At 32.8% G+C, this 57,671-nt stretch carries 51 protein-coding genes, 3 tRNA genes and 1 riboswitch (2 of these 55 running past the window's edge); of the genes, 20 read left to right on the forward strand and 34 right to left on the reverse strand.

All coding sequences use genetic code 11. The features are described from left to right. The 4 genes from porM to K6T82_RS19855 all read left to right on the forward strand — a co-directional run. A protein-coding gene (gene porM / locus K6T82_RS19840; RefSeq protein ID WP_223709852.1) for a type IX secretion system motor protein PorM/GldM crosses the window boundary here: on the forward strand, positions 1 to 82 show its final stretch. Its footprint begins 1,454 nt before the window's first position; 82 of the gene's 1,536 nt are visible here — the last part of the coding sequence; its start codon lies beyond the left edge, outside the window; the stop codon is at positions 80 to 82. Positions 83 to 126: 44 nt separating this feature from the next. After that, a complete protein-coding gene (porN, locus tag K6T82_RS19845; protein WP_223709854.1) occupies positions 127 to 1,116 on the forward strand; it encodes a type IX secretion system ring subunit PorN/GldN in 990 nt (329 codons plus the stop codon). A gap of 191 nt (positions 1,117 to 1,307) precedes the next feature. Further along, on the forward strand, positions 1,308 to 2,297 hold the full coding sequence (porN, locus tag K6T82_RS19850) for a type IX secretion system ring subunit PorN/GldN (RefSeq protein ID WP_223710161.1): 990 nt from the start codon (positions 1,308 to 1,310) through the stop codon (positions 2,295 to 2,297). Between the two features lie 76 nt (positions 2,298 to 2,373). Next, positions 2,374 to 3,447, forward strand: a complete 1,074-nt coding sequence (locus K6T82_RS19855) for an NAD(P)/FAD-dependent oxidoreductase (RefSeq protein ID WP_223709857.1) — start codon at positions 2,374 to 2,376, stop codon at positions 3,445 to 3,447. On the opposite strand, the gene K6T82_RS19860 is transcribed toward K6T82_RS19855, so the two are convergent. Then, on the reverse strand, positions 3,428 to 3,811 hold the full coding sequence (locus K6T82_RS19860) for a DUF983 domain-containing protein (protein ID WP_223709859.1): 384 nt from the start codon (positions 3,809 to 3,811) through the stop codon (positions 3,428 to 3,430). The genes K6T82_RS19855 and K6T82_RS19860 overlap by 20 nt on opposite strands. 107 nt (positions 3,812 to 3,918) lie before the next feature. Here K6T82_RS19860 and K6T82_RS19865 point away from each other — a divergent pair, with 107 nt between their 5' ends. Next, the gene (locus K6T82_RS19865) at positions 3,919 to 5,832 is read left to right on the forward strand and encodes an ABC-F family ATP-binding cassette domain-containing protein (RefSeq protein ID WP_223709861.1); all 1,914 of its coding nucleotides are present in this window, start codon (positions 3,919 to 3,921) and stop codon (positions 5,830 to 5,832) included. 93 nt (positions 5,833 to 5,925) lie between these two features. On the opposite strand, the gene K6T82_RS19870 is transcribed toward K6T82_RS19865, so the two are convergent. After that, positions 5,926 to 6,888 (reverse strand): App1 family protein, encoded by a 963-nt coding sequence (locus K6T82_RS19870; RefSeq protein WP_223709864.1) that lies wholly within the window; start codon positions 6,886 to 6,888, stop codon positions 5,926 to 5,928. A 59-nt stretch (positions 6,889 to 6,947) separates the two neighbouring features. Here K6T82_RS19870 and K6T82_RS19875 point away from each other — a divergent pair, with 59 nt between their 5' ends. Continuing rightward, on the forward strand, positions 6,948 to 7,817 hold the full coding sequence (locus K6T82_RS19875; protein WP_223709866.1) for a diacylglycerol/lipid kinase family protein: 870 nt from the start codon (positions 6,948 to 6,950) through the stop codon (positions 7,815 to 7,817). Positions 7,818 to 7,852: 35 nt separating this feature from the next. Here the strand turns inward: K6T82_RS19875 and K6T82_RS19880 are convergent, their stop codons facing one another. Together K6T82_RS19880 and K6T82_RS19885 are read right to left on the reverse strand one after the other, a co-directional pair. Continuing rightward, a complete protein-coding gene (locus K6T82_RS19880) occupies positions 7,853 to 8,998 on the reverse strand; it encodes a GNAT family protein (protein ID WP_223709868.1) in 1,146 nt (381 codons plus the stop codon). 117 nt (positions 8,999 to 9,115) lie between these two features. Further along, positions 9,116 to 9,604 carry a DUF1761 domain-containing protein gene (locus K6T82_RS19885; protein WP_223709870.1) on the reverse strand — a complete coding sequence of 163 codons (489 nt, stop codon included), beginning with the start codon at positions 9,602 to 9,604 and terminating at the stop codon, positions 9,116 to 9,118. 517 nt (positions 9,605 to 10,121) lie between these two features. Between K6T82_RS19885 and K6T82_RS19890 the strand changes: the two genes are divergently transcribed. Further along, positions 10,122 to 10,427, forward strand: coding sequence for a hypothetical protein (locus K6T82_RS19890; protein WP_223709872.1), 306 nt, complete (start codon positions 10,122 to 10,124; stop codon positions 10,425 to 10,427). A gap of 114 nt (positions 10,428 to 10,541) precedes the next feature. On the opposite strand, the gene K6T82_RS19895 is transcribed toward K6T82_RS19890, so the two are convergent. Next, positions 10,542 to 11,636 carry a Ppx/GppA phosphatase family protein gene (locus K6T82_RS19895; protein ID WP_223709874.1) on the reverse strand — a complete coding sequence of 365 codons (1,095 nt, stop codon included), beginning with the start codon at positions 11,634 to 11,636 and terminating at the stop codon, positions 10,542 to 10,544. Positions 11,637 to 11,946: 310 nt separating this feature from the next. Between K6T82_RS19895 and K6T82_RS19900 the strand changes: the two genes are divergently transcribed. After that, positions 11,947 to 12,405: an RNA methyltransferase gene (locus tag K6T82_RS19900; protein ID WP_223709876.1), complete on the forward strand. Its 459-nt coding sequence runs from the start codon at positions 11,947 to 11,949 to the stop codon at positions 12,403 to 12,405. Positions 12,406 to 12,494: 89 nt separating this feature from the next. On the opposite strand, the gene K6T82_RS19905 is transcribed toward K6T82_RS19900, so the two are convergent. Together K6T82_RS19905 and K6T82_RS19910 are read right to left on the reverse strand one after the other, a co-directional pair. Then, positions 12,495 to 12,998, reverse strand: coding sequence for an SMI1/KNR4 family protein (locus tag K6T82_RS19905; RefSeq protein WP_223709878.1), 504 nt, complete (start codon positions 12,996 to 12,998; stop codon positions 12,495 to 12,497). 44 nt (positions 12,999 to 13,042) lie between these two features. After that, entirely contained in the window at positions 13,043 to 13,513 is a 471-nt protein-coding gene (locus tag K6T82_RS19910; protein ID WP_223709879.1) for a hypothetical protein, read from the reverse strand. A gap of 1,161 nt (positions 13,514 to 14,674) precedes the next feature. Here K6T82_RS19910 and K6T82_RS19915 point away from each other — a divergent pair. After that, entirely contained in the window at positions 14,675 to 15,385 is a 711-nt protein-coding gene (locus K6T82_RS19915) for a GLPGLI family protein (RefSeq protein ID WP_223709882.1), read from the forward strand. Positions 15,386 to 15,788: 403 nt separating this feature from the next. Here K6T82_RS19915 and K6T82_RS19920 read toward each other — a convergent pair whose 3' ends face one another. The 7 genes from K6T82_RS19920 to K6T82_RS19950 form a co-directional block, all read right to left on the reverse strand. Continuing rightward, positions 15,789 to 16,577 carry an amidohydrolase family protein gene (locus K6T82_RS19920; protein WP_223709884.1) on the reverse strand — a complete coding sequence of 263 codons (789 nt, stop codon included), beginning with the start codon at positions 16,575 to 16,577 and terminating at the stop codon, positions 15,789 to 15,791. A 10-nt stretch (positions 16,578 to 16,587) separates the two neighbouring features. Next, on the reverse strand, positions 16,588 to 17,004 hold the full coding sequence (locus K6T82_RS19925; protein ID WP_223709886.1) for a thioesterase family protein: 417 nt from the start codon (positions 17,002 to 17,004) through the stop codon (positions 16,588 to 16,590). A 70-nt stretch (positions 17,005 to 17,074) separates the two neighbouring features. After that, positions 17,075 to 18,445, reverse strand: a complete 1,371-nt coding sequence (locus tag K6T82_RS19930) for a voltage-gated chloride channel family protein (RefSeq protein WP_223709889.1) — start codon at positions 18,443 to 18,445, stop codon at positions 17,075 to 17,077. A gap of 31 nt (positions 18,446 to 18,476) precedes the next feature. Then, positions 18,477 to 18,544, reverse strand: a riboswitch (Fluoride riboswitch). 192 nt (positions 18,545 to 18,736) lie between these two features. Further along, positions 18,737 to 18,809: transfer RNA gene (locus K6T82_RS19935), tRNA-Met, on the reverse strand. Positions 18,810 to 18,900: 91 nt separating this feature from the next. Beyond that, positions 18,901 to 19,425, reverse strand: a complete 525-nt coding sequence (locus K6T82_RS19940) for a DUF4269 domain-containing protein (RefSeq protein ID WP_223709891.1) — start codon at positions 19,423 to 19,425, stop codon at positions 18,901 to 18,903. Continuing rightward, positions 19,425 to 20,951: a glycosyltransferase family 39 protein gene (locus K6T82_RS19945; RefSeq protein WP_223709893.1), complete on the reverse strand. Its 1,527-nt coding sequence runs from the start codon at positions 20,949 to 20,951 to the stop codon at positions 19,425 to 19,427. The genes K6T82_RS19940 and K6T82_RS19945 overlap by 1 nt, the downstream gene beginning before the upstream one ends. Positions 20,952 to 21,094: 143 nt before the next feature. Continuing rightward, positions 21,095 to 21,643 carry a DUF4494 domain-containing protein gene (locus K6T82_RS19950; protein WP_223709897.1) on the reverse strand — a complete coding sequence of 183 codons (549 nt, stop codon included), beginning with the start codon at positions 21,641 to 21,643 and terminating at the stop codon, positions 21,095 to 21,097. A 418-nt stretch (positions 21,644 to 22,061) separates the two neighbouring features. Here K6T82_RS19950 and K6T82_RS19955 point away from each other — a divergent pair, with 418 nt between their 5' ends. Further along, on the forward strand, positions 22,062 to 22,307 hold the full coding sequence (locus K6T82_RS19955; protein ID WP_223709899.1) for a hypothetical protein: 246 nt from the start codon (positions 22,062 to 22,064) through the stop codon (positions 22,305 to 22,307). Positions 22,308 to 22,550: 243 nt separating this feature from the next. On the opposite strand, the gene K6T82_RS19960 is transcribed toward K6T82_RS19955, so the two are convergent. Beyond that, on the reverse strand, positions 22,551 to 22,682 hold the full coding sequence (locus K6T82_RS19960) for a helix-turn-helix transcriptional regulator (RefSeq protein WP_420828330.1): 132 nt from the start codon (positions 22,680 to 22,682) through the stop codon (positions 22,551 to 22,553). Positions 22,683 to 22,871: 189 nt separating this feature from the next. Here K6T82_RS19960 and K6T82_RS19965 point away from each other — a divergent pair, with 189 nt between their 5' ends. Then, positions 22,872 to 24,344 carry a glycoside hydrolase family 130 protein gene (locus K6T82_RS19965; RefSeq protein ID WP_223709902.1) on the forward strand — a complete coding sequence of 491 codons (1,473 nt, stop codon included), beginning with the start codon at positions 22,872 to 22,874 and terminating at the stop codon, positions 24,342 to 24,344. A gap of 2 nt (positions 24,345 to 24,346) precedes the next feature. On the opposite strand, the gene K6T82_RS19970 is transcribed toward K6T82_RS19965, so the two are convergent. Together K6T82_RS19970 and K6T82_RS19975 are read right to left on the reverse strand one after the other, a co-directional pair. Continuing rightward, positions 24,347 to 25,123: a TIGR03915 family putative DNA repair protein gene (locus K6T82_RS19970; protein ID WP_223709905.1), complete on the reverse strand. Its 777-nt coding sequence runs from the start codon at positions 25,121 to 25,123 to the stop codon at positions 24,347 to 24,349. After that, positions 25,123 to 26,388 (reverse strand): putative DNA modification/repair radical SAM protein, encoded by a 1,266-nt coding sequence (locus tag K6T82_RS19975; protein ID WP_223709907.1) that lies wholly within the window; start codon positions 26,386 to 26,388, stop codon positions 25,123 to 25,125. Before K6T82_RS19975 ends, K6T82_RS19970 begins: the two co-directional genes overlap by 1 nt. Before the next feature lie 294 nt (positions 26,389 to 26,682). On the opposite strand from K6T82_RS19975, the gene K6T82_RS19980 reads away from it, so the two are divergent. Continuing rightward, positions 26,683 to 26,928 (forward strand): hypothetical protein, encoded by a 246-nt coding sequence (locus K6T82_RS19980; RefSeq protein WP_223709908.1) that lies wholly within the window; start codon positions 26,683 to 26,685, stop codon positions 26,926 to 26,928. On the opposite strand, the gene K6T82_RS19985 is transcribed toward K6T82_RS19980, so the two are convergent. After that, the gene (locus tag K6T82_RS19985) at positions 26,925 to 27,683 is read right to left on the reverse strand and encodes an alpha/beta fold hydrolase (RefSeq protein ID WP_223709910.1); all 759 of its coding nucleotides are present in this window, start codon (positions 27,681 to 27,683) and stop codon (positions 26,925 to 26,927) included. The genes K6T82_RS19980 and K6T82_RS19985 overlap by 4 nt on opposite strands. Beyond that, positions 27,677 to 28,579, reverse strand: coding sequence for an EamA family transporter (locus K6T82_RS19990; protein WP_223709912.1), 903 nt, complete (start codon positions 28,577 to 28,579; stop codon positions 27,677 to 27,679). The genes K6T82_RS19985 and K6T82_RS19990 overlap by 7 nt, the downstream gene beginning before the upstream one ends. A gap of 161 nt (positions 28,580 to 28,740) precedes the next feature. On the opposite strand from K6T82_RS19990, the gene K6T82_RS19995 reads away from it, so the two are divergent. Continuing rightward, entirely contained in the window at positions 28,741 to 29,199 is a 459-nt protein-coding gene (locus tag K6T82_RS19995) for an Lrp/AsnC family transcriptional regulator (protein ID WP_223709914.1), read from the forward strand. A 56-nt stretch (positions 29,200 to 29,255) separates the two neighbouring features. On the opposite strand, the gene K6T82_RS20000 is transcribed toward K6T82_RS19995, so the two are convergent. The 3 genes from K6T82_RS20000 to K6T82_RS20010 form a co-directional block, all read right to left on the reverse strand. Beyond that, on the reverse strand, positions 29,256 to 30,455 hold the full coding sequence (locus K6T82_RS20000; RefSeq protein WP_223709916.1) for an outer membrane protein assembly factor BamB family protein: 1,200 nt from the start codon (positions 30,453 to 30,455) through the stop codon (positions 29,256 to 29,258). 112 nt (positions 30,456 to 30,567) lie between these two features. Then, a tRNA-Glu gene (locus tag K6T82_RS20005) sits at positions 30,568 to 30,639 on the reverse strand. A 275-nt stretch (positions 30,640 to 30,914) separates the two neighbouring features. Beyond that, on the reverse strand, positions 30,915 to 32,411 hold the full coding sequence (locus tag K6T82_RS20010; protein WP_223709918.1) for a hypothetical protein: 1,497 nt from the start codon (positions 32,409 to 32,411) through the stop codon (positions 30,915 to 30,917). A 127-nt stretch (positions 32,412 to 32,538) separates the two neighbouring features. Between K6T82_RS20010 and yiaA the strand changes: the two genes are divergently transcribed. Next, a complete protein-coding gene (gene yiaA / locus K6T82_RS20015) occupies positions 32,539 to 33,012 on the forward strand; it encodes an inner membrane protein YiaA (RefSeq protein ID WP_223709921.1) in 474 nt (157 codons plus the stop codon). Between the two features lie 106 nt (positions 33,013 to 33,118). Here the strand turns inward: yiaA and K6T82_RS20020 are convergent, their stop codons facing one another. Further along, positions 33,119 to 33,658, reverse strand: a complete 540-nt coding sequence (locus tag K6T82_RS20020) for a porin family protein (RefSeq protein WP_223709923.1) — start codon at positions 33,656 to 33,658, stop codon at positions 33,119 to 33,121. Between the two features lie 111 nt (positions 33,659 to 33,769). Next, positions 33,770 to 34,903, reverse strand: a complete 1,134-nt coding sequence (locus K6T82_RS24630; RefSeq protein WP_223709925.1) for a helix-turn-helix domain-containing protein — start codon at positions 34,901 to 34,903, stop codon at positions 33,770 to 33,772. 400 nt (positions 34,904 to 35,303) lie between these two features. On the opposite strand from K6T82_RS24630, the gene K6T82_RS20030 reads away from it, so the two are divergent. Then, complete coding sequence (locus K6T82_RS20030; RefSeq protein WP_223709927.1) at positions 35,304 to 36,449, forward strand: helix-turn-helix domain-containing protein; 1,146 nt, start codon at positions 35,304 to 35,306, stop codon at positions 36,447 to 36,449. A 30-nt stretch (positions 36,450 to 36,479) separates the two neighbouring features. Here the strand turns inward: K6T82_RS20030 and K6T82_RS20035 are convergent, their stop codons facing one another. Beyond that, on the reverse strand, positions 36,480 to 41,348 hold the full coding sequence (locus K6T82_RS20035) for a RecQ family ATP-dependent DNA helicase (RefSeq protein ID WP_223709929.1): 4,869 nt from the start codon (positions 41,346 to 41,348) through the stop codon (positions 36,480 to 36,482). Between the two features lie 424 nt (positions 41,349 to 41,772). On the opposite strand from K6T82_RS20035, the gene K6T82_RS20040 reads away from it, so the two are divergent. After that, on the forward strand, positions 41,773 to 42,318 hold the full coding sequence (locus tag K6T82_RS20040; RefSeq protein WP_223709930.1) for a hypothetical protein: 546 nt from the start codon (positions 41,773 to 41,775) through the stop codon (positions 42,316 to 42,318). A 174-nt stretch (positions 42,319 to 42,492) separates the two neighbouring features. Here K6T82_RS20040 and K6T82_RS20045 read toward each other — a convergent pair. After that, positions 42,493 to 42,565, reverse strand: a tRNA-Met gene (locus K6T82_RS20045). A gap of 115 nt (positions 42,566 to 42,680) precedes the next feature. On the opposite strand from K6T82_RS20045, the gene era reads away from it, so the two are divergent. The 3 genes from era (at position 42,681) to K6T82_RS20060 (ending at position 48,006) form a co-directional block, all read left to right on the forward strand. Continuing rightward, complete coding sequence (era, locus tag K6T82_RS20050; RefSeq protein WP_223709932.1) at positions 42,681 to 43,562, forward strand: GTPase Era; 882 nt, start codon at positions 42,681 to 42,683, stop codon at positions 43,560 to 43,562. A 215-nt stretch (positions 43,563 to 43,777) separates the two neighbouring features. Continuing rightward, positions 43,778 to 45,091 carry a ribosome biogenesis GTPase Der gene (der, locus tag K6T82_RS20055; RefSeq protein WP_223709934.1) on the forward strand — a complete coding sequence of 438 codons (1,314 nt, stop codon included), beginning with the start codon at positions 43,778 to 43,780 and terminating at the stop codon, positions 45,089 to 45,091. Between the two features lie 155 nt (positions 45,092 to 45,246). Then, complete coding sequence (locus K6T82_RS20060) at positions 45,247 to 48,006, forward strand: outer membrane beta-barrel protein (RefSeq protein WP_223709936.1); 2,760 nt, start codon at positions 45,247 to 45,249, stop codon at positions 48,004 to 48,006. 132 nt (positions 48,007 to 48,138) lie between these two features. Here the strand turns inward: K6T82_RS20060 and K6T82_RS20065 are convergent, their stop codons facing one another. The 8 genes from K6T82_RS20065 to K6T82_RS20100 form a co-directional block, all read right to left on the reverse strand. Then, positions 48,139 to 48,879, reverse strand: coding sequence for a DUF2490 domain-containing protein (locus K6T82_RS20065; protein ID WP_223709938.1), 741 nt, complete (start codon positions 48,877 to 48,879; stop codon positions 48,139 to 48,141). Between the two features lie 154 nt (positions 48,880 to 49,033). Further along, positions 49,034 to 51,580: a TonB-dependent receptor gene (locus K6T82_RS20070; RefSeq protein WP_223709940.1), complete on the reverse strand. Its 2,547-nt coding sequence runs from the start codon at positions 51,578 to 51,580 to the stop codon at positions 49,034 to 49,036. 245 nt (positions 51,581 to 51,825) lie between these two features. After that, positions 51,826 to 52,239, reverse strand: a complete 414-nt coding sequence (locus tag K6T82_RS20075; RefSeq protein ID WP_026730483.1) for an RrF2 family transcriptional regulator — start codon at positions 52,237 to 52,239, stop codon at positions 51,826 to 51,828. Between the two features lie 94 nt (positions 52,240 to 52,333). Beyond that, positions 52,334 to 53,164, reverse strand: a complete 831-nt coding sequence (locus K6T82_RS20080; RefSeq protein ID WP_223709943.1) for a TPM domain-containing protein — start codon at positions 53,162 to 53,164, stop codon at positions 52,334 to 52,336. Between the two features lie 3 nt (positions 53,165 to 53,167). Further along, complete coding sequence (locus tag K6T82_RS20085) at positions 53,168 to 53,605, reverse strand: TPM domain-containing protein (protein ID WP_223709945.1); 438 nt, start codon at positions 53,603 to 53,605, stop codon at positions 53,168 to 53,170. A gap of 46 nt (positions 53,606 to 53,651) precedes the next feature. After that, the gene (locus K6T82_RS20090) at positions 53,652 to 54,236 is read right to left on the reverse strand and encodes a LemA family protein (RefSeq protein WP_095928713.1); all 585 of its coding nucleotides are present in this window, start codon (positions 54,234 to 54,236) and stop codon (positions 53,652 to 53,654) included. Positions 54,237 to 54,270: 34 nt separating this feature from the next. Then, on the reverse strand, positions 54,271 to 54,603 hold the full coding sequence (locus K6T82_RS20095; protein WP_026730479.1) for a MerR family transcriptional regulator: 333 nt from the start codon (positions 54,601 to 54,603) through the stop codon (positions 54,271 to 54,273). 48 nt (positions 54,604 to 54,651) lie between these two features. Beyond that, entirely contained in the window at positions 54,652 to 55,629 is a 978-nt protein-coding gene (locus K6T82_RS20100) for a peptidoglycan DD-metalloendopeptidase family protein (RefSeq protein ID WP_223709947.1), read from the reverse strand. Between the two features lie 278 nt (positions 55,630 to 55,907). Here K6T82_RS20100 and alaS point away from each other — a divergent pair, with 278 nt between their 5' ends. Beyond that, positions 55,908 to 57,671: the 5' portion of an alanine--tRNA ligase gene (gene alaS, locus K6T82_RS20105; RefSeq protein WP_223709950.1), read on the forward strand. The gene runs 867 nt beyond the window's last position; 1,764 of the gene's 2,631 nt are visible here — the first part of the coding sequence; the start codon lies at positions 55,908 to 55,910; the stop codon falls past the right edge of the window.

A 57,671-nucleotide genomic window follows, 5' to 3' on the forward strand; every position in this document is an offset into this window, starting at 1 on the left:
TTCTGAAATTAAAACTAAACTTGTTGGAGCTGGTAGTTATTTATTGCCAAGAACTGCTCCTGTAATTTACGAAATACAATAATAAAGTAGTGAAAACTACATTCAATATCTTATAATGATACCACGATGAGAGTAAGAAATTTTTTAATAGCTATTGTTTCTATCGCTGGAGGTTTTGCTTCTAATGCGCAATCTAATTTGCTTAATGCAAAAACACCAGATCAAATTGGACTTAAAACTCCTGCTCAGTTAATATCTGATAATGATAAGCCTTTGGCATATGGTTATGTGGATGATAGAGATATTTTGATGGGTAAAACAACATGGGAAATCATTGATTTAAATGAGAAAATTAACTTCCCATTATATTTTCCTGTAGATACAGCTAACATTGGTTCTAACAGACGTTCTCTGTACGACGTTTTGACTAAAGCTATTAAAGGTGGAAAAATAACTGAAGTTTATACTGATAGTTATTTCAATACCAAAAAATCTATGAAAGACATCGAAGGATCATTATCTCGTATTGATACAACTGATGCTGGTAGAGAGTTGATTAACCAATATCCTGATGACTACAAATCACGTGTTGTGAAGAAAAAAGTAGTTAGCGGAAAAGGTAAAAACAAAAGTGTTTCGTATGTAGAAGAGACTGTTGGGCCAACAAGAACGGTTCCTGCTGAATACATTTTGAAACAAGACTTAACTGCTGCAGATGTTACACAATATAAAGTAAAAGGATATTGGTATTTTGATAAACGTCAAAGTGAATTGAAATATCGTTTACTTGGAATTTGTCCAGTAACGCCAGACGTTTATACTATGAATAGTGATGAAAAGGATTATATTGAATTATTTTGGGTTTTCTTCCCAAATGCCAGAGAGGCGTTGCATGAGGCAAAAGCTTTCAATGACAACAATTCAGCTCTTCCAATCTCATTTGATCAGATTTTAAATTCAAGACGCTTTAATGCTGTTGTTTACAAAGAGGAAAACCTTTATGGAGATAGAGCTATTAGCGATTACATGAAAGACAACGCGCAAAATCAGTTGTTAGAATCTGAAAGAGTGAAAGAAAAAATTCGCAACTTCGAACAAGATATGTGGAACTACTAAGTTGATACATAGTATTATAATTAAAAAACTCTTACTACCTTTGTAGTAAGAGTTTTTTTTTGTTCTTTAAAAAAAATGCCCTTCCCCAATTTAAAGATATTGTATTGGTTAATTTATTTTTTATTTTTGTAAGAAAAAATACACAATATATTTTTAAGGTTTACGTTTAATTTCTTGTAATATTTATGATGATGAAAGTAAGAGATTTTTTAGGGGTTGTTGTAGCTGTGGTTGGAAGTTTGAATTCTTACGCACAATCTAATTTGCTTAATGCTAAAACTGCTGATCAAATAGGGGTAAAAAATGCCGCACAATTGATAGCTGATAATGATAAGCCATTAGCTTACGGTTATGTGGATGATCGGGATATTTTGATGGGAAAAACCACATGGGAAATTATTGATTTAAATGAAAAAATAAATTTCCCGTTGTATTTTCCTGTGGATACTGCTAATATCGGGCCAGATAGACGGTCACTGTATGATGTTTTAACGAAAGCTATCAGAAATGGTAGGATAACTGAAGTATACGCTGATAGTTATTTCAATACGAAAAAATCGTTAAAAGATATTCAGGAAGCTTTATCGCGTGTAGACACGACCGATGCCGGTAGAGAGTTGATTAATCAATACCCGGATGATTACAGGTCTCGTGTTGTGAAGAAAAAAGTAGTGAGCGGAAAAGGAAAAAACAAGAGCGTTTCTTATGTAGAAGAGACTGTTGGACCAAAAAGAACAGTTCCTGCCGAGTATATTTTGAAACAAGACTTGACTTCAGCAGACGTAAGTCAGTATAAAATTAAAGGCTTTTGGTATTTTGATAAAAGGCAAAGTGATCTAAAGTATCGTTTACTAGGAATTTGTCCGGTTACACCCGATGTCTATACTATGAATAGCGACGAAAAAGATTATATCGAATTGTTCTGGGTCTTCTTCCCAAATGCACGTGAAGTCCTGCATGAGGCAAAAGCGTTTAATGACAGTAATTCTGCTCTTCCAATTTCATTTGATCAAATATTGAATTCGAGAAGATTTAATGCAGTTATTTACAAAGAAGAAAATATGTATGGAGATCGTGAGATTAAAGATTATATACGAGATGACGCCCAAAGCCAATTGCTGGAATCTGAACGAGTGAAGGAGAAAATTCGCAATTTCGAACAGGATATGTGGAATTACTAAGTGACTAGTTTAATTATAACCAAAACTCTTGTTACCTTTGTAGCAAGAGTTTTCTATTTTATTTATATACTGCAAAATGCTTGATTATTTAATCGTCGGATCTGGGCTGGCTGGGATTTCTTTCGCTGAAGTTGCCCTTAAAAACAATAAATCTATTTTAGTTATTGATGACAAATCGCAAAATTCATCTAGAATAGCTGGAGGTTTGTATAATCCGGTCATTTTGAAACGTTTTAGCGAAGTTTGGAATGCAAAAGAACATTTGGTCCTAATGAATGAATTTTACGATCAGGTTGAAGAAAAACTACAAGAGAAATTCAATTTTAAACTGCCTATTTTAAGAAAGTTCTTTTCGATTGAAGAACAGAATAATTGGTTTGCCGCTTCAGATAAAATAAATTTAGCGCCATTTTTGTCTACGAAGCTAATTACTAAAAAATACCAAAGCATTGATTCTCCTCATGATTATGGAGAGGTTTTGCATACAGGATATGTAAAAACCGGGCAACTATTAGAAAGCTACAAAGAATATTTAAAAGAGAATAATTTACTTCTAGAGGAATCTTTCCATAGTTCTTTTCTTGATATTCTTGATTCAGGAATTCAGTATAAAAATATCAAAGCCCGACATATCATATTTGCAGAAGGTTTTGGAATGCTTAAAAACCCTTATTTTAATTATCTGCCTTTGGATGGAACTAAAGGAGAGTTGTTTTTGATAAAAGCACCTGATTTAAAATTAGATGTTATTGTTAACACAAGTGTTTTTATATTGCCAATAGGGGGTAATTTGTTTAAAGTTGGGGCAACCTACAATTGGCACGACAAGACAGATCTTCCGACTGAAGAAGGAAAGAAAGAGCTTTTAGATCGTATTAAAGAGATTATTACCTGCGATTTTGAAATTGTAAAACATTTTGCAGGTGTACGCCCAACAGTTGCGGACAGAAGACCATTAATAGGAACCCATGAAGCATACCATTCTATTCATCTTCTTAACGGATTAGGAACACGTGGTGTAATGCTGGGTCCGGCCTTAGCAAAAATGCTGTATGATCATATTGAAAACGGAATTCCGATTGATAAAGAAGCAGATATAAAGCGTTTCCACAAAAGATATTTAAAATCTCTTAATCCTGACCGGCCTTAGGATCATAAGAAACAAACATATTAATATATAGATTTCTGGAAAGTCGCAGTACAAAAGGAAATAAAACGACCAAAGTCAAAATGATTGTGATAAAGGATTGTTCTATTGTTGCATTAAAAAAAACAAATGAAACAATAAAAGCGGCAATTCCGACAGCAACATTTAAGCCATAGCTTACATACATTGCCCCATAAAAAAAAGACGGTTCAATTTGATATTTAAAACCACAATGACCGCAATGGTCATTCATTTTTAGAACTTTAGTCAAATTAAGTGGATTTTTGTCCTCATACATGCTTTCATTTTGACATTTTGGACAACTTCCTGTTAAAATACTATTTAGTTTCGATCCTTTTTTTAACATTTGCAAAAAATTTAATTTACCATTTATTTTGGTAATACAAATTTACGATTTTCATTCTCGGTTTAAGGTATCAAAACATGAAACTTTAAACTTTAAACAACAATTTAATGCTTAATATACACAATCTTTCGGTTTCTTTTGGAGGAACATATTTATTTGAAGAAGTTACTTTTCGTTTAGGAGCTGGAGACCGAGTTGGTCTTGTCGGTAAAAACGGAGCAGGTAAATCTACAATGCTTAAAATGTTAGCGGGAGACTTTAAACCTGATTCTGGAGTAATCTCTCAAGAGAAAGATATCAAAATGGGGTTTTTACGTCAGGATATTGATTTTGAAAGAGGAAGAACAGTATTAGAAGAAGCATATGAGGCCTTTACAGAAATTAAAATTGTAGAGAAAAAACTAGAAGAAATCAATCATCAATTGGTTACCAGAACCGATTATGAAAGTGAAGAATACGGACAAATCATCGAAGACTTGTCTGATTACACGCATCGTTTTGAACTTCTTGGAGGTTATAATTATGTTGGTGATACAGAAAAAATTCTTTTAGGTTTAGGTTTCAAAAGAGAAGTTTTCAATAATCAGACCGAAACATTCTCTGGAGGATGGAGAATGCGTATTGAACTTGCAAAACTTTTATTGCAATCTAATGATGTTTTATTGCTGGATGAGCCAACCAACCACCTGGATATCGAAAGTATCATTTGGTTAGAAAATTTCCTTCGTAATTATCCTGGAGTAGTGGTAATTGTGTCGCACGATAAAATGTTTTTGGACAACGTAACGAATAGAACAATCGAAATTTCTTTAGGAAAAGCCTATGATTTCAATAAACCGTATTCTCAATATTTAGAGTTGCGTCATGAAATTCGTGAGAAACAATTGGCAACTCAGAAAAATCAGCAGAAAAAGATTGAGGAGACAGAAAAATTGATCGAAAAATTCCGTGCAAAAGCTTCAAAAGCTTCTATGGCGCAATCGTTGATCAAGAAATTAGATAAAGTAGAAAGAATTGAAGTAGACGAGGATGATAATTCGGTAATGAATATTTCTTTTCCAGTTTCAAAAGAACCAGGAAAAGTAGTAATCGAAGCAGAAAATGTTACAAAAGCTTACGGAGATAAAACGATTCTGAAAGACATTAGTTTACTGGTTGAACGTGGAAGTAAAATTGCTTTTGTTGGACAAAACGGACAAGGAAAATCGACTTTTATCAAAGCATTGGTAAATGAGTTTGATTATCAGGGAAATATCAAATTAGGACATAATGTGCAATTAGGATATTTTGCACAAAATCAGGCAGAATATTTGGATGGTGAAATCACTTTGCTGCAAACTATGGAAGATGCTGCAACCGATACCAATCGTATGAAAGTTCGTGATATGTTAGGTTCTTTTCTTTTTCGTGGAGATGATGTAGAGAAAAAAGTAAAAGTACTTTCAGGAGGTGAACGTAACCGTTTGGCACTTTGTAAATTGCTGTTGCAGCCAATCAATGTATTGTTGATGGATGAGCCTACGAACCACTTAGATATTAAATCTAAAAATGTTTTAAAAGCCGCGCTTCAAAAATTTGGAGGAACATTATTATTGGTTTCTCACGACAGGGATTTCCTTCAGGGAATGTCGAACATCGTTTACGAATTTAAAGATCAAAAAATTAGAGAATATCTAGGTGATATCAACTTTTTCTTAGAGCAACGTAATTTAGAAAATATGCGTGAAGTGGAGAAGAAAGATGTTGTGAAAACGGTATCTACGAAAGAGAATACTAAAACGTCATACGAAGATCAGAAAAAAGGAAAAACACTTCAGAATAGATTAAGTAAAATTGAAAGCCAAATTCAGCAATTAGAAAAAGATATTCAACACGATGATAAAATGTTGGAATCTAATTACGATAAACATATCGAAGATGCTTCATTTTTTACGGCTTACAATAAAAAGAAAGCAGATTTAGACCAATTATTAACCGACTGGGAAATTGTTCAGGAAGAGATTGATAATTTTAATTTATAGTTTTTTTAGTTTCAGGTTTCAAGTTTCAGGTTTATGAGGGGAACTTGAAACTTGAAACTTGAAACTTGAAACCTGAAACCTGAAACTAAAACTTCACTTAATAATTCCAATTGATCGAGAATGTTTAATTGCTTCGCTACTTTCCTTAAAATAACAAACAGAAACATTCAGGCTTTCTAAATTCTTCAAAATTTTAGCCACTTCTTTTTTCTGCGATTTGCCAGTTTGTCTAATGTAAACTGCAATTACGGTAACGGGAAATATTTTACAGATTCGCTCGTACAAAATAGGATCATGTTGCGAATCGTCGCCCATTAAAACATATTTTAAAGTAGGATAAAATTCTACGACATGTTTGATTTTCTCAAATTTATGATCGTGATTTCCTCTTCCACTCATAAAGAAATCAGTAATTCCTCTTTTGATATCTTTCAATAAAAAAACAGCTTTGGGTAATTTGTTTATTTTGGTAAATTTTGCAATAAATCGATACAAGTTCCATTCGCTGCTGGAAATGTAGAAAAATGCATTTACTTCTTCTATGCTTTCTCTTCCGGCAGAACTTAAAGCTTGATAATGGGAAACAACGTCTTTGAAAACTTTACGGTCGTTTACATTTCTAAACAATAAAATATAGATTTTTCGAAAAAAATTATTGGTGTGCGAAATCAAAAAAGTATCATCAATATCAGATATAATACCGAGTTTCCCTTTGTGTGGTCTTATAAAAGTGCCTTTGCAGCTTACCGTTTCATTTCCGTATTTAATGCTGACCTCGTAAGGCATCCATCCAAAATGTGTTTCTTTTTCTAACGGAATACAAAAGTTGAAATAACCGTCGTCTAAGGTTTTGGTATGAATGATTTCATCATTGTAATGAAGATAAACGTCAAAATTCTGAATGGTTTTTATTCTGAATAATTTGAGAATTGATGTGGCATTTTTTAATTTTCTTTTCTCGAAATCGTAATTGTGTTCTCTTTTTAAAACGTGTCCCATTACAATTAATTCCTGTTCATTTGCATAACCTCGATATAATTGTAGAATTGGTTTCATTTACGTACATTTATGTATACTGTAATTTACTCAATTTAATTGGTTTTAAAAATAAAATTTTGAAAAAGAATATCCTATTTGTTGTAAATCCGATATCAGGCGATCTTGATAAATCTGATTTAATTGGTGCTGTAGAAGAATTTGCAACTACCAATCATTTTGAACTGGAAGTTTATGAAACTACAGGGAAAAATGATATTAAAAATATACAAAGCCGTTTTGATGAATTTAAACCAGAACGAATTATTGTTGCCGGAGGAGACGGAACCATCAAAATGGTTGCTGAAGCAATGGAAGAACATGATGTCATAATTGGAATTTTACCGGCTGGTTCTGCAAACGGACTTTCGGTAGATTTAAACCTTCCGTCGGGAATTGAAGAAAATCTAAAAATAGCCTTTTTAAGCCATTATATCGAAATGGATATGATTTGTATTAACGGAAAAAAAAGTATTCATTTAAGTGATCTTGGGTTAAATGCAAATTTGGTTAAAAACTACGAACAAAGTGATGTACGTGGTTTTTGGGGTTATGCTTTACAAGCTTTTACGACTTTGAAGGAATCTGAAGAACCGTTTGTAGCTACGATTTCTGCCAACAATGAAGTCGTAGAGCATGTGGCTAGAATGATTGTAATTGCCAATTCGCAAAAATACGGAACAGGCGTAATCATTAATCCGAATGGAGCAATGAATGATGGGAAATTTGAATTGGTGATTCTAAAAAGTCTTGATTTAATTCTAATCGGAAAAATTATCACAGGAAATATGCCAATTGATTCTGATGATATTGTAATTATTTCAACAGATAAAGCGGAAATAAAGACAGATTATGCGGTCAATTTTCAAATTGACGGAGAATATTGTGGAGCTCAAAAATCTTTAGAAATTCATATTTTACACAAACAGATGAAAATTGCTGTTCCGTAATTTAATTGATATTTTATGGAAAGAAATAGTTGTTTTTATTTAAACGGATTTCTTTCCTGCCATTCTGTTTTGGGCTCTAAATAATTAAAAAACCTAGAAATGTTATGGTTGATCAGCGCATTGCTATGTGTGATTAAACCATACATTTTTACAGGTTTAGCACCTACAGAACTTTTGATTTCAAGAGCAGTTCTGGCAAAAACAATTTCCTTAAATCCTTTTTTGATAGAATAGGCAATCATGTCATACAACATGTTCAGATACAGCATTTTTTCGCGCTGCACACTTTCATCATAACCTAAAAAATAGGTATCCATTACCTCTCCGTTTTTTATGAGGGTGTTGAAACCAATTAATTTTTCATCTATAAAATAACCGTACAATAAGAAATTTTCGCCCATAATTTCTTTGAAAAAACTAAAATGATTTCGAGCTAGAAAGAAAGTATTGAATGGAGCATTTTTAGCTACATGAAAATACAAATCGTAAATAACATCTTCATATTGTTTGATATCAGATAAAGACATTTGGCGTTTTACAATTCCTTCCGATTTTTTTCGGGCACGCTTGTACTGATCTCTATATTTTTTGGATAAAGCGTCAATATAATCCTGTTCTGTTTTCCAGCTATCACTAATTTTAAAAATCATGTTTGGCTGTGTTGAAAACGTATAATTGTTTTTGAACTCCGCTTGTAAAGGTTCAATTTCTTTTGCTGTAAAATCTTTAATACTTGTGATGTGAACTTTTTTTCCGCTCTCTTTTAAATCTTTTTTTAACTGAGTTATGGCTTTGTGTAATGTTTTAATTGCTTTTGATGGTTTGATATTGGAATCAAAAACAAAGGCATTTTGTCCCGTAAGCATATTGTTGCCAACAAAAAGTACATGTGAAGCAAAATTCTTTAAAGCAAAATTACGAACGGATGTTTTCAAGCATTTATCACGCTCTCTAAAAGATTCCAGTTTTTCTGCAAAGAGAAATTGTGTCAAAACAATTCCGACCAATTTTGTTTCTTCAAAAAGTCCTATAAAATGACAAGTCATATTTACCGGAGAAGAATTTTCCAGTACTTCAAGATATTCTCTTGTCAAAAAAATGTTGTTTGTTGCAAGCGAATTCCATTCTGAAGGCAGGAGAGAGGCGCTTTTATAAATTTGGAAAGAAAAAGTTGTGTTCAAGAGAGTGGACTAATTTCTTCAAAATTAGATAATAATTATAATAACCAACTTCCTTTAAGTTATTATTAAGAAAAACCCGTTTGATTTTGTAACCAAACGGGTTTTGTAAAATATCTTTTATGCAAAGGCGCAGATAATTCCTCCCATTAAAGTTAAGGAAACCATCCAATATCCTGCATGAACGAAAATATATTTCCATGATTTTCTTTCAAACAGACCATTGATTCCGATTAGAGGAAAAGCAAAAAATAATCCAGACATAAAACCATGTAATGCTCCGTGTTTAAAAGTTCTGTAAGCGGTTCCGTAATCTGCCATGAATGCAGCAAAAGAAGGTTTTGCATTGGCTATTAATGGTGGTCCGCCAACCATTCCGACAGCTCCAGATTGGTGAATTGTAAGCGACATTAAAGTCATTGAAATCATTAAAGAAAAAATGTAAGTAAGCCCAAAAATCTTGAGCATATTTCCGCTTCTAAGTTCTTCTTGAGTGAGGTTGTTTTCTCTCATCCAAATTGTTCCAAACACTTTTGGATTGTACCAGATAAAACCAACAACAAGAGTTACAATAGCCGAAATCAGAAATGCGTAAAAGTTAATTTCCATAATGCGAGGTTTTTAGATTAGTTGGTTCAAATGTAATCAAAAATTGAATATGATGATTATATTTTAAAAAGAGCGATAATTCGTGTTAATAATATATTTATTAACAGATTGTCGACACAATGAGTATTATATCCATGAAATCCATAATTTAGCAGACGAAATAAGAGGAAAAATCGACATAAAAAATTAAGCTGTTTTAAAAATGTCCGATTATGGTCTCTTATATACGAAACATAACCAAAAAATAATTACAATAGTTACCCAAAAATTAATCGTGCTTATGAATGAATTTTACACTCGTTAAAAAAGTTGATTAAATATATTTAGTTAATTGCCAAAACCGTAACTCGTTTACGGTTTTTTGTTTTTTAGCGCTAAATCTTCCTTGAAAAAATAACATTTAATTTAGAAAGGATTTTTTATGTTTGTCTAAAAATTTTATAACTTTAATACAACCATTGAAAGATAAAAGAGCTGCGCGATCGGCTGCATTACTAACCAATTAAAAATAGAAATTATGACACTACAATATCAAGGAGAACAATACGGAAAGTCTACAACTTTTACCATTAGAATTATTGGTAATAATTTGTCAAAAAGTAGTTCAAACTACCAAATTGATCTTTTGGTAAATGACAAAAAAGTTCCCACTTTTACAACAGAAATTCACCAAAGTCTTTCTAATTGTTTAAAAGAAATTTATTTGTTTAGAAAACATAACGGAATCAAATTTGACGAGTCAACAGAGAAAATAGTTTCACTATATGTTCCTTACGATAAGGTTTTGTACAATCACAATAAATATGCTTTATTCAGAGCATAATTTTTCTCAAAATAAAAGTAAAGAAGGCCATTTGTAAAATGGTCTTTTTTTTTGTCTATAAACAAAAAAAGCTCCAGATTTCTCTGAAGCTTTTTGATGTTGATAAAATGATACTTAAAAGTTTGTATTTACTTTTTTAGAACGATCTGCGATATAAGAAATCAACCAGGTAACTTGTCCGTCTTTTACGAAGTAAATTTTCTTAGTATTTAAATTTGGAATACCTTCAAGACAAGTTGTTAAAATGTTGTTTGCCGAAATAAGGTAAGCCTGATCATATGTTTTTAAAACTCTTTCTGCTTCTTTATTCGTTTTGGCAAGATTGGTGTATTTGTTGAAATTATTCTTCAAAATAGCATCGTAATTAATGATGTCTTCCATTGTTAATGTGATGTAATGATCTTTTACATTTTCATTATAATACAATGTTGAAAAAGCCCAAACAGCTCCACCAGATAAATAAACTTTGTCTTTTTTAGCCAAAAGCGGATTAGCATCGATCATTTCTTTTACTTTCTTGCGCAAAATCGGGTTAAAATCAAACGATTTTTCCTGATACGTTGACATATCATTTGCCTGATTTGGATTTACTACTGTTTTCTTTACTGCATCTGTAAGTGTCATTGTGCCAAAATCCAGTTCTAGAGGAACAAACTCTAATTTGTTGTCATCAAGTTCGTCAATGTATCCACCTTTAGTAGTTTGAGCACCGATGTCTAAAAGGAAAGCATTAGCATAATCAATAGGAGGCATAGCACCTTTTACTAATGTTTTAGCTTCTTCGTTAACATTCAAAACATCAAGATTTTTGTCCGTTAACATTTTGATTTTATTTTTTAAAACATCTACATTGCTTGCAGATGCAAAAACTGGTGCAGCAACGATGAAGATATTTTCATCTAAAATTTTATAATCGGCTCTGATTTTTTTTAATTGATCAACAACGATAACGCTTGTTTTGTTGATGTCTTCTGGAGTTAATTGACCGTTAGCTCCAATATGATCAGCAAAAGGAATTCTGTCTGTCCAGAAAGAAAGAATTTTATAATCTGCTTTTCTAATGTTATTTACATCTAGGACAGACACTTTTATAGCTCTACGTCCGATTTCAATTCCAGCATAAATGCTTTTTTGAGAAAATGCATTTATAGAAAAAAATAGATTTACTAGAATAAAAAGAAAAATTTGGGGTTTGTTTTTTTTAAGCATTGTATTGTGATATAATTTAAAATAAAGAATGTTCATTTTACTTTCCCATTCATATTAGCGGTATTTTCGAGCGCAAAGATAATCATCCGAAATCATTTTTTTAATGCTGATTTTTTAAAATATAGGAAAAAGCGATAGATTTCCCGTAAACTTAACATTGAAGAAAGAATAGTTTTTGAGTTTTTGATAATTGGGAATAGAGGTAGTTTCGTTTGGTTTGAACAAGATAGAACATTAGAATAGAGTTAGAGGAAAAGTGTTTTACAACAAGCACTATAAATTCATATTTAAAGTTTGTACTTTTGCCCTTATGAATGATAATTTTATAAATGAGTACTTTGGCATAGGAATACAAAATGGTAAAACGCCTGAAAACTTAGGGGTTTTGTGGCGATCTGCTCAAAACATGGGCGCTACATTTATATTTACCATAGGTAATCGATATGCAAAACAAGCATGCGATACTCATGATGCTGTGAAAGCAATTCCATATTTTCATTATGAAACTTTTGAGGCTTTCTACGAAAATTTACCCAAAGGAGCGCGATTAGTGGGCGTAGAGCTGGCAGAAAAAGCCGCTGATTTAGAAACTTTTGAACATCCGAGAAGATGCGTTTATTTGTTGGGAGCAGAAGATCATGGTTTGTCTAAAAAAGCTATGGATAAATGTCATCATTTAGTAAAATTTAAATCGGAAAAAAGTCTAAATGTGGCCGTGGCTGGAACAATCATTATGTACGATAGAAGTTTGTCAAAACCACGTTCATAAAGCATTTTTTTGTGAGTTTTAAAATGGTTTTTTAGTTTCTAAGAAAGAGTTAATCTGTAATTTCAGATGAACTAAATTTGTGATATATATTAAAAATAATTTAACCAATATTTTTCACCTCTTTGTTCTATTAGTTTATTTATGAGTATATTAAAAGACTTTTCAATCACTTTCCATTCTTCAGGTAACGTATCCATGATACAATAAATGATTCTCACTTCGTCTTCAATTAGCTTAAAACCTAAGTATTCAGCATCTCCAATACATTCACAAAACAGTATAATTTGCGAGTCCCAATTCTCTGCAAAATTTTCAGCTTGAAATTTATTGTGACTAATAAGTTCATCAGTACTTAAAAGTTTAAAACCAGCAAAATCTTCAATTTTGAAAAGTATCCCACCATTATAATTAGTCAGGAAAAATTTGTACTCCGGAGCTAAGCCCTCATCAAAATACAAATCACATTTTAATAAATCATCATTTGAAGCAGCCTTATTCATCGTGAAAAGAGACGGTAAATTTTCAAATGTTGTAAGTGATCCTTTTAAATTTTCTCCTACTATACTTTTTAAATCATTTAAATCTTCTTTCATATTGTTTGTTTTGAACATTGTAAATCTGAGCTGGCTAATTATAATTAAAAACTTGAGTTTTCCCAATTTACTTCATACTTGACGATCTTATTTGGGCTTACTTTTTCAAGAATGAAAATTTTATAAAATGATTGGTATCCTGCTGGAGGATAAACAAGTTTAATTTTATTTTTCCTTTCTACTTCTTCTTTTTTAGCTTTAAAAAAAATATAGGCATCATTTTCTAATTCATCGGGTTTTTCTAGTTTTATTTTTTCTAAAAAATCAATAGAATAGGTTGCGGTTTTGTTTTTTTGTGGATTAAATCTGAATCGCTCTTTTTTAATTTTAAAATAAACTTGAGCATTTTCTGTTGTTTTTATATTATCATCTTTACTAGAATCAAACATCATATATTTTACAGGTTTCAAATATTTTTCTCCTCCTTTATAAAAAGAAAAGTAATCAGCAGATTTTGTCTGTGCACTAGTAAAATTAATAGTAAGCAACAACAATAAGTAAATATTTTTTGTCATTATTAATTGCATTTTAAAGGGCGATTGTAAAAATTATTGTTACTATTTATTTATATATTTTAAACGGCTTGTTTTTATTGCTTTATGTTTATTACAGTTTTTTCTTTCGAAAATTAAAAGTATGCATTTTATACATCTAAATTATATTTTTGAATAATTCTTCTTAATAAACAAACGGAACTTTATTATGATTCCTTCTTAATATTAGTGTTCCGCTTGTAACAACAACGAATATTTTAGTGCGAAATAAATGCTTAGAAAAAAAGTTTCAGATTTCTTTGAAGCTTTTGTTTTTAGCAGCCGTGACAATTATCTAACAATTTCCTGAACCTTTATGGCATGGTCTTTTTTTTGCAAAAATAAAAGGTAAAGTAAGAAAATTGCTTTTATTTGCAAGGTATTGAGTAAATCACTTTGAGGGTACAGATTACAAATCTGCGCTGTTGTGACTAAAACAAAAACAATTTTAAAAGAAGATGGATATGGAATATAAAATATTTAGAAAGTTTTTTTTTGAAATTATCTTTTACTTTATAGTAATTATATTTCTAATTTATTGCGTTGATTTTTTTTACCTCTATTTTTTTTCAAAAATTAACGTTTTAATCCAAATCCAAATTAAACTATCAATTTATTATTTAATAACTTTAATATATTGCATATATTCTATAAATAAAATCCTGTACTTTAAACGTATTGAGTATAAAGTTAATTTGTTGATTTTTATTCTGTTGCAAATAATATTAGTAGGTACTTTTTTCAGATCCGATTTTTAATAAAATAGGTAATGCTGCAAATTAAGTGTTTTTACAAAACAACGGCGTAAAGTGCTGAAAAATAACATGAATTATAATTATTAAGTATGATAAGAGACGACCAGTTAGTTGTCTCTTCTGTTTTTAATATTTTAAAAAACCTGTTAGCGCAGATTTATAATCTGTGCCAAAAAAGTTGAGTAAGCCCAACAACGTCTTTTTGCTTAATATTTTGTAAACATGGTCTTTTTGTTGTAAAATAAAAGGTAAAGTAAGAAAATTGCTTTTATTTGCAAGGTATTGGCGAAATCACTTTGCGGGCACAGATTGCAAATCTGCGCTATCGTTGCGGAGATATATCTGCGCAATCGAAAAATTTTCCTGAAGAATTTTTAAAACTTTAAATATGAGATTGTTTTTTCTAAGTTTGATAGTGAGTATTAATATGTATTCTCAGTCGTCTGGTAAAATTACTTATAGTTTTTACATTCCAGTAAGTGTTGATGATGCTAAAGATGAGAATGCAAAAATATTTGTTTCAAAAATGATGGAATTTGCCAATAAACAAGAATTTGAGTTATTGTTTAATAAGTCGAAATCTAGTTTTACATATATTGATCAATTGAGATATGATTCTGACTACGATAAAAAAATTGACAATATTTCCAGGCTTGCTTATACATCGTTAGATACTTATCTGGATTTCGAAAATAAGATAGCAGTCATGTTGATGAGCGATGGCACATTGGTTTCAAGTATTTTGGAAAATGAAAAGTGGGATATTCAAAATGAATCAAAAAAGATTGGGAACTATTTGTGTTACAAAGCAACTTTGCAAAAAGCCTTTGTGAATAGAAAAGGAGAGCAGAAAACAAGAGAAATTATTTGCTGGTTTGCTCCATCTTTACCATATTCTTATGGACCAAAAACTTTTAATGGTTTGCCAGGACTAATTTTGGAACTTACAGAAGATAATAAAACTTTTGTAGCGTCTAAGATTGAATTATTTGATAAAAATTCAAATATAAATTTTCCTAAAGGGAAAATGGTTTCTAAAGAAGAATATGACAAAAAGATTAAAGAAGGTTTAGGAGCAGTAATTAAGCCTAAAAGTTAAAATAAATTTATTATTGGTTTTGTAAACTTTAGTTTTTACCCGTTAACCGTTAGCGCAGATTTGTAATCTGTGCCCGCGAAGTTGCGTAATTACAACAGTCGGAGCATTTCAAAATAAGTATAATAAAACAACTTCCAAATCATTTTCTAAGCCAGAATAATTGGAAAACAAAAAAAGCTCCAGATTTCTCTGAAGCTTTTTGTCTTAGTAGTTCGCCGCGGCGAAGACTCGAACCTGTGTCCGCCGCGGCGGATATGAGCCCGACGAGCTGGTAAGATTTAAAAACAAAAAAAGCTCCAGATTTCTCTGAAGCTTTACTTAGTAGCCCTAACGGGACAATTTTCGAACCATTTTCAAGATGATTTGAAAAGAATAAATATAATTCAAGATTAGTTTTCTGTGTTCAAAACAGTTGTTTTATACTTGATGGTTTAAATAAAAGCTTCTTATTTTTTTCATACCATTCCAATGCATTGGCGTAAAAAATCTTCTCAATCTCATCTTCTGAAAAATTATCTTTTACCAGATTAATATCCTTTTCGGAGAAAGGAATTTTTGCACGGGTTGAAGGCAAGTCTGTGCCGAACATTAACGCATTTGGGTTAATTTGATGAATTTTTCTCATTGCCGCAATCGGGTCAAAATCGATTCTTCCAAAACCAGTTGCTTTAATTTTTATTCCTTTTTCCGCCCAGTAAAATAAATCGGTTAATCCTTCATTGGATAATCCCAAATGGTCAATCGAAAATTTAGGAATGTTTTGAAGAACTGTTTTTAAACCGCTCAAATCTTTACTGTCTATGTAAAGTTCGGTATGCCATCCCAATTTATCATAGAGGTAATTTGACAGTTTTTCGATATGCTCAATTTTTTCAGATCCACCTCTTTTTACATTAAAACGTACAGCAACAACATTTGCTTTTTGAAGTCTTTCTAATTCTTCATCTGTAATATTTGCAGGAATGTTGGCAACACCATAAAAATTATCACCAAGCGTTTGTAAGGCATCAATTAAATATTCTTGGTCAAATGCCTGGAATGAACCAGAAACTATAGCGCCTCCACTTACATTATAATTCTTTACTGAGTCGATATAATCTTCGGCAGTGAACGTAGGAGGGAGATAGCCATTATTTTCAACCAAAGGGAATTTTGGATTTATGACATGAAAGTGAGAATCAAATAATTTCATTATAAATAATTTAAAGTTCTTTATTTAGTCTTTTTTTAGCGCTGTTAATCAGTCTTTCTGTAGCAACAATTGCTCTGGTGTGTTCACCTTTTCCAACTAATCCGCCATTGTCAAAAACTTCAACAGAAAAGTGATATAATTTTCCCTCTAGTTTTAGAAATCTGGCAACTGCTTTTACTTCTTCACCAACTGTAGTTGCCGCGGTATGTATAATATTAACCCCAACGCCTACAGATAATTCTTCCTGTTTTAAAAGAGGTTTCATCATTCTGGCGGCAGCCAATTCCATTAATGCAATCATTCTTGATGTAGCAAAAACTTCAGGAAATGAATCTTCGCTAGTTAAAGGCAGTGCACTTGCCAAATCTGAAGGTTTTACTGTTAAGACTGCTTCGCTTGTTTGGTTTTGTTTTAATTTTTGTGACATAATTTTTTTTGGTTAAAGTTTAAAATGTTTATAGTTTAATGAAAATAGCAGTTGTTTAAAATTACGGTTTTCATTTGTATACAGAATCTTTGCGTGACTTTTTATTAGTGTTTTTTTGGATGATCCTTTGCTCATGAATCTGATGTATAGTTTTATTGCTGTCGGAGTTTAGTTCTTTAATCTTAGCATCTCCAATAATCTGTTTGCTGTAAATGCTGTTGTGGCCTGATATAAGATAGGACACAATACAGGCTATGGCAGCATAGATTCCACATTCCGAGCCAAACAATTCCATAGCCATTATCGTGCAGGCGAGAGGAGTGTTTGTTGCGCCAGCGAAGACTGCAGCAAATCCCATTCCTGCAAGAAGACTCATTGGAAGCGGAATGAAAAGGGAAAGAGTATTGCCTAATGCTGCTCCGATGAAGAATAAAGGGGTTACTTCGCCGCCTTTGAAACCTGCTGCCAGGGTAATGATTGTAAAAATCATTTTTAAAGCAAAATCATATTCTGGAAGTGTTTTTTCAAAAGACTCAACTATAACTGGAACTCCGAGGCCAATATATCGGGTTGTGCCGAGAAGAAGTACTAAAATTACAATGATGATTCCTCCTGCGAAAGGGCGCATTGGAGCCCATTTTATATGTTTTTTATATTGAATTGAAGCAAAATGAATTGTTCTGCTGAATGAAACGGCACATATTCCAAATATAATTCCAGCCAAAATACTGTAAAGTATAGGTAGAGCAGTCACTTTAGGAATATCTGTAATTTGATAATGCGTATGATGGGCATTCCACATGCGGGTTACTATATCGGCAAAAACTGCCGATGTAAAAGCAGGAAAAACTGCATTATATTTAATTTTCCCGATAAGAAAAACTTCAAGACCAAAGACAGCTCCTGCCAGCGGAGTTCCGAATACAGAACCAAAACCAGCGGCAATAGCAGCGATCAGCAACATTTTTCTTTCTTCATTATTCAAACGAAATGACTTGGTAAGCTGGTCTGAAATTGCTCCTGCCATCTGAAGCGCAGTGCCCTCTCGTCCTGCAGAACCCCCAAATAGATGCGTTACAATAGTTCCGACATATACAAAAGGAGCCATTTTAAGAGGAATGATTTCTTTAGGCTCATGAATATTGTTAATGAGCAGATTGTTTCCTGCTTCTACATCCTGACCTTTGTAGAGATACAGAATGCCAACAGCAAGTCCGCCAAAAGGAAGTAAATAAATAAGCCAGAAATGGCTTTCGCGAATAGCCGTTGCCCATTCAAGAGAAATTAGAAAACCTGCGGAAGCTGAACCTACAAGCGTTCCGATAATTATACTGATAAACAGCCATTTTAAAATAAATAAAACAACAGGGAGGGGTTTAAAGATTGTTTTAATCTTTAAAACTTGATTTTTAGTAAATGAATTTTTGAAATTCTGAGACATATGTATCCTGATTAAAATGAGTAAACATTTAATTTAATCAGGCGTCATCAGCTTTTTTAGGGCGGTTGGGTAAGGAAGAGCACCATTTCCTTTTGTTTTACAAATGTATGCTATTTTTATTAATAACCAAAAAGAAAATCACTATTCCTTACGTCTGCTTAACCTAACGGGATTCGAATCATAATGTATTGAAAATACTGGCTTTTTAAAATTTTAAAAATTCAAATAAATTTTATCGAACCAAAAAAAGCCTGAGAAATCTAGATTTCTCAGGCTTTTACTTTAAAATAGTAGCGGGAACAGGACTCGAACCTGTGACCTTCGGGTTATGAGCCCGACGAGCTGCCTACTGCTCTATCCCGCGATGTTTCGGGTGCAAAGATACACACTAAATGTGGTTTTGCAAGCTATTTTTATAATTTATTTTTTATAAGTGATGAAAAGACGAGCTTTTATTACAATTTATAAGCTAATAATTCCTCGTAAACGTTTCCTTTTAAGCCTAATAACAATCCAAAAGCAGGTTCGGTTTTTATACCACTTTTTTTTAGTTTTATAATTTCTAATCGGAAATTTTCGTCTTTTGAGCGCAGAATCTGATCCTCAATAACCATGTGTTTGTAGCCATTTTGTTCCTTTGTTGGAACATTTTGCCCGAAAATCTCAATTTCAAAAGCATCAATATAGAAGTTTGCAACAACAGATTCCCGATTATTAATCAGATTTTCGCGAATGCTAAAGTCCTTTTTGTTTTTGAATAATGCTTTTACTTTTTCAATAAAATCAGATTTGTTTTTCCAACAACATACAATGTCAAGATCGCTGTTCTCGATATCAATATTTATTGGAATTGTACCGACCAAGATCGGATCGAAATCAGCGAGATTTTCTAAAACTTTATGTTTTGTCAAAACTTCAAATGCCAATTGCTGTTTTTGATTTCCTGTTTTTAAATAAGTGATGTCTGTAAAATCAATCATTAATCTTTATAATTTTTTTCTTCTTTGATTTCTTGCTTTAATCTTTTGTTGATATCGATTTTGGCATTCGTAAAAACAAAAATAGTTGTTCCGTATTCTCGAGCATATTTATTTGTTATCTGACCGCCGATAGCCGCAGTTTCAAAATAGGGAGCAGTTTCTTTTAGTTCTTCGTTGTTTTCATCAAATTCTTTCACGCGAATTAGGTTTTTGTATTGGATTTTTAAGTTAAACCAATTCACATAATCAGCATTAAACGAAACAGCTTTAATTCCTTTTTTCGAGTAGTAATTAATTGCTCCAGCTTGGCCATAATTATCGCAAAGTACAATTGTTTCTTTTTGATTTGGCATTTCAGCGTAAATAGAATCTGTTTTTCTGGCTAATTCTTTCCAACCCAACATATCGGCAAAATCCTGAGGTAGTTGATGGTCTTTTCCATCTTCCCAACGTAGCATGCCCAGTTTTTGATATTTTTCTGAGTGCGTAACCATATACTCCGGACTTTTATTTGGAAAAGCGACATTGTACATCGGAATAAAAAGCAGAATTGGAAGCAGAATAAAAACGGGTTTTAAAAAACGTTTCCAACCTTCATTTAAAACTTCTGATAAAAAAACAGCTCCAAAAACAATATAGATGGGATACAAACCAATTACGTAATATGCCTTTGCTTTGAAATAAATGAAAATAAAAAGCGTAAAGACAAAAGAGGCAAAAAAGAGTTGGTATTTTTTGAGTGGTTTGTAAAATATAACCGCATAAAGGCCAGCTAAAATGACAAACAAACCGCCAATAAAAAAGAGAATCTGCTCCTTAATAAAGTCCGCCAAATTAACATTTACTAATTGCGTTGCGGCTAGTTCGTTCATATGATGTATAATCGGAAACTGATTTCGATATTGCCAAACCAGATTCGGAAGAATAAGAAGAAGTCCAAAAGCCAACGCCAGATAAAATTGTTTTCTCGCCAACATTTTTCTTTGTTTAGAAATCACAATTGCAGGAAATAATCCAAGTAACAAGAAAATAATATTGTATTTATTTAAAAAACCAAAAGCAAAAATGATTGCTCCAAAATAGATCCATTTACCATCTTCTGAATCTATGTATCGAATTAGAACATAATAAATCGCTGTCCAGCATAAAACATCTAAAGAATTGGGCTGATACAACATATTGAGACGTAATAAACACGAAAATAAAATACACAAGGCTCCTAAAATCAAGGCGTACAAGTTTCCTTTTAGCAGTTCGATAGTTTTCCAGACAATTAAAAGTGTCAGTGCGCCAAATAGGGCAGGGAAGAATTTGACCCAGAAAACAGAATTTCCAAGCAATAAAATAATACAAGAAAACCATGAAGTTACAGGCGGAACAGACAAAAATCCCCAAGCGGTGTGATGTGCCTGATCGAGATGCAGATATTCATCGCGCTGTAAATCGTACTCGGGACTAATTAAAATATATTGGAGAATGAATTTTAAGAGAATAAACCCAATTAAAATTAGTGTTTTTTTGGTCATGGAGTTTGTGGTTTTGTGGTAAGTGGTTTGATGTCAGTATAATGGTATAGCGAATATACCATTTATTTTGATTTGAAAAACGAGAAGCGCAATCTATGGAAATAAAAAAGCTCCAGATTTCTCTGAAGCTTTTCTGAAATTTTTTATTCCTCTGTTGCAGTTTCAAATTCCATGTGATCGACAATTTCTTCATCTGGTCTTTCTGGTTTTGAGGCTTTTAAAGCATTAAATCTTTCTAACATTTCTGTTTCGCCTTCTTCGCCACTGAAATAAGGGAAAACATCCATAATTGGTGATTCTGAAATCGCAGGGATTGAATATTCTCCCATTGTATTTTTCATTATATGAATGGTATTGTCAAAAGCTTCGCGAACGTCATTTGCCTGAACCAACATATACATACTTGTTTTGCGTTCTTTACCACTTTCTTCATCGTAAGCAATTAAAGAAACTTTAGATTTAAACCATCTGTCTGCATTTTCAAACGGATGAATTTCAGCATAATTGGCTACTTTAATATTCGTGATTTTAAATTCTTCACTAATATAAGCCGCCATTTCTTCATTAATTCTTTTTTCGGCTTCTGTGTAAGACAAAGCATCAACCAAATAGGGTTCTGTCAATACTTTTTGTCCACCAGTTTCATCAGTTTTTCTATATTTTACTTTGCATTCGTACCAAACTACGCTCATCTCTTTTAAATTTTAAGGATGCCAAAGATATATTTTACAGGAAAATAAATAGTTAAATCTCGAAATAGATATTCACAATTTTTATTGATTTTGGGTAATGTTTTGAGGTTGTGAAAGTTGTGTTTTTGTGTTTGAAAGGTTTTGTAATCGCATTCATTCTTTTTGGTTTCTAAAAAAAAATAAAAATTTTTCAGCACGATTTTTGGGTTTAAATATTTGTAATTCAGTGTTTTATTTTTGTCGGGTTTAGATTTTATAAAAAAAATGAATTTTACTCAAACCAAATCATCGATTTGAACGTAAGTGGGAAAATACAATGGTTGGGAATGAGGTAAATTCGAAATAAATGTAGTTTTTGGAAGAACTGAATCTTACCGCATTCCTGGCTATTGTTTTTTATAATTTTTAAGCAGCATAAATGACAGGAAAATTAAACGTTCAAAAATTAAAAGAAACTTTAAAATATTTGGAAAGCAAACATCGCGAATTGAAAAGAGAAGATCAAAATGACACTCGAAGTCTTGAATCGATGATAAAATATTTGAAAAAAGACATGGTTGATCAATATAATTTGGCTGATCATCATGATGAAATAAAAAAAGAAATCAAAAATACTGATGCGTTTATAGAGAATGTCAAAAGTATAATTGAGATCAATTCCTAATATCATTATAGTTGAATTTTACTTTTATTCGAGCTTAAATTTTTCGTTTTTACAATCCAGGATTAGTTTATGATGCAGGAAAAGTTTGTTTCCAATCATGCCCTGCATTCCTGAGCGCTTCATTAAGAATTTTTGCAAATCCGACGTGCCTTCTATATACGTGACTTCCGAGAGATTTAATGCTGAATTTCCGAAGTATATTTTCTTTTTCGCGAAAGCGGTGAAAACCGACAATGTGTTTCCCTACAAATTTCCTTTTAGAATATTTCCAACTTCAATTCGTTGAATCGTTCTCAATGAAAGTCCAGATTTTTCGGCAAGTTCATTTTGAGTCATGTTTTTTTCTTCCCTCAAAATTTTAACTTTATTCTTCATCACTTTTGTATGTTGTTGGAAAACGAAATTATAAAAAGTTTTAATCAATTTGAGGTATTAAAAAGTGTTTGTTTTGAAGGCAAAATCAAAGTTTTAATAAAAAATTAAGTTTTTTTCTTTAACAAAAATTACTAACTTGTTGTAGAATAAATGATTCACTTAATATTATTTTCAAAAAAAAATACCACTATGCGAGTATCAGTAGTTCGAAAAAGTATAAAATTTACACCAGATTCAAGACGAGTTGTTGCCAGATATTTTATGAACGGCATCGAACGAACCCAACAGATGGTACTTCGGATTATGACACTCGAAGAAAAAGAAGTACTACAGACTTTAGAACAAACGCTTCGTGAATTTGCAAGACGTCATCGAAATATTTCGGCTGTTTTTTTCAGACATTGCGAAAGAATCAGACCTATCATAGAAGAAATGCAGATTGATTTTGATGCCATGTCTCTAGATCGTAAAATGCTTATTGGTTCTTATTGTACAATGGAATATGCGATAGAATCTGCAGCAATTTTTAATCCGTCGATTGTAGAAGACTTCGATCAGACCGGTTTAGAAGCGGGAGAAAAACGTGTTGTAATTTCTTTTCGTGCCACCGGGGAAGGGCATATTTCTTCTATTGTTTTTAGAAGAGGAATTTTAGATCGGGATAATAATCTTCAGATTATGAAAATCGGTAATCATATTGATAAAGCCGAAATCGAGCATAAAACATTATTCAATAAAGAGCGTTTTTTAACCAAATTGTCAGAAATGCATACAACGGATAAGTATATTGTCCAGATAATGCAGGATTTGCCAGAAGAATTTGAATTTGCGATCTTAACAAATATGTTGACTACAGCTTTGAAAGATCCGCTAATTCGTGAGGAAAGAAAAACGGCTTTGCAGGAAATATTGTGGTTGGCAAATTCATTTTATGATTTACAATTTAAACATGATTCGGATATTACAGAACGTGTTATTTTTCCAATTTCCGATTCTGAAAGTCGCGGTATAGAAGACGCACGTTTTGTTCGTTTTGTTGATGATGATAATTCTGTTCGTGTTATGGCGACCTATACAGCTTATAACGGACATACCATTTTACCTAAACTAATTTCTACTGAAGATTTTTATAGTTTTAGAGTAATGCCGCTTCATGGAGAGGGCGCTCAAAACAAAAACTTAGCTTTATTTCCTCGAAAAATAAAAGGCAAATATGCCATGTTGGCGAGAATTGATGGTGTGAATAATTATATTATGTATTCGGATAGAGCGACGCAATGGAACACGCCAATTCTTTTGCAACAACCTCGTTTTACTTGGGAATTAACCCAAATTGGAAATTGTGGTTCTCCGCTTTGGACCGAAGAAGGTTGGCTTGTTATAACACATGGTGTCGGTACAATGCGACGTTATTGTATCGGAGCTTCCTTATTTGATTTGGATGATCCATCTAAAGAAATCGGAAGGCTTGCAGAGCCATTGCTTTCTCCATTAGAAGATGAACGCGAAGGATATGTTCCAAACGTTGTTTATTCTTGCGGGGCAATTATTCATAACAATAGCTTGATTTTACCCTATGCCGTTTCAGATTATTCTTCAACTTATGGAGTTGTAGATATGGTTGAATTATTAGATGCCTTAAAAAAAAGCTATAAGAAATAGTATTATTTTTTAATGTCAGGGATTTTTTCAATCAGGTTTTTCCAATAGCGTTTCGGCATATGCTGCACATGAAGTTTGGTGTTTTTTCTGGATTCGATATTGACATTCTTAAAATAATTACGCCATAAACTTTGAAAAAACTCTTCGTCTTCGTCTGAGATTTCGGCCAGAAATTTTGAAGACGAAGGATTTGCATCGAAAGTTAATTCGACTGTAGAAACACTTTTGAGATCATAATAAATGCCGTATTTGCGTTTGGTGTCGTAAATAAGCCAACGCTGATCGGCATAACGATTCTTGAAATGTTTTTCAATAAGTGGTAAAACATTACAATCTGGTTCGACAATGGCATAATACAATTGGTCTTTGGTTAGTTTAAAACGAACAAAAGCTTTCATTCTGTGACTTTCTTTTCCTGTTAAATGTGCTGCTTTCTGAATATTTAAAACATCGTTATTGCTTAAATCTCCTTCAATATTTGTTGAGCTCGAAAAAACATACGAAGCAAATCGAAATAAACTTTCTTCGATCTGTGGTAATTCAGAGAAAAAAGCGTGATTCATATTGGTAATCCCATTTATGGAAAGACGTTGTTTGAGTCCTTTCAAGACCCGATTGGCTTTTGTATGGTCTGTTTCTGTGATATGTGTTTTTGAAAAAAGAAGCGCATTTGAAGCTTCGTCTTTCGCAAAAACAACATCTTGGAGTTTGTACTCGTAGATTTCAAAAACAGCTGTAAGCCAGCCTTCAAAAGTTCCGTCGTAAATTAGTAATGTCATTATTGAAATAAAGAAAGCTGGTTCGAGAAATTGTTTTTGTATTTACTGTTTTGGATGTTTAGAATCTGTTCTTTAATTTGAATAGAAGTTAAATCTTTCTGTAAATAAAAAGGCGAAGAAAAAGCCATAAAAAACTTCGAGCGATTGTAAGCAATTCCTAGTTTTTTCAAATCATCAGGTTGCAATCTTTTAAATTTTCGGGCGGCAACTATTTTCTTGGCATTCAAAGCGCCGATACCTGGAATACGAAGAATCAATTCTAAATCAGCCGTATTGATGTCTACTGGAAATTGATGTAAATTTCGCAAAGCCCATCCTAACTTTGGGTCAATATCAAGATCCAGATTCGGCTGGTCGAAACCGACAATTTCATTTACATTAAAACCATAAAAACGAATCAGCCAATCGGCCTGATACAAACGATTTTCCCGAATCATCGGAACAGGAGTGCCAATTGCAGGAAGTCTATTGTCATAACTTATAGGGACATAACCCGAATAATAAACACGTTTCATGTTCATTTGCTCATAAAAGTAATTTGCCATTCCGAGAATTTCCATGTCGTTTTCCTGTGTAGCGCCAATCACCATTTGCGTACTTTGTCCCGCTGGTGCGAAAAGTGGTGCTTTGAAGTTTGACTTTTTTTCTTCTTTGTAGCCCACAATTTCATTTTTCAGATATTCCATTGGTTTAATTACATCAGCATGATTTTTGTCTGGCGCCAATAATTTTAGACTTTTTTCTGTTGGCATTTCTACGTTTACACTCAAACGATCGGCATACAATCCAGCTTCTTTTATCAGTTCGTCACTTGCGCCTGGAATTGCTTTCAAATGAATGTAGCCATTAAAGTTCTCTTCTAATCGTAGTTTCTTTGCAATGCGAACCAAGCGTTCCATTGTAAAATCTGGATTGTCAAAAATTCCGGAACTCAAAAATAAGCCTTCGATATAATTTCTTCTGTAAAAACCAATAGTAAGGTCTACAACTTCTTGTACAGTAAAGGCTGCGCGTTTTATGTCGTTGCTTTTTCGGCTTACGCAATAAGCACAATCAAAAATGCAATGATTGGTTAGGAGAATTTTAAGCAGAGAAACACAGCGTCCGTCTTCGGTGTAGGCATGACAAATTCCGTTTCCAGTATCGCCCAATCCGTTGTTTTTGTTCTTTCTTTTATTCTGTCCTGCAGATGACGAACAAGAAACATCATATTTGGCGGCATCTGCTAAAATTGCCAGTTTTTCCATCACTCTTTCATGTACCATTTTCCCTGTGTTTTTAGTTGTTTTTAGAAATAGAAATTTACTTCTCAAAACTACAATTTCGGCCAAACAAAGGGTTGAAAATGACTGTTCTAAATTGTATCAAATTTCATTAAAAGAAAAAAAGAGGACCTGAAATTTTAACTTTTAGAATTTTAAAAACAGGTATAAATACGGGGTATCGAATTTTTCAATAGTTATATATTGCGCCTCTAAAGAAAAATTGATTTATCCCCCCTAGAATTAATTTTGTCTTAATGGTATTAGCGAACATTATTTAACCGAAAAGCTAAAACGATGAAATTTTTAAAAGGACAAGATGTAACCTACATTGCATTGAGTGGGAGATCTTACACTGCCACGGTGATAGAAAGAAAAATGGATTTTAAAAAGGGGCTGATAATAAAATCTACTTCAAGTGAAAGAGATTTTCATTATTTGATCGAAATTCAGAAAAATGGTATAAAAGAAAATATTCTTTGTGCCGAAAATCAACTTAGAATTTTAGAGTGTAAAAAAAGAATGGCAAAAAAAGCAGCTTAGAAATTGGCTGTAAATGCTTTAATTTTTTCTATTACAGAATCCGATGCTTCCTTATGTGGTGTATGGCCAGTATTTGGAATAATTTGTTTTTCCGATTTGCCTTTTACTAATTCAATAGTTCTTTCTACTTGATGTAAAGTTCCATATTCGTCGTTTTCGCCCTGAATGAAAAGTAACGGACATTTAATTTCAGGAAGTAAATGTTCGATATTCCAATTTCTGAAATCATCTCGAAGCCAGGTTTCTGCCCATGCTTTAAATATGGTTTCGGTTTTATCACCATGATATTTCTGAAGCTTTATTGATAAATTGGTGTTTTGATAAGCATGAACAGCTTCGTGAATTCCTTTTAGTGTTATTTCTTCAACAAAAATATGACCGGCTTCACAAATCACTCCTTTTACACGATTTTGATATTTTGCGGCAGCAATCAAAGCGATCGAACCGCCGTCACTATGACCAAATAAAATTGCATCCTGAATGTTGAGGTTTTCTAATATATGGTCTAAAACGACAGCTTCCAATTCTAAATAATTTACTGGTCTGTTAGAGGTCGACATGGTGTCAGATTTGCCATAACCCAATCTATCATAAATTAAAATGTTGTATTGGCAGGCATCAGCAATTTTTTTAGGGAAATCTCTCCAGAGTTCAACACATCCTAAAGAGTCATGAAGAAATACGATCGTTGGGCGATTTTTAAACTCATTATGGTGTTCGGCGTAAAGATTTTTTCCGTTTATAGTAATTAACATACTGCTGTTTCTGTTTTAATTGCTTTCTCTTTTTTTGCTTTTGAAATATTCAGGTATACAATAGCGCCCAACATTACGGCAATTCCAATAAGTTGAACAAAAGTAACTTTTTCGCCTAAAATAATATGTGCGCAGAAAACAGCGGCAGGTAATTCTAGAGTTAATAAAACAGAACTTAATCCTGCTCCAATTTTAGGCATTCCGACTGTAAAACAAATAGGCGGAATCACAGTTCCGAAAACAGCTAAAAAAGTTCCCCACTGTAATAAGCCAAAATCAAGATGTGTACTTGTTGTAATGGCTTCGCAATTAATTAAAAAAATAATCATTGCAGATCCGCTGGTCATAAGGGCGCTTTTCTCGAACATAGGTGTTTCTTTGCCAATCTTGCTAGTGAAAACAATATAAAGTGTGTAAAGAAACGCCGATAATAAGCTCAATGCAATTCCTTTAAAAGAAATACTGGCACTGTTTAAATCTAAAAGATCTCCCGCCAGAAAAGTTCCGAGTATGATAAATAGGGCAGAGACAATTTCGATTGCGCTTGGTTTTTTTCTGAAAAAAATCCAATCGACTAAAATACTTAGCCAAGTAATCTGCATAAGTAAAACAATCGCCAAAGAGGCTGGTATGTAGGCAACAGATAGGTAATAAGTGTAAGCTGAAGATCCCATTGTGGTTCCTGCCAAAAGTAATTTCCAGTTTAATTGCAGTTTTGTGCCGTTTTTAAGTTTTCTAAAAATGACAATTGACCATAAAATTAAGGTTCCTGTTAAGGCTTGTGTTAAGGTGATTTCCGCTGGAGAATATCCTTCGGTGTAGGCAATTTTAGCAAATGAAGATAACATTCCGAAACTAAGTGCGCCTAGGGCAACGATGATGATGTATTTGTTCATTTTGAATTCTTAAAATATGTTTTGTGCAATCAAAAGTATTAAATATGGAATAATGAACGTTATTTTAGATTTTAATATGTATTTAATCCCTTTTATTTGTTTGTTTTGTGTTTTTTGTTCTAAAATTATTTAAATTTAATGCTTTAAAAGGAAAAAATCCGATGCAAGAATTAAGCAAACAAGAAATTGAGTTACTTCGAATCCTTCAACTAAATGCAAGATTTGATATTACGGACTTAACCGAAAGGTTAAATATGTCGAGAACTTCGGTTTATGATCGAATTAAAAAATTAGAAAATGAAGGCTACATAAAAGATTATGTTGCGATAATCGATCCTAAAAAAGTAGGATTGAATTTTACTGTTATAATTAATGTCTCTTTAAACAGTCAGCGTTTAGAACTTGTAGAAGAATTTTCACGACAAGTTGCAGCACTCGATGAGGTTGTAGAAGGATATGTAACAGGCGGAATCTTCGATTATGTTTTGAAAGTTGTGGTAAAAGATCCGGAGGCTTTTAATGACTTTATTAGAAAATTATCTGATATTCCGAATATTAGTAAAGTACAAAGTTCTTTTGTCATGAGTTATATCAAACAATCGACAAAATTACATTTTTAGGAATTTTGTTTCTTGGAAAAAAAAAGCCTTTTTCAATTGAAAAAGGCTTTTTGGAGTTATCGAATTATTTTTAGATAAGCGCTATAAGGGTTATCGGTAATAGACGTTCGCATATAATATACATTTTCGTCTTTTTCAGTTAAATCGAATTGAATCAGACCAGCGTCGCAATAGTAATACAATAAATTGTCGTCCTTAGGAAATTCAATGTTTGAAATAGGTAACGTTGTTAATTTTACTTCAAATGCAGTTTCACCATTTGTCAAATCCAGTTCGAAAAGTTTCTTTTTACGGGTATATCCCCAAATGTTTTCATTTTCTTTTACGATATATTCCACATTATCGTCTTTAAAATCAGTTTTCCAAAGCTGTGTTCCGCTCTGTGAATCAACGGCATAAATAGTAGAAACCTGAGGTCCTTGTGCCGCAAAATATATTTTTTTGTCTTTGCAGATTATTCGGTCCTTAACGTTGTTCTGGTTTTCGTCAAACTTAAATTCCCATACAATATCAAGATTGTTCGGATTTAAAGCAAAAAGCACATTTTTTTCGTTTGCGATAAATATGTTTTGACCATCTGTTACAGGACTTCCGGTCATTGGTAGCTCAAAAGTTTTTTGACTTAGAATTTTTCCTGTGTTTGCTTCAAAAACGTAAACATTGCTTGCGCTTTCAATGAAAATTTTATTGTCAAAAACGAATGGTGTAATATCATTATTGGTGCTGTCTAATTTGTAGTTCCATGCCAAACTCCCGTCTTTTAAATCAAGAGCGTAAAGATTGCTGCTCTGATCCTGATTTTGAGCAGTAATAAACAATTTTCCATTGCTCACAATTGGGGTTTGATCTTTTAAAACAATTTGATCTGTAATATTTCCTAATCTTGATTTCCAAAAAACAGCTCCGTTTTGATTGTCGATGGCAAAGATTTCACCATTAATAAAAGGAACATATACAATTCCGTCATGAAGTGCTACCTTATTGGCGCACATTTCAGTATGGGCATCGGTCGCTTTTACAGTCCAAACGATGGTTTCTAAGTCTAAATCCCATGAAAAAAGTGATCCGTCGTAATCATAAATTAATATTGATCCTTCGTCTAACGGAATTTTTTTAAGAGGTTTTACAGCTTTATTAGTGACCGTCTCGTTTGCAGTTAGCGTTTTGTTCGAATAATTGGTTTTGCCAGCTGGCGCTTGACCAAATATATTTGTAACAGCAAATACAAATAAAAGCGTTGTAAGTTTTTGTTTCATTTTAAGATTTGGTTTCAGTATTATTTTATAAAATAATTATTCTCAATATTTAAGGCACGGTAAATATAAACAAAAAAAGCTCCAGATTTCTCTGAAGCTTTGTCTTTGGAAGTAGTCCGTGGGGGAATCGAACCCCCCTTACCAGGATGAAAACCTGGCGTCCTAACCGATAGACGAACGGACCTGCTTTTGTAATGCGGGTGCAAAACAAGGGAATTATTTTTAAAATAACAAACAAATTGGAAAACTTTTTCTGTTCGATTTTTAAAAATGTGATTGTTTGTAAATCGTCAAACGCAATTTGTTTTACCTAATGAAAATGTATTTCTTTGATTGATAATTTGTTGTTTGTTACTTAGGAATTAAAAGGCCATCTTTTTTTTGATTGTATTAAAAATGAAAAAAAAACACGAATTTTTTATTTTAAAGGAATATTCTTATGTTTTAAATCTCATGTTTTTAAGAGGCTGTAAAAAGCAAAGTGGTTTCGTAGATTGTTTTTCGTCTTACTTTTGCAATCAACCAAGATAAAAAACTCATAATTAAAATATCTTTTGGACCATTTTGTGCTGCAAGGATAAAATCTTCAGTTGTCTTCTGAAATTTTTCGGTTTGTATAATTTCGGGTTTCATTACATATTGCTCGACTAACAAAAGGTAGTGTACAACACGGTCTTCATTGACCGTTAAAAGGTATTTTTTGTAACGACGTTTGAAACTTTTTATTCTAGATAATGCCAATTCTGGATTTTCTTGCTGGGTGTGAAGAAGAATTTCTACAAGGCATTTTTTTATCGTCCAGTCCATACCCATTTTTTTTTCGTACCAACTGTCAGTATGATTTAATTTTGCCATTTCTTTTGATGCATTTCGCCCAGTATTTTGCTGTATATAAAAAACAATAAGCATCAAGCGAAGGTCGTTGGTATCGTTAGGATCGGCTTTTTTAGTTGAAGAAAGTGCTTTTTCTGCAATCTGTATTGCTTTTTGAGACTGACCAAGATAGTTTTCATTGAAAGCCAATAACAGAAAATACCGTAGGCAGAAACGATTGTAGTATTTGCCGGATTGTTTTTGAAGTTCTGTAGACATCAAATCGAGATACAGCAATGAATCGGTAAACTGACCGTTACGGAAATAAAAATTAGCTATAAAGTACAAAATGTATATATGATAGTACAAATGGCGATCAATCAAATCGGTTCTTTTGCTAATAAATCGGTAGCTTTTAAGAACAAAAGGTTGTATGAGTGAGAAGTTGTTGTTTATGGAAGCGTATTCATTTGCAATAAATAGTATCTGATAAAGCGATTTAAAAGTTAATCCTGATTTTAATGATATTCCGTGTGTTTCAATAGTGTTTTTTATGATAGATTGAAAATCCACTATTCGGCCTTCATGATGAATGGCGGCAAGTTCACGGCGTAAAACGGCATAACCTAAATTAAGCTGTTCTTCATATTCAAGTTGTTTTTTATTCGCTTTAAACTTTTTTATTAATTTTTCGATCGGTTCCGATAGGTTGAAATGTGCAAATTGTATTTGAGTCAGGTAAATTTCATTTAGAAGGCTAAAATGTTCAATGTTTAGTGCAATTTCCTCAGCCTTTGCCAGACATTTGAAAGCTGTTTTTGTTAATTGATGTTCAAAAAATAAACGACTGACCACAATAAGACGAAGAATTGCATTTTCTTGAGAAGTGTCGTTTTCAAAACTTCGGTTGGCCATGAAATCAATCATACTATCATAAAGCCTTTTTCTTAGCGCATGATAAGCATCGACACTTTTTTTATCTTTCAGATTATTTTTTTTAGTATTTAAATCGTCAGTTTTTAAAGAATTGAATAGTTCTAGATTGCCTACGTCTTTTCGTTTGTTTTTTTTGGATAAATAATGTATGAATGCTTTTTTATCAGTATCATTCATCATATTTGATATTTCTTGAAGTGCATTCATAAACATGATTTTTATTTATGTAAAAATAATAAAATGAATTTTTATATCATCAGTTTTATTAATAAATTGACTTTCACAACTTCTAATTCATTCTGATATTTGCTTCATAATTATAAAACATAAAATTATGGAACCGCTAAAATCAAATGAATCAAACAACAATTCAGAATCAAAAAATGCAAGATTTAATAACGGAGGGAGTCCTCTAAAACCAAGTGCCGCTTTCGTAGGCGCATCTTGGATGACATTAATTATTGGTATGACCGCATATTGTATAGGTCTTTACAATTCGGCAATGGCTTACAACGAAAAAGGTTATTATTTTACCATTCTATTATTTGGACTTTTCTCTGTAATATCGGTGCAGAAGAGTGTAAGAGACAGGCTAGAAGGTATACCTGTAACCGATTTGTATTACAGTATCAGCTGGTTTAGTACCATCGCTTCGATTGTATTATTAATAATCGGTCTTTGGAACGCCGATTTACTACTCAGCGAAAAAGGATTCTTCGGAATGTCGTTTGTATTAGGACTGTTTTCAGCCCTTGCTGTACAAAAAAATACAAGAGACCTTAAGCAATTCGAATCGACTACGATATAGTTTTTAGCGGGCCTCATTACTGTCACATCACTGTGCAGTTTTGGGGTTTTCTAAACTTGAAATAAAAAAACACCACTTAATAGAGTGGTGTTTTTTTTAGATAGTACTACTTTATAAAGAAGTAACCAACAGATACTTGAAATGTTCCATTTCTAATATCGGTATCGGCCTTAGTTATTCCTAGATTATATCTTGCGCCAAAATTAAGTCCGTTTTTAAGTGTATAGCCTAAGCCAAAATTAGCGCCAAAATCAAAGGTGGTAAATGAATTTGTTACTTTCACTCCTTCATTTTTAGCAGAAAGTAAAAAGCCTATCTGCGGTCCAGCTTCAAGACTCAATCCTTTTGCTACATAATATTTTCCCATTAAAGGAATATTCAGGTAATTCATTTCAACTATATCATTGTTGAAGCTATATCCTTGACGAGAATACATGATTTCGGGTTGAAAAGAAAATTTTTCAGAAATTGGAATTTCCGATACAAGACCAATATGTTGTGATGTTACATAATCAATACTGCCGGAGTTGCCTCCGTTGACAGTCGAAAAGTTTAAACCTGCTTTGGCTCCAAATTTAATTTCTTGGGCATTAACATTCGCAAATCCTAAAACTGTAAAAACAGCTAACAATAAAATTTTTTTCATAAAAATTGATTTGAATTATTTGAAGCCAAAATTGATATAAGAAAAAATAAAAGAGGTTTCAAAAGCTTAAAAATGGACAAATCGGTACTTAAATGAATAAATCGGTACTTATTATTGTTGCTTTTTATACTCATTTGGAGTCTGACCTGTAACTTTTTTAAAGGCTTTATAAAAAGTTGTTTTAGAAGTAAACCCAGATTCTAATCCCATTGCTAGTAAATTATAGTTGTCGTATTCCAAATTCGAAATCATTTCCTTAACAGCTTCAACACGATATTGGTTGATGTAATGAGCAAAGTTGTCTCCTGTTACCGTGTTTATAATTTGCGAAAGATATCCTGCACTTATACCCAGTTTTTCGGCAACTTTTTCTCGGCTTAATGTACTGTCAGTGTAAATGTGTTCGTTTTTGCAAAGCGATTCTAGTTTTTGAAAATAAAGATTGTCTACGGTGATGAATTCTTTGTATTCTTCTGTTTTGCTTTCTTCTGCAATTGGCATATTGGTATATGAAATGGCCAAATCGTTATTTAGAAAATTATAGACAGCATCTTTGTTTTTAGCAAGCTTGTATTTGTAAATACCAACATAAGCAGTCCAATGAATTATAAAAGTTGCCGCTAAAGCCACTCCGCTCATGGTAAAAGAAATATCTGAGTGAAAAAACCAACCAGCCATATAAGTAATCAGCCAGACAAGTAGTACCAAATATAGCATAGTCAACAAGGCGATGATCCATTTTTTCTCTTTAGGATCTTTTAGATGCCTTATCATAAAATAAGAGTAAAAAGGTGGAAATAGAATGGTGATAAAGGCCAATGCAATATGAATAATCCTGAGGATATCGAGTAGGTACATGCCAGACTCCGGAATTTTATAAAATCCCGCTATTTTATCAAAATAAACTGTAACGTTAAGAATAGAGGCATAGGCAAACGGAATATAACACAAATAGGTTTTTTGTCTGTTTTTTACTTCATCGTCAATACGATTTATAATAAATAGAAATGTGAAAACAGGTAGTAGAAATATCCAATCAATATAGTCTATAAAACGTAATAAAGGATAGGATATAAAAACTCCTTCAAGTTCAAAAACATAATTTAATAAAATAATAGAAAGAGCAAATAGTAAGTAGGCAAGATATTTATTTGAAGTACTATTGAATATGGAAGACTTTATGATAATAAAGGCTAAAACTATTCCCTGAAAAACCGCAATATTTAAAAGTGTGGTGTAAATCACGTTTTTGGTATTAAGTTGTTTTTTAAGTTTTGTTTTTGGAATGTAATTCGAATGAAGTCATTTTTAAATCATGGCTAATTTCATACGAATTGAGTGGACGAATTTATAGTAATGCAAGTGATTTCCTTAACGGATTAAGAAATGATTAACTAAAATGTTAAAGTATTTATGATCGCTAAAGTGAGGAAAAACAAGATAAAAGTTAAAGAATTCGCATATGAGTTTTTATAAATGAGTTCGTATTAATTGTCTTTTTATTTGGTTTTAATTGTATTTCCTTTAACAGTAAATAAAATGAATTAAGTATAGTTTCGTCAAACAAAAATATAGGAAATAGACTAAAAACAATTTTGTACTGGTAGCGCTATGTGACAGTATATCTAAACAACGACGATATAGATTGATCTTTACCATTTTCTTTAACACAGCCATTTTTCAAGGATTAGTTCTTGGAGCAATTATCTTAAAATCACCACTGTTTAAGAGCAATGCCAATAAATATTTGGCTTATGCAATATTTGCACTTTCTATTCTTATTGCGAATCTCGTTTTTGAGATAATCGACATTTACAGCAGTATGCCTTTTCTGCGCTTTCTGGATGATGTAGAATGGGCATTTATCTTCCCGGTTTTCATCTTTATGTTTGTCATACATCAGGTGAATCATCCCATCAGAAATTCGAAAAAGATTCGATGGCTTTATGTACCGTTTTTATATTCTGCTTTTTCGAATATTTTTTATGATTGTGATGCTGTTGCCCATTTTTTTACAATTCCTGTTGCTCTTAAAAACTTTATAGAAACTCTAGGGAATTTTGATTTTTTTATTATTCTGCTCTTTATGCCTTTTATGGCTGTTTATACTTTCGGTTTTATTAAATTTTCAAAGGATAATCAAGAAAAAAAATGGATCACTTTTTTATGGTTTCTGGTTTATGCATTAATGCTGTCTTGGATTTCGGCCATTTTAATCTCGCTGTTTTTTCATTATGATGTTTCATACGTTATGAGAATTCTTGCTCTTTTTGCCACATTTTTAATTCATTGCACCGCCTATTATGGTGTGTTCAGATACCGATTGGCAGACAATAAGAAAGGAATAGAAGCGTTGCTGTACCAAGAAATTCCTTCAGATAACCTTGTGTCTGTTGAAGAGATAATTCTAAAAAAAAGCAATGATGCAAGTGCTTTGGATCTCTTTACAAAAGAAAACCCTTATTTTAAAAGACTGCAGGAGCTTTGTGAGGAACATGAAATTTACAGAGACAGCAGTCTAAATAGAGAAAAAGTGGCTGAACAATTAGGAATAAGTGCAGGATATGTTTCGCAGCTTGTTAATGCGATTACCGAAGATAACTTTGCGAATTACATCAATAATTATCGAGTGGAAGCGGTGAAAAAAATGATTCTCGATTCAGATTATGAAAACTATAGCTTATTAGCAATGGGCTTAGAATCTGGATTTACCTCAAAAACTACCTTTCACAATGCTTTCAAAAAATCGACAGGAATGACACCAAAAAGTTTCCGTAATAACAATAAATAAGTTTCGGTTTCTTTATTCTAGCTTGAAAAATCAACCCAGAAAAACAGTAGCTTTTGATTCAATAATTTCAAAATAGAGCTCCGGTAAAATTATTTTAATATCCTGTGAAGTTTCTTCCTTAAACCAATGCAATATGAAATTCACATTTACACTTCTGAGTTGATAGTTTTTTGATTTCATTATCTCAATTTTTTCAATGAATTGCTTTGAGAATTTCAAGACAGATTGTCCATTAGAATTTAAGCATTCATTTCCCTCAAGATATAGCGTATCTCCACATACAAGTTGAGAGATTAAAGACTGTCTGTTAATGAAATAATCTAACCAAATATCTTTGAAAGTGGCATGGATCGCAATTTTATCAGGTACAGAATGTATTTCTATATCAGTTATTTGTTCGAGATTTTCAGCGGTCAAATGATTGAGATAGTCTGCATTTAGATGAATGTTTAAATTGCTTTTTGCTCTGGTCATTGCTACATATAATTGACGTTTGGTTTCATCGGTATCAATGTTAAACTTCTCAAGGAGAAGAAATACATTGTCAAATTCTTTTCCTTTTGCTTTATGAATCGTTGATACAAAAATAGTTTCTCCATTTTCACTATAAAAATCCTCGAGTTTAGATTCTCGAATTAAAACTTCCAAATCAGATTTGTACTTTCTGGTAGGATTGGTAGCTTCAAAATCTTCAATGATGTTGAGACAGATTTCCAATTTATTACTACTACAAAAAGTATTATTGAGTTCTTTTTTTGCGTTATTCCAGACTTCATCACTAATTGTGTAAATATCAATTCCGCAATCTACTTTATTCAAAAAGAAGCGAACTTCTACAAGATTGCATAAATTAAAGCCATCATTAGATTGTATTAATTTTGCTTTTATGCCATTTTTCAAAAGCAATCCCGTAACTTTTACAGCCTCTTCGTTAGTTTTTGTAATTATGCAAGTAGTTCCAGAAAGGTCTGCATTTACAATATTTTTTACGAGAGGAGTAATAAGATTACAGTTTTGATAATTGACAACTTTGATTTTTCCATTATCGGTTTGGTTAGCAATAATGGGTGTTTCTTTTAGGCGATGTCGTATTTGCTTGACAAATTGGTTAGAAAATGTGACGAGATTACTTTTACTGCGATAATTTTCTACTAATTCGTATTTTATAGCTTTGTTTTCAAAAATAAACTGTTCTAGATATTTAGAACTAGCTCCTCTGAATTCATAAATATTTTGGTCGTCATCTCCTACGGCAATAACTCTCATTTCTTCATTCTGTTGCATTAATGCATTTACGAGTGCAAACTCATCTGCATTCATATCCTGTGCTTCATCAATCACCAACACGGTCTTAGTAATTTTATTCGCTTCAACATCTCCATTTTTGATTCTTTCAACCGTCAAGTTTAAAATATCTGTCGATTTTTCTAAAGAGCCAACTTTTCCCAAAAGATCAAAACAATAAGAATGGAATGTTTTAATTTCAATAAAGTTTGCGGCATTGCCAATCAGTTGTAATAAACGCTTTTTGAATTCTATAACCGCAGCTCTAGAAAATGTTAGCATCAATAATTGTTCGTGCTTAACATCTTCCATTAATAATAACGAAGCCAATTTATGTACTAAAACCTTTGTTTTGCCACTTCCAGGGCCGGCAGCAACAACTATGTGTTGTGTTTCGTTGTCTTTTATGATTTTTAATTGGGCCGGAGAAAGTTCTCCAAATAGTTGTCGGAATTTTCCAGGTGTAATATTTCTTCTAATTTCGTTTTGTCTGTCGCTGCCTTTAAAATATTTGTTTAAGAAGGAACTATAATTGAGCTGAAAATAATCTTCTACAAACTGAAGAGCGTTTTTGTAATCGTCAATCATTCTTTCGGCATATTCGCCTACAATATGGATTTGCTGGATTTTGCTTTCGTAAAACTGGTTAAGCTTTTGATAATCGTCTTTAGTGTATCGTTTTTTATTATCTTGTTCAGTTCGTTCGATGGTTAAAGCATTATAAACAATAAGAAAACCGCCTTCAATCTTTATTGCTTCGATTCGAGAAAGATAGAATAAGGTGTCTTCAATGTCGTAGAAAGTGATCTCTTTTTTGAAAAATTTGAGACTATTTTCATAAGCATATTTGAGTTCGTGTACAGAAAACTCGACCAAGATTTCATCTTTCACTGTCTCTGCCTTTGTCTGCGCTGTGATCATTTTGTTATAAAAATAGTCAACAATAAATGCGGCAAGCTCATGACGTATTTCAAGCTTATCTGCTAATTGTTTTTTGCTTTGAAGACAGAGTACAGCAATATGGTTCTTAAAATGATCTAAGTTTTTTCTTTTAATCCAGTTTTTAATAGACCAAAAGTTAATTATCGTTTTTAGTTTATTGGTGTTTACACCTTCGAGTCCATCTTTTTCAGCAAACTCGTTTAACTCTTTTAAATGAAAAACACTTTCTTCTTCTTTTAATACCGACAGTAAAAAGTTTTCAATTTTGCTGTATGAATCTACAATGGCAAGAGAGCGGTTTTTATTGTCGGAGCTCTTTATAAATGCAGTTAAATCTTTGGCGTCAGCCAAAATATTTTCTTCTCGCATCAAGCTTATAACACGAATGACTTCTTCTCTTGCAATGCCTAAATGATCACTAATATAGTCTACTCTTGATTCTGGAGTTTCGTTGTTGGTCTCTTTTCTGCTTTTACTGGAAAAGAGTTTTTTTATAATACGTACACCTTCTTCTTTTTGCTTTTCTTCAAATTTTGTAGAAGAGTTTATTTTTTCAATAGCTTCCTGAGCATTTTTAGATAAAATACTGTTGGCAAAAATTCTTGGCATATTCTGCCCACGTTTTAAATATCCCGCATCTTCTAAGGCTGCTATTGCTGTGGTTACACGTGTTTCTATTTCTGCTACACTATCGTCCCAACCCGCTTTTCTGGCAATTTCTAATGCAGAATTGGAAACTCTCGATCGGAATCTTGTAATTTCCTTTATTGCTTTCCATACCTGTTGTATTTCTTTTATGGATAATTTAGTCTGATTAAGTAAGATGAAGTGCTTGCTGAGGTCCTCCTCGTTAAACAATACAAAACAATCAGCTGAAATATTTTCGTCTCTTCCTGCGCGTCCTGCTTCTTGAACATAGTTTTCAAGTGAATCTGATATTTCAAAATGAACCACCAAGCCCACATCTTTCTTGTCTACACCCATGCCAAATGCAGAAGTAGCGACCATAATTTGTGTTTCACCATTTAAAAAGGCATTCTGGTTTTCAGTTTTTTCCTTTTTATCCATTTTGCCATGATAGGGTCTCGCATTAAAGCCGTCCTTTATCAATTGTTCGGCAAGTTTAAAAGCTTTCAGAGTTCTTGATACATAGATAATTGTGGGACAGTTTTTCTCTTCAATTAAATCCCTGACAGCTAGATATTTTTCATCTTCATTTTGCTTTTTAAAAACTTTGTATTGAAGGTTAGTTCTGGATGCTTTTGAAGTGAATATCTCAAGCTCCAGCGATAGTTTCTCGCGGAAGTAATCCCGAATATCTTCAATTACTTTTTGTTTGGCTGTTGCCGTAAAACAAGATACTGGTATGTCGTCTTCAAGATTTTTCTTTTCTTGAATTAATTTTATGAAATCGCCAATATACAGATAGTCGACCCTGAAGTCTTGTCCCCATGATGAAAAGCAATGCGCTTCATCAATAACAAAGCGAGCTGTTTTTCTGCCTAAAATGAGTTTTTCGATAGTTTTTGAACGTAATGATTCGGGCGAAATGTAAAGGATGGAAGCGGAGCCATCCTCAATCCTTTCGATAGATTTGGCTCTTTCAATTGGGTCTAATAATCCGTTGATTGTGACTGCTTCGGTTATTCCGTTCCTTTCAAGGTTATCAACCTGATCCTTCATTAACGATTGAAGAGGAGAAATTATAATCGGTAATCCTTTAGAGTTTTCTGCACTCATAAGTGCCGGAACCTGAAATGTAATTGATTTTCCGCCTCCAGTTGGAAAAACAGCTAGCACCGACTTATTGTTAACAGCTGCTTTGACAGCTTTCTCTTGGAGCGGTTCGCCACCATATGTTCGGTACGAGTCAAAACCAAAGAATTTTTTTAAACCTTTATGAATGTCTAGGGCAATATTGCAATAATTACAACCAGTCAAACAAGGTTTGCTTCGTAATAACAGCATGATACGCTCAACTTCGGGATAATTTTTTAGCACCCAAGGAGGGGTTATTGAATGAATCTTTTTATGGAGAATAAATGAATGTATCAAAGAAATGCAATACGCCAATTCAATCGGGTTTTCAGCTATTAGTTTGGTTAATTCTGATTGTTCGCAAATTTCGCCTTGAAACTTTAATCTGATCTCGGATTCTACATTTGAGCTTTTATTTTGATAATTGATAAACCGAAAAAAGGCTCCAAACTCTTTTGTACGATGTAAGAGCAGATAGAAAATTTCTTTTAGAGTTTCGTCAGTTTGCCAAAAAGTAGCAACTTCACTATTGAATAAATCTTGTGCTTTAATTGAATCGTTTAAAGGATTGTTTAGTTCTTCCGTCTGGAGTTTGTCATCTTTTACTAGCGAATGGTAAGGTTTTGTTGGGAATAATAATGGAGATAGGTGTAATGTGTCAATGATATTCTCGGGGTTAACGCCTGCATCATGAATGGTTTGGCCTATATATTTAATATCGTGATTTAAAATATTATGACCACAGATATATTCGCTGCCTTTTAGGAACTCTGTAAAATATCCTAAAGAAGCATCATGAAAATGATTGCCGTTTTCTTTAATTGCACCTATATCAAGGATTTTGCCTTTTACCGATTCTATTTCGGTATCTATAAAGGTAATTAACCGGTCATTATTTTGGTTGGCTGCCAGCATTAAACTTAATAAGATTAGGTTTTGGTTTTTCTAAAGGATTTATATATGCAAATGATTAAAGGCGAGGATGATAGTTAGCTAATTTAGTATTTAATTTCTAAATTGAAAACACTTTTGAAAAATAAGACTTTTTATGTTAAATAAAGCAGGCAAAATAGAATGTCGATGAAGGCTTATTGAATAAAAAAAGCTTCAAAGAAATCTGGAGTTTTTTTGTTTAATAGTGGGAAGTATCGAAATAGCTAGCTATTTTTTGAAGATTTTTATAAAACAACTTGAGTGGCAAGTAAATGTTTTTTAATTTACAGGATAATATCATAGTAGTAAATTATGACGGGAAAAGCTCAAAATTTACCCTTTAACGGGGAGGTCAAAGTGGTCGAAATTTTGAAAAGGAAGAAAATAAAGAACAAAATAAAAAATAATGAAACAAAAATTAAATAAAGAATTTTATACAACGATTGGATTTGTAGTGTTTATATTTGTATTGACATTTTTCTTTTTTAAAGAATATGTTCTCCAATCTTCTTCAACTATAGCAAGTCTTTTTTCAAGTATTATAAGCATACTTTTAAGTTTTAGCCTTACGTGGTTCTTAAAAAGTAAAGGCTTCTTTCAAAAGTTAATTGTTCTCCTGATTTATGTCGTTTTTATTACGGTTTTTGCTTACTCAAAAAAAAATATTTTAATAACGGATGGTGAGGCTTATATAAATTCTGTTTGTGGTAACTGGGTTGCAAAGGAAAATGGCTTAGTTCTTAATGTGAATATTAGTCGTAAGGAAATGAAAATGAACTTTTATCCTAATGATAAGCAATTGGTTTTTGAGTATGAAGTAAAAGGTAACGTAATTGATTTTTTTAATGATGATGATACGTCTAATTTTCAATGGAAAATTTTAAAACTAACAAGTGATTCATTAGTTGTACTTGAAAAAAGACAGGTTTTAAAATTTAAAAAGGAAAAATGAGGATGATTTATTTAATGTATCAGATGTGTTGGTATTTTATTATTCCACCTAACATTTTATAGATTTTAAAGGATTTATACCCGTTAACACAAATTTGCAATCTATGCCCGCAAAAGAGAATCAGAAAGGTAAAAACAAAGAAAGCTCCAGATTTCTCTGAAGCTTTTGTCTTAGTAGCGGGAACAGGACTCGAACCTGTGACCTTCGGGTTATGAGCCCGACGAGCTGCCTACTGCTCTATCCCGCGATGTTCGGGTGCAAAGATACGCCGATTTTTGAGAATTCCAATGAAAATTTAAAAAAATCTTTTATTTTTCGTATTCAGTTGATATGACTACCTTTGCAAATTAAATATTATGCAAATGTCACATAAAGCAGGTTTTGTAAACATCATCGGGAATCCAAATGTTGGAAAATCAACATTGATGAACGCTTTCGTTGGAGAGCGATTGTCGATCATTACATCAAAAGCACAAACTACACGTCATAGAATTTTAGGAATCGTAAACGGCGAAGATTTTCAATTGGTCTTGTCTGATACTCCTGGAATCATCAAGCCAGCGTATGAAATGCAGGAATCGATGATGAACTTCGTAAAATCGGCTTTTGAAGATGCTGATATTTTAGTTTATATGGTCGAAATAGGCGAGCAGGATCTTAAAGACGAAGATTTTTTTAAGAAAATCATTCATGCTAAGATTCCGGTTTTATTGCTTTTAAATAAAATTGATAATTCAAACCAAGAGCAATTGGAGCAGCAAGTTTCTTTCTGGAAAGAAAAAGTGCCAAATGCAGAGATTTTCCCAATTTCGGCTTTACAGAACTTTAACGTACCAGAAGTTTTCGGAAGAATTATCGAATTATTGCCAGAATCTCCAGCTTATTATCCAAAAGATCAACTAACAGACAAACCAGAGCGTTTCTTTGTAAACGAAACCATTCGTGAAAAAATCTTATTGAATTACAGTAAAGAAATTCCGTATGCGGTAGAAATCGTAACAGAAGAATTCCACGAAGATGAAAATATCATCAGAATTCGTTCGGTAATTATGGTGGAACGCGATACGCAAAAAGGAATCATCATCGGACATAAAGGTGCAGCTTTGAAAAAAGTAGGAACCGATGCCCGTGCCGATTTAGAGAAATTCTTCGGAAAACAAATTCACATTGAACTTTACGTAAAAGTGAACAAAAACTGGAGAAGCAACGCAAATATGCTGAAGAGATTCGGATATAATCAATAAAAAGAGTTTTCAGTCGCAGTTTACAGTCTCAGTCTGAAAACTGTGACTGTGACTAAAAAATATAAAAACTTAGGTACTTAGAAACTTAGTAGCTCAGCAACTTTTTTTAACTACCTTTGCAAAAAATTAAAACAAAGCATTTTGGATTACAAGCAATTAGGTTTTTAAGTAATTAAAAATCTAAAAGCTAAGTCTAAAATCTAAAATTAAAAAAAATGAATAATAACATTGTTGCGATAGTAGGAAGACCTAACGTGGGGAAATCGACCCTGTTTAATAGGCTGATACAAAGAAGAGAAGCTATTGTAGATTCAGTATCTGGGGTTACCCGTGATAGAAACTATGGTAAAAGCGAGTGGAACGGAAAAGAGTTTTCTGTCATTGATACAGGTGGATACGTTCGAGGGTCTGATGACGTTTTCGAAGGTGAAATCCGTAAACAGGTTGAACTTGCTATTGATGAAGCCGATGTTATTATTTTTGTGGTTGATGTTGAAGAAGGGATTACACCAATGGATGAAACCGTTGCAAAATTGCTTCGTAAAGTAACAAAACCAGTTTTATTGGCGGTAAATAAGGTTGATAATGCAATGCGTGAGAAAGATGCTGTAGAGTTTTACAATCTTGGTTTAGGGGATTATTTTACTTTCGCAAGTATTTCTGGAAGTGGAACTGGAGATTTATTGGATGCTTTGATTGAAGCTTTTCCAGTAAAACCAGAGCCAGTTACGCCAGAAGTTGTTTTGCCTCGTTTTGCTGTAGTTGGTCGTCCTAATGCTGGAAAATCAAGTTTTATCAATGCATTAATTGGACAGGATCGTTTTATGGTAACCGATATTGCGGGAACAACGCGTGATGCCATTGATACTAAATTTGACCGTTTTGGTTTCGAATTTAATTTGGTAGATACCGCAGGAATTCGTCGTAAAGCAAAAGTAAAAGAAGATTTAGAGTTTTATTCTGTAATGCGTTCTGTTCGTGCAATCGAACACGCAGATATCTGTATATTAGTTATCGATGGAACTCGCGGATTTGAAGGACAGGATCAGAGTATTTTCTGGTTGGCTGAGAAAAACCGTAAAGGTGTTGTGATTTTAGTAAACAAATGGGACTTGGTAGAAAAAGATACTATGTCTACACGCGATTACGAGGAGAAAATCAAAAAAGAATTGATGCCTTTTACAGATGTGCCAATTTTATTTGTTTCTGCTTTGACAAAACAACGTTTGTTAAAAGCATTAGAAGCTACTGTTCAGGTCTTCGAAAACAGAAAACAAAGAATTGCTACTTCAAAATTCAACGAATATATGTTGAAAGTAATCGAGGCTTATCCGCCACCAGCGACAAAAGGGAAATATGTAAAGATTAAATATTGTATGCAATTGCCAACTGCAACGCCGCAGTTTGTGTTTTTTGCTAATATGCCTCAATATGTAAAAGAACCTTACAAAAGGTATCTAGAAAATAAAATTAGAGAAAATTGGGATTTTGCAGGAGTTCCGATTGATATTTATATTAGAGAAAAATAAAAAAAAGTCCCCTATTTACGGGGACTTTTTTATGTGTGGTGTTTATGAAATTATGGGATTGATTTTTTATTGGCATTATATTTGAATAAATGTGAAAAACACAATTAAACCTTTTGCATTTCTTTAAGTCTTATTGATCTAACTAACCTAATTTTATGACCAAATTAATTTCTTACTTATTGCTTTTTTTCCTTTTTTTTTCTGTTGCAAATGCACAGAATGATATTACCGTTAAAGGAACAGTGCTCGATGTAAATACACAATTACCATTAGAACTTGCTACAGTTTATTTTACCACAGTAAAAGATTCTACTGTAATTGAGTATGCTACTACAGATAAAAACGGTGCTTTTAGAATGAATATTAAAAAATACGATAAACCTGTATTCTTAAAAGTGAATTACATGGGCTATCAAACCTATTATGAAGAATACAAGGGGCTTACAGAAAGTAAAGACTTTGGGAAAATCTACTTAATAGAAAATGTAAATGCATTAAACGACGTCGTTATTAAAACAGAAGCAGCACCAATAACGATTAAAAAAGATACGTTAGAGTTTAATGCAGCTTCTTATAAAGTGCGTCCAGATTCTAATGTCGAAACATTATTAAAACAACTTCCTGGTTTTGATGTCGACAATGATGGAAAAATTACCGTAAACGGAAGAGAAGTCAATCAGGTGTTGGTAAACGGAAAAACATTTTTTGATAAAGATGGAGCTATTGCAATCAAAAATCTTCCGGCTGATATTATAAAAAAGATTCAGGTTTCAGATTTTAAAACAAAAAAAGAAGAGCTTTCAAAACAAGAATCTACTTCAGATTTCTCTAGTATCAATATTACAATTGATGAAAAGAAAAACAAAGGATATTTTGGTAAAGTCATGGGTGGTTATGGTACAGATGATCGTTATGAAGCAAATATCAATTTAAATTATTTTAATAATCAGCAAAAAATAAGTTTGCTTGCTTCTTCTAATAATATCAATTCAACTGGTTTTTCTATGGATGATGTTTTTGATAATATGGGCGGGGGAAGAAATAGCAGCGGAAGAGGAGGAAGTTCTAATTCTGGCGGAGGCGGTAAAGGAATTACTCAATCGAACTTAGTTGGTCTAAATTATTCTGATGACTGGACAAAAAAGTTATTGGCAATGGGAAGCTATAATTTTTCGAATACAGTTAATAATAACGACAGTAAATCTAATGAGGTTGTGTTTCAGCCTACAGGAAACAATATAACACAAAGTGAGTCTAAATCTCGAAATGAAAATACAGGCAATAATGCAAACTTTGAGTTAGAGTACAGATTAGATCCTAAAACACGAATTGTTGTAGCACCAAAAGTAAGTCAGTCACAAACTAATGGTACTTCATCATCTTCGAGTTTTACAGAAGATGAAAATGGAAATGCGCTGAATAAAAGTGAGGGAAGTTCATTTTCTGAAGGAACCAATACGAATTTCGCTAACACGATAAATTTCAATAAAGCTTTTGATAGAAAAGCTCGTAATTTAAGTTTTGTATTGACAAACAATAATACAGATAGCGATTCTAATGCCTTAAATATTTCTGAAACAGTTTATTATGTAGGAGATAGACCTGATGATTCAAGAAATCAAAATACAAAAAAGAGAGCTATAAGTGATGCATATTCGGTAGATATCGAATATACAGAACCTATAACCGATTCGCTAAGAGTGAGAATTGGTGCTGATTTAGATTGGAAAAGCAACAGTAACGATCAGAAAACGTATAACTTCAATGAAACTACTCAAGAATATACAGATTATGATTCAAAGTTTAGTAATTACACTAGCACAATTCAAAATTCAGTTACACCAAAAGTCGGAGTTACTCTGCAAAAAAATAAATTTACCATAAATCTAGACAGTAGAACTTCAATTGTAAGGTTTGATAATTATTCATTTTATCAAAATGCTGCAACAGATTTAAGTAAAAAGTATGCACTTCCGTTTGCAACTGCTTTATTGCGATATAAATTTAATCGTTCAAAAAATTTATCATTCAAATATGATTATTCAAATGCATTGCCTTCAGCTAATCAATTAATGCCGATTGTAAATTTTAATAATCCTTTAAATACTATTGTTGGAAATCCTGATCTGAAACCAGTTGAAAAAAATAGTGTTAATTTCCAATTTAGAAATTACGATTTTAGATCTCGTTCTGGATATAGTTTTAATTTGAAAGGAGATTATTATAATAATGATATTGTTTCTATTTCTAGTTTTGATACTAGCGGACAAAAGTTTACTACCTATACAAATATTTCAGGGGTTTATAATCTTTCTTTAGGAGCAAACTGGAATCAGTCTGTTAAATTTGACGCGCACACTCTTCGATACGGTCTAGGTATTAGCGGAAACTATTCTTTTGATAAAGGTTATACTAATGATATTTTGTATAATTCTAAATCTGTAGGAGTTACTCCAAAAGTATATATGTCTTATGATTATGGAGAAGTGTTGACAATTGCTCCATCGTATAATTTATCATACAGTGAGTCTAAATATGAAAATTATCTGCTAGGCCAAACTTCAAATGTGGTGCACAGATTCAATGTGCAGACAACATCATATTGGCCAGCGAACTTAGTTTTTGGAAATGATTTCGGATATACTTATAACTCAAATATTTCGGATGGATTTAAAAAAGATTTTTTCCTTTGGAATACAAGTTTGTCATATGGTTTCTTAGATAAAAAATTATATGCAAAGGTGAAGGTCTACGATGTTTTAAACCAGAATCAAAGTGCTACAAGAACGATTACCGCAACATCGATTCGTGACGAGGAAAATACAGTTTTAAAACGTTATGTAATGTTTTCGCTAGCATATAAAATTGGAAACTTTACCGATAGTAAAAAGGGAAGAAAAGAAAGGGGATCTTAGTTTTTAAGTTACAAAGTAACAAAGTAACAAAGTTACAAAGGGACAAAGGGACAAAGTTAAAAAGCGGCAAATCAAATTTTGATTTGCCGTTTTTTAGTAGAAATCTAAAATCTAAAATCTAAAATCTAAAATCTAAAATTTTCTATCAATCTTATGATAAACTGTAAGTCTGATGATATCACGATCGTAAAAATCTACTCCGCTGGAACGTCTTTGGAAATTCTTCAAATAACCTAATTCTACTCCAATATTTGGATTGAAATGATAACGTAAAGCAAAATAAATACGATTTTGGTCGAAAGTGTTATTGCGGTTGTCTTTTCCTTGATTGAATAAAATTTCATCAGAAATAGTTCCTTTTATGCTTCTTTTGTCCTTTTGCCAAATGGTAAACATAGATTGCAGGCGATATCGAAATCGGAAAGCAAAAGAAAAATCATTTAGAAGTCCGGTTTTATCCGCTTTTTGAATAAAACGTTCTTCAATCTGAAAACGATTATGGAAAGTGATTTTTGCAATATCATTAATAAAAGTGAGATCTTGCTGGGCTCGATATTCCGGAACTGAATAATCGGGATCGTTGTATGGGTTTTGAGTATTCACATTAAAATATGCAAAACCAGCTCCAAGTTCCATGATTTTATTGGCGCGATAACGGGCTTGAGATCGAATGACAAAAAGATTTTCGTGAACGGGATTTACAAAACTCCGATTGTCGAATTCAGAATGAATCGCCCATTTTTCAGATAAGGGGAAAATATTGTAATATCGAATCCAGGTTAGGGTTTGCTGATCGATGTTTTTTTGATTTTGTCCTGTAATAAACTGGGAAACAAAAGCTATAATAAAAAGTAATCTAAAAGATTTTTTCAATTGCGATAAATTCAGGCTGCGAATTTATACAAATCATCTTGTTTCTGTTTATTTAAAAATATGTTTTCAATTTTTTTTTGTGATTTGAATGAAAATTAAAAAGGAGATGCATTTTAATATACATCTCCTTTTTAAAACTAAACTAACTAACCGCTTACAATGAATACTTAAGAGTAACACCGTAAGTTCTTTGATCACCAATGACTCCGGCATATTGACCTGTGTTACCACCTGCAGGCAATAATTGCTCGTAGTAATCTTTATTTAAAAGGTTTCTTCCCCAAAACTGTACCGATAAACCTTGCGAAGCACGGAAACCTAAACGAGCATTAAAGATTGCATAACCCTGAACTACTAAATATTTTGAAGCCGAAGGGCTTGAAGAAAATTCAGAACGAGCATAACCGTCAGCACCGAAGAAAATTTTTCCGGCATTACCAAAGAATCTTGCTTTGTCTGAAAGTTCACCACCAAGAGAACCTGCCCATCTTGAAGCTCCTGGTAAATCTTTTCCAGATACATCTTTAAAAGCAACCGGAGCTCCAGTTTCTTCTAGTGGAAGTGGTGCATTTGTAAATTTTACATATTTACCGTCTGTGTAAGTTGCTGCACCATTAATTGTTAAGTGTGAGCTGATAACAAAACTCGCATCCAATTCTGCACCTCTCACACGTACTTTATCGGCATTTGCAAGGTATCCGCGATTTACACCTAATTCAGCTGCCTGAACGTTAGTTTGAAAATCTTTGATTTCGGTATTAAAGAACGTTAAGTTGAAAATAGAGTTTTTAAACGGAGAGGTTTTTACGCCAACTTCAAAATGGTTTACTTTCTCCGGTTTAACCACTGCAAGCTCAGTTAATGGCTGTCCTGCAGCGTTTGTTGGAAGTCCTGCTACGTTTACACCAACTGGTTTGTAACTTTTAGCATAAGTACCATAAACATTGATTTTGTCGGTTGCTTTATAAGTAAGTGTAATGTTTCCTGAAAAATCTGTATTGTCAGTATCAGAATCAAATGCCTGATCAGAATAAACCGATTTTTTCAAGGCTAATAGAGCTGGATCTGTTGTTTGAAGACCACCATAAGTAGTACGAGAATAATGTGCATCTTTTTTGTCAAAGTTATATCTCAAACCTGGTAAAACGTGTAAACGTTCTGTAATTGCCCAGTCTAATTGTCCAAAAACGGCTGCACTTGAAGCTCTAATGTTGGCATCTGTTTTGATTCCGTATCCTTCAAAAAGACCTGGAGTTTTCCAAAGTGGACTTGTTGAACTTTGAGCAAATCTCCATTGCGCATTTCCAGATTCTTCAGTACCGTCAGTTTGCGATGTTTGATCGATAAAGAATACTCCAGCAACACCACTAATTTTTGATGTTAATTGTCCAGCATAACGAACTTCTTGTGTTATTTGAGTTTGTCTTGTTGGGTTTTGAGATTTAGCTAAAACCTGTAATCCTGTAAAATCTCTATCATTTGACGGATCCCAGTTCCAAAAACGCCAAGCTGTTGTTGAGGTTAATGTTCCTCCTCCAATTTTGGTGTCAATGTTAAGAGAAATACCTCCCATGTCCTGATTAGAACGCCAAGGTGTATCATGGTCAATTTTACGGTCAAAAGCATTTAAACTTGGTAATTGATAATTTAAATCAGCAATAATAGCATCAAACTGACGGTAAGCCGCTCTTTGTGTTGGCGCAACCCCAGCAACTACTTGTGCATATCCGTCAGGGCGCTGTGTAGTGATATCTGCAGCTAAAATAATATTTGTATTTTCTGTTGGAGTCCAAAGTAATTGTCCTCTAATTCCTTGATTGTTTAAAGTATTTGTTGGTCTTCCGGTAGCCACATTATCAATTAAACCATCTCTTTGTGTTCCTGAAAAAGAGATTCTTCCTGCCACTTTTTTTCCTAAAGCACCAGTAAGAGAAGCTTTAGCCTGCAAGAAATTATAATTTCCATAACTCACTTCAAAATCAGCTGCAGAAGTAAAACTTGGTTTACGAGTTGTAATGTTGAAAGCTCCTGAAGTAGTGTTTTTTCCAAATAAAGAACCTTGAGGGCCACGTAAAACTTCAATTTGTTCTACATCAATGAAATCTAAAGTTGTGGCTGCTGGACGAGCGTAGTAAACACCGTCAACGTAGAAACCAACTCCAGGATCAATTCCATCATTTGTAAGTCCGAATGGCGAACCTAAACTTCTAATGTTGATTCCGGTATTTCTTGGGTTTGAAGAATACAATTGAACAGAAGGAACTAATTCTTTTATTCTATTTACGTTAAAGGCTCCTGCTTGTTCTGCTTGTTTTCCGGTAATAACAGAAACAGCAATGGGTACATCTTGTACTTTTTCGATTCTTCTTCTTGAAGATACTACCACTTCAACCAATTGATTTTCTTCTCTTAAAGTGATTTGAAGAGGAGAAGCAGGAATTGCGGTAATATCCAATTCGTTTGTTTTGTAGCCAGTATATTGAATTAATAATGTTACAGGCAATTTTCCTCTTGAATCGATACTGAACCGTCCTTCAGAATCAGTTATCGTGCTAAAAGTTGTTCCCTTAATAACAACATTGGCCGCCTCTAAAGGAATATTTTGATCCGTTACCACAACTCCTTCAATGTTTTGTGCGAATGAGATTGAGAATGTTAAAACGGCAAGTATTGTAAATATGTTTTTTATTGATGTTTTCATTTTTATATTAAGTATATGTGATTAGTAGAATTTAAAATTAAATTTTTTTTACCAACACATACACATCATAAATGAAGCGGTTTTCACAGTTGTGAATTTATTACTTTGATTTTGCAAAAGATTTGTTACACCTGATTGACTAGAATGTACTTTCATGAGTTAAAATTTAGTAAATGATTAGTTAATTATTTTTGGCAAATATATAATTAATTCTATCGATTTACTAGACTTTAGGAAATATTTTTTTATTTCTTCACCAATGAAGCGATTGTGATGCCTTCCATAGCCTTCAAAGTTTTGTCTCTAATTAGCATTAAACCGTGACGTAGACTACATTCAGACTCGGTTTTACAATCGGAACAAGGCTCATAAAAATTTAAAGAAGCACATGGCAAAAGTGCAATTGCACCGTCAAATAATCGGTGAATTTCTGCCAAAGTGATGTCGTTTTTGGATTTTATCAGATAATAACCACCAAATTTTCCCTGCTTACTACTCACAAAACGACCTCGTTTTAGATCTAAAAGAATCTGTTCTAAAAACTTTTTAGGAATGTTCGCGCCATCAGCAATTTCTATAGTTCTAGAAATGTGATTTTCGTCTTGTTCTGCTAAATAAAGTAAGGCCTTAAGGGCATATTTTGCTTTATGTGATAACATCTATATAAATTGTAAAATGTAAATGTATGATATTTTAATCTTGAAACCTAAAACTTCAAACTTGAAACAAAGAAAACTTAAAACAAAGTCATGTTTACCAGCTTCCACTAGAGCCTCCTCCAGAGAAACCTCCACCTCCAAATCCGCCGCCGAAACCGCCGCCTCCGCCGAAACCACCTCCAGATGATCCACCGCCGAAACCGCCAAATCCGCCGCCACCGCTTCTTCCAAGATTACTAAGAATAATAACATCTAAAAGACTTGGTCCGCCGCCGCTGTTTCCAGAGTTTCCGCCACCACCTTTTTTATTTCTAGAAAGTAGAATTAGAATAATGACAACAATTACGATAAATGGTAATATCGGAAAATCTTTTTGCTGTTTCTTTCGTTCTCCTTTAAATTTTCCCTTAAAAACATCAATAATGGCATCAGTTCCCTTGTCCAATCCGTTATAAAAACTTCCGGCTTTAAATTCTGGAATAATAATATTTCTAATTATAGTTCCTCCAATTCCAGCTGTTAAACGATCTTCTAGACCATAACCTGGATTTATGGCAATCTTTCTTTCGTTTTTAGCTAATAAAATAATAACACCATTATCATCTTGTTTTGTACCACCGATTCCCCAAGTTTGTGCCCATTTTGTGGCTAACTGACTTACATCTTCACCTTTAAGGCTTTCGATAGTGATAACTACGATCTGAGTGGTTGTAGAATCAGAATAACGAATCAATTTTTCTTCTAACTGAGCTTTTTCTGTAGAACTTAAAACGTTTGCATAATCGTAAACCGAAGTTTGGAAACTGGGTTTCTTCGGAATCTCAAATTGCGCAAAAATAGTATTGCAAATCAAAAATGTGAAAAGCAAAAGAGTAAACTGAAAAATTCTATTGGAATTTGGGATTTTATTTTTGGAATTTTTCATTATTTATCCTTTTGAGATTTCGTTTGATAGTTCATTGATATCGTCTTCTGTAGAAGGGAAGTATTTTTTTAATTGTTCTCCGGCATTCAAAATACCATCGACAATTCCTTGTTTGAAATTTCCGGATCTAAAATGATTCGTCATAACATCTTTGGTGCAATCCCAAAAATCATCCGAAACTAAATCATTAATTCCTTTATCTCCGCAGATAACAAAGTTTTTATCTTCAACCGCAAAATAAAGTAGTACACCATTCTGCAATTTAGTTTCATCCATTCTTAAATCATGAAAAACTTCTAAAGCTCTATCATAATGAGCTTTAGAAGTTGTTTTTTCTATATGAACTCTAATTTCGCCAGAAGTATTATTTTCGGCCATACGAATAGCTTCAACAATTTCTTGCTCTTCTTCTTTGGTTAAAAAATCTTCTACTTTTGACATGAAAATGATTTTAGAGTTTGATTTTAGATTTAATCTTGGAAATCTTTTAGAATTTTACTTCAACAGGTTTGTCTGCTCCAGTAGAAGCTTCAAAGTATGGTTTTTCTTTGTATTCGCTCAAGAACCAGTTGTTTGGAATTTTTAAAACATATCCGTTGTAAACTTGTACAGCTTCATTAAAACGAGTTCTAGCAGTTAAGATCTGGTTTTCTGTACTTGCTAATTCGTCTTGTAATTTTAAGAAATTCTCGTTTGCTTTTAAAGTTGGATATTGCTCAACAGAAACCAATAGTCTTGATAATGATGAAGATACACCACTTTGAGCTTGATTAAATGCTGCCAATTGTTCTGGGGTAACATTACTTGGATCAATTGTTACCGAAGTAGCTTTTGCACGAGCTTCGATTACAGCTGTTAAAGTTCCTTTTTCAAAGTCAGCAGCACCTTTTACAGTGTTTACTAAATTCCCAATAAGATCATTACGTCTTTGGTAAGCCGTTTGAACATTTCCCCATTCTTTATTTACAGCTTGACTGTGTTGTAAAGCAGTATTTTTAATTCCAATCGACCAAAATGCGATAATAGCAATAAGTGCCACAATAATTCCTACAGGGATTAACCACTTTTTCATATTTGTTTTGATTTAAGTTTATTTCTAGTTTTAATTACAATTCGTTTTTGATGTCGTTCAATTGCGTTTTTATCGACTCTAATTTACGTATTATTTCGAATTTATCTAACGTTTTCTTCTGACCTTCTTTTAAGTGTATTTTGGCACCTTCAAGTGTAAAACCTCTTTCTTTAACCAAGTGATAGATTAATTGCAGGTTCGTAACATCTTCGGGCGTGAACATTCTGTTTCCCTTGGCATTTTTTTTAGGTTTTAGAATATCAAATTCGCTGTCCCAAAATCGTATCAAAGAAGCATTGACATTAAAAGCCTTGGCAACTTCGCCAATGCTGTAATATCTTTTGTCTTTAGAAAGTTCAATATGCATGTTTTGTTTTTTTCTATTTTAATTCAAAAATACTATTTTTTCGGAATATTAATCTAATGATTGGTTTTCTTGATTAGCCATATGTGAAATTGCTACATATTCTGCTGCGGAAATATTTCCATAATAAAAATTCAAAGGGTTTACCACTTTTCCATCTTTATGAACTTCATAGTGACAGTGAGGTCCTTCAGATCTTCCTGTGCTTCCCACATAGCCAATTACGTCACCACGTTTGACATGTTGTCCGGGTTTGCAATTGTATTTGCTCAAATGGGCATACAAACTTTCATATCCAAAACCATGCCTGATCACAATATGATTTCCATACCCAGATGCTGTATTGTCGGCTCTTTCTACCACGCCATCTCCTGTTGCGTAAATTGGAGCTCCTGTATTGGCGGAGAAATCCATTCCGTTGTGCATTTTTCTCACTTTCGTGAAAGGATCAATTCGATAACCAAAACCAGACGCAACTCGTTTTAAATTTTCATTCTGTACTGGCTGAATGGCAGGAATTGCCAATAATAAATTTTCTTTAGCTCCAGCTAATTTCAATATTTCATCCAACGATTTAGATTGAATAGCCAGTTCTTTTGAGAGTTTGTCGACTCTTTTTGTTGTGTTTAGAACCAATTGCGAATTATTGTAACCTTCTAATGCTTTGTATTTTTCTGGGTTTCTAAAACCAGCTTTCCTGATAGAATCCGGAATTTCGGTTTTGTTAAAATAAATCCTGTAAATATTATTATCTCGTTCTTCTAAGGCGTCTGCAACTTCATCAATTTCGTCCAGTTTTTTATTCAAAATAGCGTATTGAATTTTTAAATTTTCAATTTCACGAGCTTGCAAACGATCTTTTGGTGTTTCAAAATATGGAGTGTTTATTAAAAGAACAAAAACTAAAAAACCAAACAATGCCGAAGCTACTAAAAACAGTAAAGCGTAACCAATTTTTATTCTTTTTCTGGTTTTTATTTTCGTATAAGCCAGATTTTCTGAGTCGTAATAATATTTTACTTTCGCCATATTTTAAAATACGCTATTTTTGCAGCTTGTAAAATTAATTAGACGAACAATATGGCAAAATGTTTCAATTGTCCGCGGCTTTTTTTACAAGAATTAATGATTAGATATTGGGGCTATTTTTATCATTAGATAATGCGCAAAATAGGCAATTTATTGTTTATAATTAAAGTTTTTTAATTTCATTATAGAAATCTTAACGCATCATCAAATGAATAAATTATCTAATACTCTAATTTTCAAATTGACACATTAAACAGACACATTTTTCTAATTTAAATATGAAATCACAAGACGTACGTAAACAATTTTTAGATTTTTTTGAGAGTAAAGGGCATACTATTGTTCCTTCAGCTCCTATTGTTCTTAAAGACGACCCAACCTTAATGTTCAATAACTCGGGAATGGCCCAGTTTAAAGAATTTTTCTTAGGAAACGGAACTCCAAAAAGTCCAAGAATAGCCGATACGCAAAAATGTCTTCGTGTTTCAGGAAAACATAATGACCTTGAAGAAGTTGGTATTGATACATACCACCACACGATGTTTGAAATGTTAGGAAACTGGTCTTTTGGTGATTATTTCAAAAAAGAAGCAATTAATTGGGCTTGGGAATTATTGACTGAGGTTTATAAAATTCCAAAAGAGAATCTTTATGTTTCTGTTTTTGAAGGAAGTAAAGAAGATAATGTTCCGTTTGATCAAGAAGCTTGGGATATTTGGAAAACTTTAATCGACGAAGACAGAATTATTTTAGGAAATAAAAAAGATAATTTCTGGGAAATGGGAGATCAGGGACCATGCGGACCTTGTTCTGAAATTCACGTTGATTTACGTTCTGCTGAAGAAAAAGCTTTGGTTTCTGGAAAAAGTTTAGTGAATAATGATCACCCGCAAGTAGTTGAAATCTGGAATAATGTCTTCATGGAATTCAACCGTAAGGCGGATGGTTCTCTAGAAAAACTTCCTGCACAGCACGTAGATACCGGAATGGGATTTGAGCGTTTGTGTATGGCATTGCAAGGAAAAACATCAAACTATGATACAGATGTTTTCATGCCATTAATTAGAGAAATTGAAACCATTACTGGAGCAAAATATGCTGTAAAAGCATCAAACGAAGCTGAAGAAAAAGTAAACATTGCAATTCGTGTTGTAGCAGATCACGTTCGTGCGGTAGCTTTTGCTATTGCAGATGGTCAATTGCCTTCTAACACAGGAGCAGGTTATGTAATTCGTAGAATTTTACGTCGTGCTATTCGTTACGGCTTTACTTTCTTAGGAACTAAAGAAGCTTTTATCTATAAATTGGTAGAAACTTTAAGCGAGCAAATGGGAGATTCTTTCCCAGAAATCAGAACGCAAAAAGCACTTTGTTCAAATGTTATTCGCGAAGAAGAGAATTCTTTTTTAAGAACATTAGATCAAGGTTTAGTTCTTTTAGATGCTGTAATTTTAAATAATAACGGAGATACAATCGACGGTAAAAAAGCTTTCGAATTGTACGATACGTACGGATTCCCAATTGACTTAACCGCTTTAATTCTTTCAGAAAAAGGATTAAAATTAGACGAAGCTGGATTCCAAGAGCAATTGCAATTACAAAAGGAAAGATCTCGTGCGGCTTCTAAAGTAACTGCTGGAGATTGGAACGTAATTATTGAAGATGATATTCAAGAGTTTGTTGGTTATGATAGATTATCGCAACAAGTTAAGATTACAAAATACCGTAGAGTTGAAAGCGCAAAAGATGGAGAAATTTTCCAATTAGTTTTCAATGCAACTCCATTTTACGGAGAAAGCGGTGGACAAACTGGAGATAAAGGATATTTAGAAGCGCAAAACGGAGATATTATTTATATTATCGACACTAAAAAAGAAAATAACCAAACGATACATTTGGCAAAATCATTGCCAGAGAATCTTACTGGAACTTTCAATGCTGTTGTAGACGCGATTCAGAGAGCTAAAACTTCGTCAAACCACTCGGCTACGCATTTATTGCACCAAGGTTTGCGTAAGATTTTAGGAACTCATATCGAGCAA

Source organism: Flavobacterium potami (assembly GCF_020026915.1).
Taxonomy (GTDB): domain Bacteria; phylum Bacteroidota; class Bacteroidia; order Flavobacteriales; family Flavobacteriaceae; genus Flavobacterium; species Flavobacterium potami.

Excerpts from the sequence above, each read along its gene's own strand:
- K6T82_RS19910 (WP_223709879.1), bottom strand. The coding sequence starts at position 13,513 with ATGACAAAAAATATTTACTTATTGTTGTTGCTTACTATTAATTTTACT.
- K6T82_RS20040 (WP_223709930.1), top strand. The coding sequence starts at position 41,773 with ATGAAACAAAAATTAAATAAAGAATTTTATACAACGATTGGATTTGTA.
- K6T82_RS19985 (WP_223709910.1), bottom strand. The coding sequence starts at position 27,683 with ATGTTAATTACTATAAACGGAAAAAATCTTTACGCCGAACACCATAAT.
- K6T82_RS19995 (WP_223709914.1), top strand. The coding sequence starts at position 28,741 with ATGCAAGAATTAAGCAAACAAGAAATTGAGTTACTTCGAATCCTTCAA.
- K6T82_RS19865 (WP_223709861.1), top strand. The coding sequence starts at position 3,919 with ATGCTTAATATACACAATCTTTCGGTTTCTTTTGGAGGAACATATTTA.
- porN (WP_223709854.1), top strand. The coding sequence starts at position 127 with ATGAGAGTAAGAAATTTTTTAATAGCTATTGTTTCTATCGCTGGAGGT.
- K6T82_RS19990 (WP_223709912.1), bottom strand. The coding sequence starts at position 28,579 with ATGAACAAATACATCATCATCGTTGCCCTAGGCGCACTTAGTTTCGGA.
- K6T82_RS20080 (WP_223709943.1), bottom strand. The coding sequence starts at position 53,164 with ATGAAAAATTCCAAAAATAAAATCCCAAATTCCAATAGAATTTTTCAG.
- K6T82_RS19945 (WP_223709893.1), bottom strand. The coding sequence starts at position 20,951 with ATGACCAAAAAAACACTAATTTTAATTGGGTTTATTCTCTTAAAATTC.
- K6T82_RS19890 (WP_223709872.1), top strand. The coding sequence starts at position 10,122 with ATGACACTACAATATCAAGGAGAACAATACGGAAAGTCTACAACTTTT.
- porN (WP_223710161.1), top strand. The coding sequence starts at position 1,308 with ATGAAAGTAAGAGATTTTTTAGGGGTTGTTGTAGCTGTGGTTGGAAGT.
- K6T82_RS20000 (WP_223709916.1), bottom strand. The coding sequence starts at position 30,455 with ATGAAACAAAAACTTACAACGCTTTTATTTGTATTTGCTGTTACAAAT.
- K6T82_RS19905 (WP_223709878.1), bottom strand. The coding sequence starts at position 12,998 with ATGAAAGAAGATTTAAATGATTTAAAAAGTATAGTAGGAGAAAATTTA.
- era (WP_223709932.1), top strand. The coding sequence starts at position 42,681 with ATGTCACATAAAGCAGGTTTTGTAAACATCATCGGGAATCCAAATGTT.
- K6T82_RS19950 (WP_223709897.1), bottom strand. The coding sequence starts at position 21,643 with ATGAGCGTAGTTTGGTACGAATGCAAAGTAAAATATAGAAAAACTGAT.
- K6T82_RS19930 (WP_223709889.1), bottom strand. The coding sequence starts at position 18,445 with ATGTCTCAGAATTTCAAAAATTCATTTACTAAAAATCAAGTTTTAAAG.
- K6T82_RS19965 (WP_223709902.1), top strand. The coding sequence starts at position 22,872 with ATGCGAGTATCAGTAGTTCGAAAAAGTATAAAATTTACACCAGATTCA.
- K6T82_RS20020 (WP_223709923.1), bottom strand. The coding sequence starts at position 33,658 with ATGAAAAAAATTTTATTGTTAGCTGTTTTTACAGTTTTAGGATTTGCG.
- K6T82_RS20095 (WP_026730479.1), bottom strand. The coding sequence starts at position 54,603 with ATGCATATTGAACTTTCTAAAGACAAAAGATATTACAGCATTGGCGAA.
- K6T82_RS20075 (WP_026730483.1), bottom strand. The coding sequence starts at position 52,239 with ATGTTATCACATAAAGCAAAATATGCCCTTAAGGCCTTACTTTATTTA.
- yiaA (WP_223709921.1), top strand. The coding sequence starts at position 32,539 with ATGGAACCGCTAAAATCAAATGAATCAAACAACAATTCAGAATCAAAA.
- K6T82_RS19925 (WP_223709886.1), bottom strand. The coding sequence starts at position 17,004 with ATGTCACAAAAATTAAAACAAAACCAAACAAGCGAAGCAGTCTTAACA.
- K6T82_RS19980 (WP_223709908.1), top strand. The coding sequence starts at position 26,683 with ATGAAATTTTTAAAAGGACAAGATGTAACCTACATTGCATTGAGTGGG.
- K6T82_RS19860 (WP_223709859.1), bottom strand. The coding sequence starts at position 3,811 with ATGTTAAAAAAAGGATCGAAACTAAATAGTATTTTAACAGGAAGTTGT.
- K6T82_RS19895 (WP_223709874.1), bottom strand. The coding sequence starts at position 11,636 with ATGCTTAAAAAAAACAAACCCCAAATTTTTCTTTTTATTCTAGTAAAT.
- K6T82_RS20085 (WP_223709945.1), bottom strand. The coding sequence starts at position 53,605 with ATGTCAAAAGTAGAAGATTTTTTAACCAAAGAAGAAGAGCAAGAAATT.
- K6T82_RS20010 (WP_223709918.1), bottom strand. The coding sequence starts at position 32,411 with ATGAATGCACTTCAAGAAATATCAAATATGATGAATGATACTGATAAA.
- K6T82_RS19870 (WP_223709864.1), bottom strand. The coding sequence starts at position 6,888 with ATGAAACCAATTCTACAATTATATCGAGGTTATGCAAATGAACAGGAA.
- K6T82_RS19940 (WP_223709891.1), bottom strand. The coding sequence starts at position 19,425 with ATGATTGATTTTACAGACATCACTTATTTAAAAACAGGAAATCAAAAA.
- K6T82_RS19855 (WP_223709857.1), top strand. The coding sequence starts at position 2,374 with ATGCTTGATTATTTAATCGTCGGATCTGGGCTGGCTGGGATTTCTTTC.
- K6T82_RS19920 (WP_223709884.1), bottom strand. The coding sequence starts at position 16,577 with ATGAAATTATTTGATTCTCACTTTCATGTCATAAATCCAAAATTCCCT.
- K6T82_RS20070 (WP_223709940.1), bottom strand. The coding sequence starts at position 51,580 with ATGAAAACATCAATAAAAAACATATTTACAATACTTGCCGTTTTAACA.
- K6T82_RS19970 (WP_223709905.1), bottom strand. The coding sequence starts at position 25,123 with ATGACATTACTAATTTACGACGGAACTTTTGAAGGCTGGCTTACAGCT.
- der (WP_223709934.1), top strand. The coding sequence starts at position 43,778 with ATGAATAATAACATTGTTGCGATAGTAGGAAGACCTAACGTGGGGAAA.
- K6T82_RS19975 (WP_223709907.1), bottom strand. The coding sequence starts at position 26,388 with ATGGTACATGAAAGAGTGATGGAAAAACTGGCAATTTTAGCAGATGCC.
- K6T82_RS19885 (WP_223709870.1), bottom strand. The coding sequence starts at position 9,604 with ATGGAAATTAACTTTTACGCATTTCTGATTTCGGCTATTGTAACTCTT.
- K6T82_RS19955 (WP_223709899.1), top strand. The coding sequence starts at position 22,062 with ATGACAGGAAAATTAAACGTTCAAAAATTAAAAGAAACTTTAAAATAT.
- K6T82_RS20100 (WP_223709947.1), bottom strand. The coding sequence starts at position 55,629 with ATGGCGAAAGTAAAATATTATTACGACTCAGAAAATCTGGCTTATACG.
- K6T82_RS20090 (WP_095928713.1), bottom strand. The coding sequence starts at position 54,236 with ATGAAAAAGTGGTTAATCCCTGTAGGAATTATTGTGGCACTTATTGCT.
- K6T82_RS19900 (WP_223709876.1), top strand. The coding sequence starts at position 11,947 with ATGAATGATAATTTTATAAATGAGTACTTTGGCATAGGAATACAAAAT.
- K6T82_RS20035 (WP_223709929.1), bottom strand. The coding sequence starts at position 41,348 with ATGCTGGCAGCCAACCAAAATAATGACCGGTTAATTACCTTTATAGAT.
- K6T82_RS19960 (WP_420828330.1), bottom strand. The coding sequence starts at position 22,682 with ATGAAGAATAAAGTTAAAATTTTGAGGGAAGAAAAAAACATGACTCAA.
- K6T82_RS20060 (WP_223709936.1), top strand. The coding sequence starts at position 45,247 with ATGACCAAATTAATTTCTTACTTATTGCTTTTTTTCCTTTTTTTTTCT.
- K6T82_RS19915 (WP_223709882.1), top strand. The coding sequence starts at position 14,675 with ATGAGATTGTTTTTTCTAAGTTTGATAGTGAGTATTAATATGTATTCT.